This window comes from Arenibacter catalasegens (assembly GCF_002909235.1).
Classification (GTDB): Bacteria; Bacteroidota; Bacteroidia; order Flavobacteriales; family Flavobacteriaceae; genus Arenibacter; species Arenibacter catalasegens.
The window spans coordinates 1-57,671 of record NZ_PHQQ01000023.1 but is presented as its reverse complement, the minus strand read 5'-3'; the positions used below and the strand labels follow the sequence as shown (position 1 = coordinate 57,671).

The following is a 57,671-nucleotide window of genomic DNA, read 5'->3' as shown; positions in this document are numbered from 1 at the left end:
AATAACCTGCCATTACAGATTTACATTAAGGATACCCAATCCAGAAAATTATTGGCCAACAAATATGAATTACAATTTTTAGGACTAGAAAAGGAGAACGATATTATAGGCAAGGATGATTTTGACCTATACGACAAAGCTACAGCACAAAAATTCAGGGATGAAGATATAGAAGTGATGATTTCCCAGAATGCAATGTTGAACAAAGAACTTACTCGTACAGCCCCAGACGGAACAGCTGTTACCTTTCTTTCTTCCAAGATTCCTTTGAAAGGAGATAATGGAGAAGTTACAGGGCTGGTAGGAATAAGTATGGATATTTCAGAACAAAAAGAAAAGGAAGAAGAACTTAAAAACTTAATTTCGGTCACTTCATCCCAAAATAAAAAACTAATTAATTTTGCCCATATTGTTTCCCATAATTTAAGGTCTCATTCTGCAAATTTTGCAATGCTATTGGACTTCCTGGCCAACGAGAAAGATGAAGAGGAAAAATCAAGAATTATGGACATGCTAACGGATTCCTCTAAAAATCTAATGGACACACTTCATAACTTAAACGATATTGTGGCCATTAATACGGAGTCTAACATAATCAAGAAAGAGGTAAACGTTAATAAAAAAGTCAACGCTGTTCTAATGAACCTTAAACCGGAGCTAGATAAAAACAGAGCAACGGTCATCAGCGAAATATCCGATGAGGTTAAGCTAAATGTTGTTCCGGTTTACTTGCAAAACATTTTGACAAATATAATTTCCAATGCTGTAAAATATAAGAAGCAGGACACTCCTCCTATTATAAAACTAAGCCTGAATTATGTGCAGAATTATACGGTACTAAGTATTGAAGATAACGGAATGGGGTTGGACTTAAAAAAATATGGATCCAAGTTATTCGGAATGTACAAAACCTTCCACGGCAATGCCGATGCCAAAGGACTGGGACTATACATTGCTAAAAATCAAATAGAAGCCATGCAAGGTAAAATAAGTGCTACAAGTCAGGTTGGAATTGGAAGCACATTTAACATATACTTTAATGAAAAAAATTAATTCCATATTCATTGTCGATGACGACCCGATAACAGTTTACGGTATTAAAAAAATATTGAATTCCGTTGCCACTTGTGATACCATTTTTGAGTTTAAAAATGGACAAATGGCTCTTGAACGAATAAAGAAAATGATGATTAAAAAATCGGAGCTTCCCGATTTAATTTTTCTAGACATTAACATGCCCATTATGGATGGATGGGAGTTTTTGGAAGAATTTATAAAATTGCCTCTAACCAAAAGCATCAACATTAATATTGTAACCTCCTCTATTGATCAATATGACAAGGACAAGGCTGAAAATTTCAAGTCATTGACACACCACAGTATCATATTTAATAGCAAACCTATTCGAAGATCCGAAATCGAAGAAATTACCACTGCCATTTCCGTTTAATACCCAAGTTTTTAGCTAACTTTGAGTTTTTGAAAATCATTTTGGACTTATTTCAACAGCTATAAATCCAAACCCAATATCGTTTTCGAATTATCTCTAAAGTCCCTTTTTTTGAGTTTTAAACAAAATTTCAATGTAGCATGAAACTTCTGGTAAGACTATTTGTATTGCTTTGTCTTATTTCTTGCGAGACCAAAAAAGAAAAGAAAATAGAAAACATTAAAACTGTTTTTGAGCGTAGTAATGGAGAAGAAACAGCCACTTATCTACAAATCATTGACTTCTACCTTCAACTTGCCAAAGAATTTCCCGAAATAAATATTCAGATTATAGGTAATACCGATAGCGGCTATCCATTGCATATGGTCACCTACAATCCCGATGCCGACTTTAATTTTCAAAAAATAAGTAGAAATAAGAGTATCCTATTCATAAATAATGGTATCCATCCCGGAGAAAGCGATGGTATAGATGCCACCATGCTTTTATTTAGGGACTTGGCAATGAACAATATTGATCCTCCGAAAAACACAGTAGTAGTTACCATACCTATTTACAATGTTGGTGGGGCCTTAAACAGGAACTCTACTTCTAGGGTAAACCAAAATGGACCTGAAGCTTATGGTTTTAGGGGCAACGCAAAAAATTATGATCTTAATCGGGATTTTATAAAATCGGACTCCAAAAATGCCCAAACGTTTGCCAAAATTTTTCATTTAATAAAACCGGATATCTTTATAGATAACCACGTTAGCAATGGTGCGGACTACCAATACACGCTTACCCACTTATTTACACAACACAATAAACTGGGCGGAGAATTAGGAAACTACCTTCATAAAGAAATGATGCCCGCCCTAGAAAGTTCATTGACCCAAGCGGACTGGGACATATCGCCCTATGTAAATGTATTTAACCAGGTCCCCGAAAAAGGATTTACCCAGTTTATAGACTATCCTAGGTATTCTACTGGCTATACCTCACTGTGGAATACCTTGGGCTTAATGGTTGAAACACATATGCTAAAACCCTATAAACAAAGAGTGGAAGGTGTATACACGTTAATGACGAAAATTTTGGACATATCCGAAAAGGATTATAAAAAAATTAAGGATTTAAGGGAGAATGCTTTTGAGGGATATCTAGAAAGACAAAATTACCCGCTGCAATGGGCTATTGACACCACAAAAAGTACCATTTTACAATTCAAGGGTTACGAAGCCGACGAGTATATAAGTGAAATAACGGGTTTTCCACGGCTAAAATATGATAGAAACAGACCTTTTGAAAAAGAAGTTGAATATCAAAATTATTATAAACCCGTCCATGAGGTAGAAATCCCTAAAGCATATGTAATAAGAAAGGGTTTTGATAAAATAATAGATTTGTTGACCGCAAACCAAATAAGTTATAAGACCTTTAAGGAAGATACCTCTCTAGTTGTAGAGTCTTATAAAATAGATAGTTTTAGCACTTTTCAAAAATCCTATGAGGGGCATTACCCGCATTACAACACCAAAGTTCTCCGTAGTAACAAAAAAGTCAATTTCACTTCTGGCGATATTCTAGTCCCTACCAATCAAAAGGGTTTGCGCTATTTGTTGGAGACCATGGAACCTGAAGCAACGGATTCGTTCTTTAATTGGAATTTTTTCGATGCCATATTACAGCAAAAGGAAAGCTTCTCGCCATATGTCTTCGAAGATCTTGCCTTGGAAATCCTACATGAGAATAAAGAAATCAAAAACCAATTTGAATTGAAAAAGGAATTGGACAGTATCTTTTCAGGTGACTGGTACGCCCAATTGGACTGGATATACAAACAGTCTAAATACTACGAAACGGAACATATGCAATATCCTATTTATCGAATCTTGAAGGATTAATCAATTAATCTTCAAACAGGATTTTGATGTTCGCATAGGAATTTTCCAAGGCTTTTTTAATTTTTTCCGGGCCTTTCCATTTTACTTTTTCTATTCCCTCACTGGCCTCGCCTACCAAATCCCCTTTAAAATTTGTTTTCATGGCAAACCAATGCACTTCTTTTAATTTATAACCTCCGTTCCTCTTAAAGAGATGATAGGTTGTCCTTAGAAAATTTTCTATTTTCAAGCCCTTTACCCCGGTTTCTTCCTCAACTTCGCGCAATGCACATTCTTCTATCGTCTCACCCTTATCCAATTTCCCTTTAGGCAGATCCCATTTATCGTTACGGTAAATAAAAAGAACCTTCCCTGCTTTATTGGTTACCACTCCGCCTGCTGCTACCACCAATGGTATTTTCTTCGAAAATTTCTTTAAGATCTCTTCATGGTTAGGATGATAAATAAAAGCTTCACTAAGTTTTTTATTGGCCAAAGAGTCGATTGCTTCGTTAATAGCAGACCCGTTCAACAGAAAATATTTATTATTTGCCGTATCCGATAATTTATTTGTCAATATCAGAGGTGACTCATTAACAAAAACTTTATACATTTGCGTCATGGTTTTAGACAAAGACACTGCCAAAAAAACTGCAGAGCTTCTGCTACAAATTAATGCAATTAAGTTGAAACCTGAAAATCCATTTACATGGGCTTCAGGTTGGAAATCTCCAATTTATTGCGATAATAGGATAATCCTCTCATACCCAAGCATTAGAAATTATGTTCGGGAACAAATGGGAAAGCAAGTAGAAAGCCTGTACGGCAAGCCAGATGTGATAGCGGGTGTAGCTACGGGAGCTATCGGCATAGGAATGTTGGTTGCCGAATATTTAGGGCTTCCCTTTATTTATGTTCGGCCGGAAGCCAAATCGCACGGGCGGCAAAACCAAATAGAAGGTAAACTGGAGGCAAATCAAAGCGTGGTTGTCATTGAAGATTTGATCAGCACTGGAAAAAGTAGCTTGAATGCCGTTGAAGCCTTAAAAAATAATGGCGCACATGTAAAAGGAATGCTGGCCATTTTTACTTATGGATTTGACGTAGCCAATGAAAATTTTAAAAAACATGGTCTAGACCTTCATACATTGAGCGATTACGATTTTTTAATCCAACAGGCCTCAGAAACAAACTATATAAAAGAGAATCAATTAAAAACCTTACTAGAGTGGAAAAGCAACCCCTCTAACTGGCAATCATAAATTATGTATTTAGAAACACCCAAGAAAAAAGTAAATAAAAGTAGTAAGGAAGTTTTTGATTTTCTTAACGACGTGAAAAATTTTGAGACCTTAATGCCTAAAAATATTAGTAAGTTTGAGGTAATCAATGAAAACCGCTTTTTATTTGCACTTACCGGAATGCCGGAAATTGTACTGCAAAAAAAACAGCAAACTCCGCATTCCCAATTAAGTTTTGGAGCTGCCAGTGAAAAATTGCCCTTTACCTTAACAGCAGATATTACTGAAATAAATGATACTGAAAGTGAAGTGACGTTAAGTTTTGAAGGAGAATTCAATGCCATGATGGCCATGATGATAAAATCGCCTATCAACAATTTCATTGGAACACTGTCCGATAATCTTTCCAATTTATAAGTTTATCCCCTATTTTGGATTTAATACAAAAGTTTCACCTCCTTTAAATTGAATTCTTTTAGGATATTATCCTCCATTAAGATTTGCAGCTTTCCTCCACTAGAAACCCCTTTTATAAAGCCCATAAACATTTCATTATCTTGATTGCTGAAAGTGGAAGGCTTGTCTTTTCTAAAAAGCCTGGTCTCATACCTATCAAATAGGCCCTCACGATCCTCTTCCCCACCTGTTTCAAGAAAGCCTTTTAAATTATCCACAATTTTAAGGAGTAGCTCTTCCAAATTTAATGTTCTTCCCAATAATAGCTTTAATGAGGATACATTCGGCAGGTTATTAAACGTTAATTGATTAACATTTAAACCAATTCCAATAATTGAGGCCTGAATATGTTGTCCGGACAACATATTTTCGATAAGAATTCCACAAATTTTAGAATGTCCTGACATAATGTCGTTAGGCCATTTAATCTTCAAATCAGGTACTTGTAGTTGGGAAAGTGTTTCGTAAATTGCCAGAGAAACAAAAATATTAAGAAGAAATTGATCCGTAACTTTAATGTCACGAGACTTAACCAATACGCTACATGTCAGGTTTTTACCGGGCTCGGAAAGCCAAGTTGTCCCCATTTGCCCACGACCCTTCATTTGGGAATGGGCCATTACAACCGTAAAATCCCCGGGATTCTTGTTGAACATCAAATCCTTTAAATAGGCATTTGTGGAGTCCGTGGCACTAAGTTTGATTAATTGCATATACAATCTTATGATTATTATATAATGTATTGTTAAAAACAATAGTTAAAAAAACAAAAAAATAATAACTTTGTAAAAATTAAAATTTTTGAATGCAGAAAAGGAAAAGTAGCGCAGATGAGTTAATTGCCTTAATTTTAGGAGGAATAGAAGAGGTTAAAGGACATGATATAAATTTACTTGATCTAAGAGATATAGAGAATACTGTTTGTGACTACTTTATTATTTGTAATGGTACTTCCAACACACATGTAAACGCCATAGTAGGCTCCATCCAAAAAACCGTTAGTAAAGCAATTCAAGACAAACCTTGGCATGTAGAAGGTTCGGATAATGCTGAATGGGTTTTAATGGACTATGTAAACGTAGTGGTACATGTATTTCAAAAACAAGTGAGAGAATATTATGATATAGAAGGACTTTGGGGAGATGCCAAAGTAACAGCAGTTGAAAGTAGCTTCAATCAGTAAAAAAAAATAATGGCAAAAGAAAATAATACAGGTCCAAAAAAACCCAAATTCAATACTTGGTGGATATATGGCTTAATAGCAATATTGTTAATTGGTTTTCAATTTTTCGGCAGCGGAAACTTTGCAAACACCAAAAAAGCAAGTACATCCGAGTTACAAGAATACCTTAGAAATGGGGATATTAGAAAAATATTGGTTATCACCAATACTAGACAAGCAAAAATCTTCCTTACAGAAGAGGCTTTAAATAAAGAGGTTCACAAGGATGTTTCCGACCAACCTTTTTCATTAACGGCTACTGCTGCACCACAGTACATAGTTAACTATGGGGATCAGCAGAATTTTGAAAACGAGATCAATGATATCAAAAAGGAAAACAGTCTAGACACCGAGCTAACATACGATCAGGAATCCAATGTGCTCACCGAACTTCTGTTAACCCTATTGCCCTTTGTGTTGATCATAGGTATCTGGATTTACTTAATGCGTCGTATGTCCGGAGGTGCCGGAGGTGGTGCCGGAGGTCAAATATTCAATATTGGCAAATCAAAAGCCAAACTATTTGACGAAAAAACAGATACAAGAACCTCATTTAAGGATGTTGCCGGACTAGAAGGTGCCAAGGAGGAAGTAGAGGAAATAGTAGAATTCTTAAGAAATCCGGATAAATATACCTCATTAGGAGGGAAAATCCCTAAAGGAGCCCTGTTAGTAGGACCTCCGGGAACTGGTAAAACCTTATTGGCCAAAGCAGTTGCAGGAGAGGCCAAAGTTCCTTTCTTTTCTCTTTCTGGATCAGATTTTGTAGAGATGTTCGTAGGAGTAGGAGCCTCTAGGGTAAGAGACCTATTTAAACAAGCCAAGGACAAATCACCTGCCATTATTTTTATTGATGAGATCGATGCTATTGGAAGGGCCAGAGGAAAAAATAACTTCACAGGCTCCAATGATGAAAGGGAGAACACCTTGAACCAATTATTGACAGAAATGGATGGTTTTGGTACCAACACAAACGTTATTGTATTGGCTGCCACCAACCGTGCCGATGTATTGGACAAGGCATTAATGAGAGCAGGACGATTTGACAGACAGATATATGTTGATCTTCCAGATATAAGGGAACGTAAAGAAATTTTCGAAGTTCACCTTAGACCAATAAAAACAGCGGAGACGCTGGATATGGATTTTCTAGCCAAACAAACGCCTGGTTTTTCAGGTGCCGATATTGCCAATGTTTGTAACGAAGCGGCATTGATCGCAGCACGTAAGGAAAAGAAAGCAGTAACCAAACAAGACTTTTTGGATGCCGTGGATAGAATCGTTGGCGGTTTAGAGAAAAAAAATAAAATAATCACACCTGGTGAAAAGAAAACCATTGCCTATCACGAAGCGGGACACGCAACGGTAAGCTGGATGTTGGAACATGCAGCACCACTTGTAAAAGTAACTATAGTACCTAGAGGGCAATCTTTAGGTGCAGCTTGGTATTTACCTGAAGAACGCTTAATTGTTCGCCCAGATCAAATGAAAGATGAAATGTGCGCTACCTTAGGAGGAAGGGCTGCTGAAAAAGTCATCTTTAACCAAATATCTACAGGTGCACTTAGCGATTTGGAAAAAGTAACCAAACAAGCTAGGGCCATGGTAACCATTTACGGTTTAAATGATGAGATAGGAAATCTCACCTATTACGATTCATCTGGTCAAAATGAATATGGTTTCTCAAAACCGTATAGCGAACAGACTGCATTGACCATAGACAAAGAGATTTCCAAGCTTATTGAGGAGCAGTATGTGAGAGCGGTTGAGTTATTATCAGAAAACAAAGATAAACTTACCGAATTGGCAGAGCGATTATTGGAAAAAGAAGTTATATTTAAGGACGATTTGGAAAAGATATTCGGCAAACGCCTTTTTGAAAGAGATAAGAGGATGGAAGCTGAGGAAGCCGCAGAAAAAGAAGAAAAAGCTATTGCGGCCGAAAAAGAAGAAAAAGCCAACAAGGATATTTCGGAATCGGAGACAGAAATAAAAAAATAAAAAAATAAATAATTCGTTGTTCTTATAGACGTAGGAACCAAAGGAGCGTTTTAGATATTAATGGGGTTATTTGATAAACTTTTTGGGGGAGGGAAAAAAGGAGTTTCCAAAGAAACTGTGGAAACAAGAGGGCAGCATATGCCCGACTTAAATATTCCCGTTGACGAAAAGTTTACCATTAATTTTAAACATAACGGTGGAAAGTTCTTGTATTGCGACTCCATTAGCGAGGTATTTACCAATTTGGACAATATTATCATTGAGAACGAATGGCAAGATCAGACCTTCTTTTCAATGGACAAGAGATTGGAAGATAAATTTGCCAAACAGGAAATAAATTTCACCGACCACCCCAATAAGAGTGAAATATTTTTTACCACCTGTGAACATTTAATAGCGCAAAATGGCTCCATTTTAGTTTGCTCCAACCAACTAAAGGAAAGAAAACTTCACGAATTACCATCAAATGTTATTGTTTTTGCCACTACCAGTCAAATGGTAGAATCCATTGGTGAGGGATTAAAAACAATTAAAAAGAAGTACAAGAATGTAATTCCCGCGAACATCACCACCATTAAACATTTTCAACCCACAGCCGAAAATTCAGACGATTTCTTAACTTACGGAAGTAGTTCTAAAAATCTTTATCTTTTACTTCTGGAAGACTTATAACATGAGAGAAATTTTAAGGCGCTTACTTACAGGTGCGGTATATGTAATTTTACTACTTTCCGCCGTATTTCTGAGCTCTGATGCTTTTGACTTTTTGTTTATGACCTTTGGATTGGCCTGCCTATACGAATACAAACGTATGGTAAAACTTCCCGGATATCACATTTTTATTGCCTATTTGGCACTTTGGTGGGCATTTATATATCTGATCGATGATAAGATCCTCATCAATATTTTGATGTTTATTACAATAACCATTAACTTTATATTGTTGTACTACCTCTTTTCAGGAAAGGAAAAATTGTTCAACACATTTCAAAAATTTATAATAGGTTTATTTTATATAGGGGGAGGTTGTATTTTCCTAACGATGATTCCCTATAAAGACAATGAATTTGCCCAGTTTCTGATTATGGGCGTATTTATCCTTATCTGGGTGAGCGACACATTTGCTTACTTGGTGGGCAAAAGTATAGGTCGCAATAAATTGTTTCCGTCCATTTCCCCGAAAAAAACAATTGAGGGAGCAATAGGAGGATTTGTTTTTGCATTGGCCGCAGCCTATTTTTTGTCGAAATATGAAACCAATATTTCATTGACACAATGGTTAATACTAGCATCGGTCATTGTATTGACAGGTGGTTTGGGCGACCTAATAGAATCTAAATTTAAAAGGTCCGCCGGGGTCAAAGATAGTGGTGCTATATTACCTGGACATGGTGGAATGTTGGACAGGTTGGACAGTTTGGTGTTTGCAGCACCTTTTGCATATTTAACTTTAATTATTTTTTCACATGTTTCATAAAGAAGGGCAAAAAATTATTATTACAACCTTTATTATAGTGTGTTCCATTATTCTATTGGCCAATTATTTTGTAGATATAACTTGGCTTAAATTTGGACTTCAAATAATTTCACTGCTTATCCTCGTTTTAATATTGCAATTCTTTAGAAACCCTAAAAGGAATGCAACTAAAAGTTTTGATGAAATATTGGCACCCGTAGATGGTAAGGTGGTTGTAATTGAAGAAGTAGAGGAAACGGAATATTTCAAGGCAAAACGTATTCAAGTTTCTATTTTTATGTCCCCGATAAATGTACATGTAACAAGATATCCGGTAAGTGGACTTATTAAGTTTTCTAAATACCATGCTGGAAAATATCTTGTGGCCTGGCATCCTAAATCCAGTGAAGAGAACGAAAGAACTACGGTTGTCATAAATACCCCGAAGTTTGGGGACATACTATACCGCCAAATCGCAGGAGCTATGGCCCGTCGTATTGTTAATTATGCGGAAGTTGGGGAAAGTGTTCATCAGGGCGAAGATGCAGGATTCATTAAATTTGGCTCTAGAGTAGATTTGTTCTTACCTTTGAATAGTGCGATAACCGTAAAATTGCACCAAAAAGTAACAGGGGCGAAGACATGTATTGCAACTACAAGGGTACAAAAAGAAAATGAAGACTGATAAACTAAATAAAGAATTTATAGCGGCGGTCGATTTCATTAATGATTACACCGAGCCTCTCCCTGCAGATCTTTTATTAAAACTATATGCTTATTTTAAAATTGCCAACCGCAATTTTAGCCATCCAGGAAGCAGGACCCCCTTAATAAATGCTTTTAAAGCCAATGCACTTATCCAAGCCAAAAATGTAAGCATTGAAGAAGCTATGGAACGTTATATTGAATTAGTGGACATAGAAGTTCGAAAGGCTCAGAAATAAGGAAAGTATCATATTATTTTATTTTCAAAACTACAAAAGTAAAAGTATACTCACTTCAAGAACGTTGTTTCAAATTTTTAAGAAACCACTTTCAATTCCCTTTCCTCCCTTTCAAAATAGGTAAAGTATACTCCACCAAGAATGGTAATTAGGAAGTAAGCTCCTACCCATACATGGCCCACGGTAAGGTACGAGTTTAGCCCAAACCAATCCCCAAAATAAGCTATCCACGATATTCCGGCCAACCCCCTGATCAGCTCTATAGCAACAGCATACTTTTTCCTATCCATGAGAGTCGTATATCCATAGATTCCAACAAAAATAAAGCCACTGAATACCAGTAGACCCTCAAAACCTATTTCGGAATAATTAAAGAACATAAACATCATTAATACCAAATTAATGAACATCTGAAAAATAGCATATAACTTGATCCTATTGGTAGCACGGGATTCATATCTTTTAAAGTGGTACACATCTTCGATTATGGTAATGGGATACTTGTCCTTTACATCATTCGGCCTCCAGCCAGTGGGCATGAACCAAATACGCAATTTGTCCCGAAAACTTTTTGTACGCCATGCATCCAGGCCTATCCTCCACAAATGTTGAAAATTGATAATTACAGGATTCCAAGTTCCGGCGGGCTTCAAAACTCCATATTGGGGAGTTACCTCGTCCAACTCCTCCTGAAATGTGCTGAACATACGATCCCAAACACAAAGTATCTGCCCTAAATTCTTATCTATGTATTCCGGATTTATGGCATGGTGCACCCTGTGCTGGGACGGGGTTACCAAGACATATTCTAACCAACCCATTTTTCCAATATGTCTGGTATGGTACCAAAACTGGGCAAACAAATGTATGGGAGCCAAAATAGCTATGACTAAATGGGGAACCCCGAAAACGGCCGCAGGAACCAGAAACAACGAAAAATAGCCTATTAGGTTACTAATTGGTTGTCTAAGGGCGCATGCCAAATTAAACTCTTCACTGCTGTGATGGATTACATGCTGATTCCAAAAAATATTGACCTTATGACTTAACCTATGGTTCCAGTAACCCGCAAAATCGAGCACTATAAAAGCAATGGTCCAAACCAACCAGGTAGCCTTAATTTCTGTAATTGCCAAATGTTCCAACAAGAATGGATAAGAAACCACAATCAATGCAAGGCCTAAAGTATCCTTGATTATATTGGTAAGTCCAGAACTAATACTGGAAACCGTGTCCATAACCTTATGCATTTGTTTCTTAACAAAATAGCCATAGGTTATCTCTATCGTCAAAAGGATTACAAAAAATGGGATGGCATATAAAAGTGCCGTGGCGTAGGTTTCCATTAATCAAAGTTAATTTTATAGGCGCTAACAAATATAGCTAAAATGGTTATTTCTTTTTTCCATATAGTATTACTCACCTTCACAAACCACTCATAATGTAACTTTTAAACCCATAAGGTTAATCTAAGTATGGATAAAACAGAATTCCCCAATGTTATAACCAAAGGAAGGTTCACAAAAGCTTTTGTTTTCAATCCAATAAAGAATAAATTACTTTTATATACTTTATATTGGCCATTAAATGAAATTAAGACATTCCATAGTAACCCGTTTTGCCCTTTTTTTTACTGGTCTAATCATTTTCTCCATTCTGCTATCTGGGTATTTGGTTTTCAGAAAGGCATCCCAAGTTATTACGGCACATTCAAAAGAACGTATGATGCAGGCCTCTGAATTGGCGGAACAATCGTTCTATGCTTTACTTAATGAAGTAACCAATGACATTGCAGTCATAGCTTTGAGTCCTACTATACAAGAGCATATACACCGTCCTTCTGTAAAAACTACAAGCGATATAGATCAACTGTTTAGTGTTATTCTTGAAAACAAAGAAACCTATTTTCAAATTAGATTGCTGGACGCCGATGAAAATGGAAAAGAAATTATTCGTTTTGACAAGGAAAAGGGCAAAGTTCAGAAGTCCAACAACCTACAACAAAAAGGAGATCGTGAATATTTTAAAGAGGCCATCCAAATAAATAAAGGCGAGCACTACTTTTCCAATATTAATTTAAACGAAGAATACGGTGTAATCAGTTCTCCATACACCCCTACCCTGCGAGTCGCAAGTCCCATTTTTAACAGTGAAAACAAAAAAGTTGGTATCCTTATAATCAATATTAACCTAAATCCGTTATATCGTAACTTGGATAATATAGCCGGTAGTGACAGTCAATTTTATCTAATAGATTCCAAGGGCCAGTACTTATATTCCCATGACAGGTCTCAGCAGTTTGGCCTACAGACCAAAGAATTCCAAAACTTTTTCTCCGATTATAATACTGGAGAAAATTCCATTGAACCATTAAAAGAGGGTTTTCATCAACTAACAAATTCTCCCCAGGCCAATTATTTAAGTTACCTCAAGGAGTTACCGTATTTCGATGGAAAGCGAAAAATATATCTGATTTCCAATATGGAACAGAATATTTTACTAAAAAATGTGCTTACAGTACGCACGCAAAGTATACAAACCTTACTATGGGTATGCTTGTTTTCCATTCTGCTTTCCTGGTTTTTCACTAATCTATTTTCTAAAAAAATTATCAAGATTACCAAAGCGATCAGCAATTATGACCTTGGTATTCCAGAGGAACATTCGCTGCCTACCAATAGAAAGGACGAAATAGGAATTCTTGCCAATACTTTCTCCAAAATGAGGGTCAAAATTGATCAAAATGTACTTGACTTGAACACTGCATTAGAAAAGGAACATACTGCCAGAAAACAGCGTGATGAATTTTTGCAAAATATGAGCCATGAATTGCGTACACCCCTTAACGCCATTTTAGGCCTTACAAAACTGTTACATAAAAATGCATCCGATTCTCAATTACCTATAATCCATGCTTTGGAAAGAAGCTCCAATAGTTTGGCCGGTTTGGTTTACGACGTTTTAGACCACCAAAAATTGGTTGAAGGTAAACTTCAAATTGAATTGGAACCCACCAATATTGCAGAACTCTTGAGCGATATTCATTCTACTTATTTATACGAAGCAGTTCAAAAAGGATTAACATTCAACCTGCAAATTGAGGATAAACTTAAAACTGGGCTATTTCAGACTGATGCTTTGAGATTAACACAAATTATCACAAACCTAGTGGTGAATGCCATAAAATATACCAAGAAGGGTACCATAGACCTGTCTGCCTATATTAATGGTACTGAAAGTCAAGTGTTAAATATTAAAGTGAACGATACTGGTGTAGGTGTACTTCCAAAAAACCTTAATAGGATCAATGACCGTTTTTTTATGGAAAAAAATAATCTGTCCGGAAGATATGGTAGTTATGGACTTGGCCTCTCCATTGTAAAACAATTAACAACACTGTTCGGAGGTACCCTAAAAGCCTCTTCACAAAAAGAAATAGGGTCTGAATTTTGGATTAGCCTACCAACCCTTTCCACCTCATCGCTTAAATTGCCTAAACCTGAACCTTTGTCAGCCTTTCCCCTGCCGCAACTAAGTGGCCAATACAGCATTCTGCACATAGAGGACGATGCATCCACTTCCGAATTAATAAATTATGTTTTGAAATCCGGGAACATTACTTTATTGCAGACCAATTCTTTGGAAGGGGCATTGAACATACTCATGGCAGATTCTCCAGATTTAATAATAAGTGATCTAATGCTAGAGAATGAAAAAATACAGGATGACTTAAACGACTGGATCAAAACTAAAAAAATAAACTGTCCCATTATTATTGTTTCAGCCTTAGACCCCATTGAAGAAGGGACTTTAAAGTGTGAATATTTTCAAAAACCCTTCCAAATAGAGCGCTTTAAGGATACCGTATATAAAATTTTGGGTAGCAATGAGTTTGAATCCCCAAATTTTTCAAGTATCTATAAGAATTATGACAATGATACCCTCAAAATTGATAAGGTCCTTAAATTACTGGAGACAGAATTCAAAAACTATATCAACCAAATAAACAAAAATACGGAGGCCAAAGACCAGATTATATGGGAATCCATAATGCACAAACTAATCGCCCATATCAATATTCTTGGATTAACTACTCTTTCCAAGGTACTTCCTGAAAAAATTATTTCCTTAAATAGCGATGACCTGGGTGTCATAAATAATGCCTTTTCCCATTATTTATGCTGCTTTAGAGTAGAGATATATCTCAATTTAAAAGATCGATCTTCCTAAGCAACTCCTGAGCATAGCTTAGACTTACAGGTATGTTGTCCATATTTATTTCCACGGCACCTGTGTGTATCACGTCTATCATATTGAGATTTAGGATATAAGAGCGATGCACACGTTGAAAATAATCGGGAAGCTTTGACTCTAGATCTTTCAGGGCCATTAAGGTCAATATTTTCTTGTTTTTAAAGACAATGGATATGTAATTGGCCTCTGACTTAAAATAGAGGACTTCCTTTAATTTTATTTTCACCAATTTTCCACCCTCCTTTATAAATAGACGGGCGTCTTTTTCAGGCTGCTTCCTATGGGCGGAAATGTAATCCTTAGCCCTTAGAAATCCCTTATAGAACCTAGGGAAATCGATAGGTTTTACCAAATAATCCACAATTTTTGGGTAATTATAGGAATCCAGTGCAAATTCCTTGTTGGAGGTAACCATAATCACCGCAGAGTTGGGATTCAGGTCCAAAATATCCTTCCCAGTAATATCCGGTAAATTAAAGTCCAAAAAAATTAGATCAAATGATGAACTGTTAATAAGATTTATAGATTCGAAACCCGATACTGTTGTGGTTACACTTTTAATTTCATTGATCTTACTGCAAAAGTGCTCAAGTAAATCACAAATCAACGGATCATCATCAATAATTAAACACCTCATGGTCTTATCCAATAAATTACCCATTTCATAAAGCAATATAATCATTTCGTATAAAAAATAATTTTTACGCCATCTAAAATTCTACTATTGTTGTGCATAAAACCAACCACCATGAACTTCAAGTCACGTTTTACACCCATACTTTTTATTTTATTTCTCGGATTGATGGGCTGTAAAGACCAGTCCAAACAGTCTAAAGCCATGGCTGACAATCAGATGGCCATGACCGACGAACCACGGGGAAAGGATAATGTTGCCTTCCAATGGGCCTATATGGCCTTGGAAGGGACTGCAAACGACACTGATCGCTTTAAGCCAAGGCCAACAGTTACCTCAAGATATCTGGGATTAATTTTTACGGCTATGTTTGATGCCTGGACACGTTTCGATGAAAAGGCGCAACCACTGTACCTCAAAAATGTGGAGCGTTTCCCATTAAAGGACAGGATACTCAAGAATAAAGAAATAGCAGTGAGTTATGCTGCATACAGAGCCTTAAAAGAATACTATTATTCCGACAGCACTCTGTTTAAGGAAAAAATGATGCAATTGGGACTAGACCCTGATAACAAATCCATGGACCCATCCACACCAGAGGGAGTTGGTAACTTAGCTGCATATATGGTGATACAGGCTCGTAGAGTTGACGGTTCCAACCAATATGGAGAAGTAGAAGGTTCCAATGGCACGGCTTACTTTGATTATACCAATTATAAGCCTGTAAATGATATTGATAAAAACATTGACCTCAACAGATGGCAACCAAAATATTTTATCGATGAAGAAGGCAACAAATACAATCCTGGTTGCTTAACCCCTTATTGGCAAAAGGTTAAACCTTTGTTATTGGAGACAGCTGATCAGTTTAGACCAGGACCTCCCCCTATGGTAGGCTCCAAACAATTGGAAGAAGAAGTTCAGGAGGTAATTGACCTTCAGGCAAATTTAACTCCAGAAAACAAGGCGTTGGTAGAATTCATGAGAGACGGACCCAAATCCGTACAACAAGCGGGGCATTGGTTAAAATTTGCCCAAGACGTCTCCTTAAGGGACAACAATACATTGGACCAGGATGTGAAAATGTATTTCCTAGTAGAATCGGTAGCCATGGATGCTTTTATCTCTTGTTGGGATTCTAAAATGTACTATGATTATACCCGTCCTTATGCCTTAGTACACGATTATTATCAGGAAAAGGTCATCAAGGCCTGGGGTGGCCCCGATAAAGGCATGATTGAAATGAAGGGGAAGGATTGGCGACCTTATTCCCCTGATGCTTTTCTTTGTCCTCCATTCCCAAGCTACGTATCCGGTCATAGTACCATAAGTGGTGGTTGTGCAGAAGCTCTACGATTATTTACCGGGGATGAGTATTTTGGTGCAGAAGTTGAATTGGTCCCAGGAGCCCTTACCGAAATTAATAACATGGATGACCCAGTTATCATAAAATTTCCGACTTTTACCGAAACAGCCGAAATGGCAGGTATTTCAAGGGTTATGGGAGGATATCATATTCAGGCCGATAACGTTGCCGGTTTGGAGTTGGGTAGACAAGTAGCGAGGCATCATTATAAAAAATATCTTCAACTTATAGGTGAAGATGACAAGGAAGTAACAACGGACAATCAATAAAATGTTCCTTTAGAGTCAATTTTTCATTACCCGGAACATTTACTATCTGACTAGACAATCAATACCAACAAACTGTAATAAATGTTGAGATTAACCCAAAATGGCAGAATGCTATGTATAAGTATTGGTATTGTCTACCTATGGTTTGGCGTACTAAAATTTTTCCCCGGATTGAGTCCAGCGGATATACTGGCCAAACAAACCATTTCATTATTGACCTTTAATTTTATTCCTGAAAATGTGGGAATATTATTGCTTGCGGTTATGGAAGTTGCAGTTGGTCTGTGCCTAATTTTTAATATTCAAATCAAAACAATAATTGTTGTAGCGATTGTCCATTTAGTCCTAACATTTATCCCTGTAGTGTTTTTTCCGGAAGTTTCCTTTTCTAAGGCTCCATTTTCCCTCACCTTGGTAGGGCAGTATATTATTAAGAACATCATAATTATTAGCGCCCTGCTTTTGATATACCAAAGACCTTATAATAAGATTTCCGGTAATTAAATATGTTATCCCCACTGCTTCCCAAAAAACAAAATACCGGCAATAGACCCAACTCTGAAAGAAACCTTTAAGTAATATTGCTTATTACCAGTCTATGGGACGGTAATCTTTAAGGAACTTACCGCACCAGTGCTTACCAGTGTTAATGCCGTCTATCAACGGATCCAATACCCTAGCGGCACCATCAACAATATCCAACGGCGGTTGAAAATCATGGATTTCCTCCTTACTTTTAGACAATTCTATAGGATCCTCGTCCGTTACCCAACCCGTATCCACAGCATTCATATATACCCCATCCTTGGCAAAATCCAATGCGGAAGTATGTGTCATCATGTTCAATGCTGCCTTGGCCATATTGGTATGTGGGTGCCTATCCTCCTTATAAAACCTATGGAATTTTCCTTCCATAGCGGATACGTTTATAATATGTTTTTTACCTGTATTTTCCCGACGCATAAGTTTAGATAAGCGGTTGCAGAGTACAAATGGTGCAATGGCATTTACTAATTGTACCTCTATCATCTCCGGGGTTTCAATTTCGCCTAATTTCAATCTCCAACTATTTGTCTTGCGGAGGTCTACCTGCTGTAGGTCGGCGTCCAATTCTCCTTCGGGGAAAACTTCTTTGGTAGAAAGGGAACTATCAAAACTATAAGGAATCTGGGAAAGCCTGGCAGAAGCCCTTATTCCAATTCCAGGTTCTGGTGCGTGCCAATTAACGGGTAATGCATTATTTTGGGTACTTGCGGTTCCTTTGGTTAGGCTATTAAGTTCCTGTAAGCAAAAATCGTGATCGGACAATACTTCCCGTGCCCGTGGAGGTAACTCCTGAAAAGGCACTTCCTCGTTTTTCATTAGATGCTGGTAAAATCCTGCAGGCCTTCTCACCGTTTGGGCAGCATTGTTGATCAAAATATCCAATCGGTCGTATTGTTGTTCTATAAAATTGCAAAAGATTTCGACACTTGGGATGTGCCTTAGATCCAGGCCATGAATTTTTAATCTGTGTCCCCATTCGTGAAAATCCTCTTCCTTGGAGAAACGCAATGCTGAGTCTACCGGAAACCTTGTTGTGGCTACTACTATTGCACCCGCCCTTAACAATATTAAAGTGATGTGATAACCAATTTTTAACCTAGAACCGGTAACTATAGCCACCTGCCCGCTAAGGTCGGCGGATTGAAAGCGTTTAGCATAATTAAAATCGCCACATTCTGGACACATGGCATCATAGAAGTGATGTAACTTGGTATATACCGTTTTACAGACATAACAATTTCGAGGGGATTCCAGTTCCAGCGCGTCCAAAGTCTCCTTAGTGGGTGCAGACAACAATTTTGGGGCTACAAAAATAACTGCTTCTCGAGCACTTCTTATCCCTGTTTCCTTACGTGCGTGCTTATCGCGCTCTATCATTTTGCGTTTGGCCGCCTTGGCTGCGTTTTTTTTGCGCTGTTTAAACTCACTTTTAGCTGGCCTAGATAATTGCCCAGCTGCCTTTAGCAAGGCCACTCTTTTTTCCTCTGGAAGTTCGAATACAGTGTGTCCGTTTTCAACCAGCTTCTCTAGAAGATATATACACTGATCGATCTCTTCCGAACTGACCTTACCCAAGACATTTCCTTGCCCATCTACCAGATTGTTACTACCCATTTCCCTGAAATTTTCTAAAAATTAAAACCGTGCAAATGTAAGGTTTAATTCAAAACCTCGTCTTACGATTAATCGCCGTCGCTAATTACTGGCAATTAAAGCTTATCTAGGCATAGATTGACTAAAAATAATCTCGGATAAGCACTATTTTAATTCGTTTTGCATTTAACTTGGGAAATCCCCTATTGAAATGGCATGACATCTTACTTAAGCTTGAAAATGATATTTATCAATTACCTATTCAGCTTGAAAAAGAGGACTTTTCCCCTCTTCAAAATACATTTTCAAAAATCACTTTTCAATTCTGCCTAACTTCCAATACCATTGATTGATTGATTGATTCCTTACATATTTGGAACAACATACTCAATTGAAAAAGCATCCTATTTTTCAATCTCCTTCAAATTCCCCCTTATTAAAAGCATTTCTCATAATGAAAATTATTGGTTTTAAAGTAGTATTATTACTTCAATTATTCTTCGTCTTTAACTTAGTCGCACAGGAACAAAACCCTAGCTTGTTTACAGCCCATAATAAAGGCAAATTCACTTTTAGCTGGGGAGCAAACCGCGCCTCCTATTCAAAATCGGATATAACCTTTACAGGTAAAGATTATAATTTCACCTTGTACGACGTTTCGGCACATGATCGTCCCAAAGGTTGGCATATAGATTACATAAACCCAACTAGGTTGACTATTCCCCAGACCAATTTTAAAATTGGGTATTTTATTTCCGATCATTATAAAATTTCGTTGGCACTAGATCACATGAAATATATAATGACAACTGATCAATTCGCCAACATTAGTGGGAGTATAAATTTGGAAGATTCCGAGTCGGGATCATTGTATAACGGGGATTACAGGAACGTTCCAATCCAATTGTCCAAGGATTTTCTAGAATTTGAACATACTAACGGCCTCAATTACATACAAACCAAAATTGCACGATATGATGATATTTCATCATTGTTCAATATCCAAAAAACGGATAAATTACAAGTAAATATTCTCGAGGGGCTAGGTGCCGGAATTTTGTATCCCAAAACCAATACGACTTTATTACAGAAACCGCGCACGGACGAGTTTCATCTCTCCGGATATGGAATAACATTATCGGCTGGACTAAACATTACCATATTTAAACATTTCTTTGTACAGGGTGATTTGGCCGGAGGATTTATAAATATGAATGACATTAAAACTACACATGAACCAACTGACCGTGCATCTCAAAAATTCTTTTATTTACAAAGAATAATTAGATTAGGTGGCATCTTTAAAATTTTCTAGACAATAGAACAATAAATATCCCTAATCAAACGGACCCACCATAATATGCGCCCTATGAGTTCCGGGATCCATTAGCCATGGCATTCCAGGAGCATGTGGTTTGTCCGGTAACCCTGTAGATTCCACAGTTGCAAAAGGCGTGTAAATTACATATCTGAATTTTCCATTTTGCAATTCCCCCGTAGCGGTATTGTAATCTTCGGATTTTCCATAATATATATACATCATACTAGGCTCCTTGGGCATTTTCAATTTCCCGGAAGCCACTTCCTTTGCACGAATTTTCTCCCTCTCCTCTCCGGCCAAATCCTTTGCTGATAGTGCCCTGCCACGAGCCATAAACGGTTCCAATTTTTCGGAATAACAGGCCACATTGACGCCATCCTTATTTGGATTATCACCAATACAGACCAAATTATTTTTCCCCTTACGCAATACCACCAATTTCCCTGAATTATCATACCCATATACCATAGCACCTTCCTTCTTATCTTCAGGAGCAGGCAACACTGCCGTTTTAATTTGAATGTCGCTGGGAAGAACTTCCATTTTAAGCTCTTGAGACATTAGAGGAAAAGCTGAAAGCAATAACATGACTAGAATTAGTTGTTTCATCTGTTTATATTTAGCGTCGTTATTAATTATTATCATATTAGGAAATAGCCTAATCGAATTTTATTCAATTTCATTAAAGATAAAAAATAAGGACCTAACACATAATAGAAATAATGAATAATTAACTTCGGCAAATTGCCAAAGTTTTTAAAGGGATAATCTAAATTTACGTCTTAAAATTAAATCTCTCCCTAATATGACGGTTTACGAATTTCTCAACAAACTTAAAAACACCGCAGAAGAAGTGTCTTTTGGAGATACCATAAACATAATAGATACCTATTACAATTTTTCACCTTCAAGGTTTACCAACGGGGATGTAATAAACGAGGCTGGTGAAAATTCAGGTTCTTGTAAGGTATTCTCATTTGCCCAACATCATAAATTAAGCAAAGTAGAAACCTTGGCTTGCTTTGGCTCCTATTACAGAAAAGATGTTTTGGAAAACCCGGATGGCACAGACCATCAAAACATTCGAAATTTTATGGTTACCGGTTGGGAAGGTATTTCCTTCGATCATGAGGCCTTGGGCATCAAGTAAGATGTTTCAATGCCCAGGCTGACCTTTAGGTATTACTAATTTAAGTTATATCAATTAAAATTTACTTGACCATAGATGCCGAAGCTTTGTCCAAAAAAAGCACGGTTTCCTTGTGTGTCCTAAGTATAGAGGCGGGACAAGTAGTACTTATTTCTCCGTACAGGGTGTTATATACGGCCTGAGCCTTTCTTTTATCCGGTACCACACAACTAATGGCTTCGCAATTCAATATAGCGGTAATGGTCAGCGTAAGAGCCTCTTTAGGCACATCGTCAAAAGTTGGAAACCACCCCTCACCAAGTTGTTGATTTCGACAGGCCTCATCCAACTCCACCAATTTTACCAATCGGGGATCTTTAAAATCGGCCACTGCCGGATCATTAAAAGCTATATGCCCATTTTCTCCAATTCCGATACAGGCAATATCTATAGGATGTACTTTCAGTGCTTCTTCATAACTCTTTAGTTCGTTCTCCAAATCTTCCACATCCCCATTTAAAAAATATACCTTTTTCGGTAACACATTATTCAAAATACGTTCCTTAAGATATTTTCTAAAACTAGCCGGATGGGATTCTGAAAGCCCCTTGTATTCATCCAAATGAAAAACGGTTATTTTTTTCCAATCGATTTCCTTTTTCTGCAAAGCCTCTAAAAATGAAAACTGTGATGCTCCTGTAGCCAATATAAGATTGGCTGCACCTTTTTTAGCTATGGCCGCATGTAATTTCCCTGCAACGTAATCAGCAGCGGCTTCTCCCATGTCTTTAGTCTCTCCATAAGTTTTGACCGATAAATTTTCGATATATAATGATTTTTCCATTGTTTGTTTTTTAAATAAATTCTGCAATTGCAAACCAAGTGGTTAGCAGTGAAAATAGGATTACCGCCACTAGGCCAAGATTAAGCTTAACACTGGCTTTATTTTCTCCCATCAATTGTTTTTTGTTGATTAATATATACATTGGCACTGCTACTGCTGGCAGAATACAGGCCTGGAAGGCTTGTGAAAACACCATAAGCGCAGGAGGTCTTTCCTCCAAAAAAACGGTCCCGAAAGCAAATACCAAGGCACCAATGATAAGCACTCTGGAAGAGGTCGAATGAATGTTTCTTGGTGTTCCCCTATAATCGGCAATCAACCACGGAGCGATCAATACAATCGGAAAAATAGTGGAGAGTCCAGCCCCAGTAATCCCAATTATCAGTACAAAAGCGGCCAATTTACCACCCAAAGGTTCAAATAAGGATATCATTTCTACAGTATTGTCTAATTTCATCCCAGAAATATGCAAGGTTCCTGCAGCAACAGCCATAATAACACCACTCAACAATAACATCATAAAGGCAGACACAAAGGCATCTGTCTTTTCCTTTTTTAGATCATTTATACCCCATCCCTTTTCTGCCACTACCGTACTTCTCATAACAAACACTGCTGCCGAACACGTTGTTCCGGTAATGGCGGCAATAAGGCCCAAAGCTCCGGGTGTGTCCGGAATACTTGGAACCATACCGGATAGAATATCTGCCATATCTGGACGAACCATAATAAAAACCACCATAAAAGACATTCCCATAAGGATAACCAAGACTGTCAATACTTTTTCAAAGACCTTATAACGGCCAAACCATAAAAAGAACGTAAGTATCACTACAAAAAATAGAATAAGCCACACCCTTTGGACCACTAGTCCATTATACGCGAGTCGTATTCCTTCCTGTACTAAATCTGCCACGATCCCCATTACCCCCATAAGGGCCAATAGTTCCCCAATAATGAGCACTAGTATGATATAGAGCGAGAGTATCCAACCCCATTTAAATTCTTGTTTAAAATTAAATAGGGCAGTCCTACCGGTCACTAAAGTTACCTTGCCATAGGCAATCATTAAAATGTAGGTGAAAATGCAGGATAGTACCAATGCCCAAAAAAGGCTCATTCCGTATTCTGCTCCGGTCTTGGCCATGGTGGTAACACTACCCGTTCCTATATTGTAACCAATAAGAAAAAGTCCTGGCCCAACAGCACTTAGTCCCAATAGTATTTTTTTGATTATTGAATTATTGCCCATACCGTACTTAACTCTATTTAATTATCTATACTTAATTTGTTTTTTCCTTATTTAAATTCTGAAGAAGCTATAATTAATCTTTAGAGTACACCAATTGGCCGGACACAAATGTTTTTTGAATAATCACCTTATTATCAACCAACTGAAAAAGAATTAGATCTGCCTTTTTCCCTTGCTCTATTTCACCCAGTTCCTTTAATGAGAACATTCTTGCGGGATTGGTACTTGCCATTTGTATGGCATCCTTAATGGTGCATTGGGTATAATCCATTATCACCCCTACACAAGCACTAATAGGGGAAGCCGCGCCGGCAAGGACATTTTCCTTGGGTAATTTAACCACATTGGGGGTTAGCAATAGCGTACGCTCTCCGCGGGTATATTCTCCCGGTGGCAGCCCAGCTAAATCTAAGGCATCGGAAACCAAAATAGTTCTATCCGGCCCTTTTACCTTATAAAAACTGCGAACTTCCTCCTTGGTCAAATGAAATCCGTCTGCTATTAAACTTGGCGTAATCCTATCATCGGCCAACTGTGGCCAGAGCGGATTATGATGCCTGTTGATCTCGTTGGCACATCCATTTCCAAGGTGGGTAGCCATTTTTGCACCGGCATCTATAGCCTGCCCAATATCGGTAGCGCTACCATTGTGATGTCCTAAAGCCACTATAATACCGTTGGTAACACATTTCCTGATAAAAGGGATGGCCCCTTCCAATTCTGGAGCTAGGGTAATTAATTTTATACCGTTGTTGGCTGCCCTCTGCAGCTCCTGAAATTCTTCCCAGTCGGGATTTTTTATATACTTCTCCAAATGGGCGCCCCTAAAACCAGGTAGCGGCGATATGTATGGACCTTCCAAATGAAATCCAGGTATTGAACTACCTATTTCCGGATCTTTTTGTGCTTGGGCCAGAACAGCAAAGTTCTTTTTCATTCTATTAAAATCGCTCGTAATGATAGTCGGAAAATAGGTGGTAACCCCAGCCTTCCATAGTGCCTTAGTAGCCTTCCGTATTCCTTCAACCGTAAGGTCGGGTCCTGAAAAATCAACGCCCATAAATCCATTGATCTGGACATCTATCAAACCTGGGGCCAAATACATTTTGGGAACGTCACCCTCCTTGTTAAGGCGGTTAATTCCTGTAATTTTTCCGTTTGTTGTGGAAAGGGAGACCAACCCTTCGTCGGAATACAAAACTCCCTCTATCCCGTCCGCATCATTAGACTGTGACTTTGCCATATTACAAAAAAAGAATAGTGCTATAATTAATGTACATTTAAATTTCATAACAATTTGTTGAATTTACACAAGGCTTACCAAAATCAATTAAAACAAAAACTAACCACCCTATTTAATTTTACGAATCTTAATATTCCTAAACCAAGCATCATCCTTATGGTTTTGAAGGACGATATGACCGTTTTGCTTTTCTAAAAACCCTGGAATATCTACATATTTGCTCATTTTATATAAGGAATCCAAATGCTTGGAACCAAATTCATAGGAAACCACTTTTTTACCGTTAAGCCAGTGCTCAACATGTGTTCCATTGATCAATATCCGACTCGTATTAAACATCCCGATAGGTCTTACAATTGCATTTTCAGCGGCAATCATATCATAGAGACTCCCAGTGTATTGAGAAGGTTTTAGTTTGCCCGCATAAAGGGTATCGGAATCGTCAAGTAATTGGTATTCAAACCCTAGAGCGGAATGTTCTGAGCCGTATTTTTGCGAGATTTCTTCGGATACATTGTATTTTAACCCAGTGTTGCCCGCTTTTAATATTTTCCAATCAAAAGACAATTCATAATTATCAAAAGTGGCTATGGTTATTAAATCACCCCCATCCATAGGCTGACCATCCGGCATGGAAGGAACCTCACCGCTATTCAATTTTCGTATGCTGCCATCCTCAATTTTCCACAGTTCGCTCTGAACATCTTCTCTCCCCAAACCTCGCCAACCCCTGAACGACACGCCATCAAAAAGCAACGCCCAGCCTTGCTCCTTCTCTAAATCGGTTAGACTATTATTCACTGGTACAACAGCTTTGACCTCTTCCGTTTTCTTTTCGTCTTTACAACCCATAAATACCAATGCAGCTATTAGGGCAATAGTCCAAAACCGGTGTATGCCATTCTTACTCTTCTTCATATTCATAGATTAACAGTTTCCCAATTGTCTGTAATAATTGATTTTTGAATCGCTTCCAGCACAGCAATGCCATGGATGATGCTTTCGTGGCTCCGGGGTTCCTTTCCTGTACTGAACATAGTTACCATATCCACATAGTTTCTATCCGGATCCACCTTTTCCTTTTTGGATTTCAATTCCACCACCCCTTCATCTGTCTCAATAAAGGTCTGCCAGCCGTACTTTTTGGAGGTAATTATCAAGGTCGCCATCCTACCATTTTCAAATACCAGGCTAGCACTACTGTTTAAATTTTCTTTATCATTTTTATTGAACCTAGCGGAAACAATTTTTTCATCAAAAAGATAGATAAGGGGTTCTACCATATGCACACCATAAAAGAAAAAGCCACCATAAATGGAATTTATATCGGCCTTGCCATAACAGGTTACCTGATTTATATCTTTCATATTCGCCAGTTGCTCTCTCATATCCTCTGTGGCATAGCTATGGGCTATGGAGCTATAGGAAGTAACCGGAGTCCCAACTGTTCTTGCCATCTCTAGGAATATTTTTGCCGCCTGGCTGCTATAGCAAAATGGCTTATCGATAAAGGTGGGTATCCCGGCCTGTACGAACGGTAGTGCCGCATCTAAGTGAAGATCGCCATACCGATGATCTACAATCAATGCATCGATCTTGCCCATCATTTCCGATGGATCTTTTACAATAACGGGAATGCCGGCTTCGTCCTTGGCCAATTGGGCAAATTCTTCCTTTTCGCCCCAAATGTATTTAACCTCCCAACCTGGAAACTTCTTATCCAGATTGAACATTTTCCCAAAACCTCTGCTGTGGGAGTTTTCAGCACCTATGATACCAATAATCTTGGTTTTCATTACCGACTTTTTCCTTGATTTCAGTTGAGAAAATAAGGGTGATGGTAAGGACAGTGCCAATGTTGAAAAGGCAGCCCCTTTACCCAGTTTTTCCAAAAACGATCTTCTATTTGCCATATTTTTATATTATAATTTCATTTCCCATCCTTTTTCATAAGAACGGCTCCATAATTTTTGAGCGTCATTATCCCCTAAAATATGTCCATTTTGAGGATCAATATTCAATGATCTACCGTTACGTTGCGCAATATTTCCCAGTTGTACCAACAAGGTACTTTTATGTCCCGAGTCTATGTCTGCATTTAGAGCTGCCCCGTTTAAAATGGCATCGAACATATTTTGTATGTGTAAAGCATCCAATAGCTCTGCTGGATTCGATTTATTCCTAGGGTCTATAACTTGGGTGTTTTCCACCTCTTTTACCAGTTTACCCTCCAAATCGAAAATAGTATAGCTATTACCACTTGGTATTAACATGCTACCATTTTCTCCATAGAACATAACACCCACGGCACTTCCTTCTATGGGCTTTCCGTTACAGCTCCTTCCTTCCCAGGACATGGATTTTCCGTCGGAAAAATCCAAATTGATCACTTGGGTATCCGGCGCCTCCCAATCGTCCTGATATCTATACCTACCACCATTTGAGCTAACCTTAACAGGATAGTCTACCTGCATGCCCCAGCGCAATAAATCTATCATATGGGTGCCATTATTTAAGGCTTCTCCTGTACCCCAATGCCATAACCAGTGCCAATTATAGTGTACAATATTATCTTTATAATTTCTTCTAGGTGCCGGACCTTGCCAAAGGTCCCAGTCCAACCACTTAGGAACCTCTACTTCCTTCCCTATTCCAATGGATTGGCGGTTATTGGTATACCACCCCTTACCAAAATATACCCGTCCAATGGCACCAGACTGCAAGGCTTTTATACCTTCAACTACATTGGGCCATGAGCGGCGCTGGTTTCCCATCTGTATTACCTTTCCATATTTTTTAGCTGCCTGCACCAAAATTTCACCCTCATTAGGGTTATGGCTACAGGGCTTTTCCACATATACGTGTTTTCCTGCCTCCATGGCCAGGAGCGAAGCTGGAGCATGCCAATGATCTGGAGCGGCAATAACCATGACGTCCACATCTTTGCTCTCTAATGATTTTCGGAAATCGGTAAAAGACTTTGGCTTCCTACTTTGCCGGTCCAGTACATTGGCCAAACACTTTAGGACGGCCCTACTATCCACATCACATACATGGATTACCTCACTGTTCTTTTGACTTGCAAAATTTTGGGCCAAGGCGTTCCCCCTACTGTTAACGCCCATCATAGAAACATTTATACGATCGTTGGCACCTAGTATACGAGCATAACTTTTAGCACTAAATTGAGGTAGTAATCCAGCAGTAGCAATTAGAGCCGAACTGGCAGCTGTTTTTTTTATAAAACTTCTTCTTGAGTTTGTATTTGATTCCATTTTATCAAGGTTTGAACGTTAATTGTAATCCTTATCTACTATGACTCCCAAAAATAGCTAGTATAGACCCGAGAATTCCATCCCAAGGTCATTGATCTCCTCTTCAGAGATTTCCCCAGAACATACTAGGGTACGAAAAGCAAAACGAACCGAGTCTCCCTTTTTTAAACTCAAGTTCATTGATTCCTTACCGTCGGAAAATACATTCTGCCCTAATGGATTTACCGCAAAAAGACCATAGCCACGAGCGTGCCAATAGGCGGGGTAGCCTGGGTTCTTCTTATGGTCAAGAATCACTACCGCAACTTTCTCATCCTTGTATTTTCCAAAAAGTTTCATCCATTTGGCCCGGGTACCCCAAACATCCTCACCTACAATTCCTTCACTGCTTAGATAATCTCCAGATACCACATCATTATTAATTACTTTGATGGTTTCTGGATTTCCATGTGCATCTGTCAGCGTAAGCGGATCATCTGAAGGTAGTTCCAGTTCACGACTAACCCTTATGGCGAACATTCCTTCTTTGGTATCCTTGAATAAAATATCCTCTTGGGCCGTTAAAGTACTTATCCAGTCAATGATCCTGACCTTGCCCTTATCCATAAAATGAAACTCAATGTCTTCTGTAATTTGGGTATTCCCTCCGGCTTCCCATTTGGTTTTAACACGGATAGTCCCTTGTGCATCATCGGCTTTAGCCTCAACTACCTCCTGATGTCTTATTACCCCACTATAGGCTTTTCTGTCTTCTGGCGTTGCCTCTGAGTGCCCCCAATAGTCAATACCATTTACATCACCATAATTCATCCATATGCCTATATGGTGTGGATGATCTGCACGCTCACCCGCTACAGTCTTCAATGGATATTTACGCGTAATTTCCGTGCCTTCCGAAGTTACTATGGGCCACAAACATGGCTTCATAATATTATCCGGGTAGATATACGAAGTAAACAATTCATCCCCGAAGTATACATCCACTTTTTGTTCAGACACTTTATTTTCTACCCTAATGGCCGATTTTTCTACTTCTTTTGCAGTATCTGCCTTATTCTTATTGGACTTTCCATTGCCACAAGAACTCAGAATTAGGAGCATGAGAGTGCAAACAGGTAATCTTAATTTAATTCCTTTTTTCATTTATAACACTTATTGAAAATTAATATAGTAGTCTACGTTTTCCTTAATAATTATATCCAAAGGCACATACTGTACTTTGGATGGCATTTTTTTATAAACAAAAAAATCGAACAAGGTCTTTACCGCTGTAACCCCTTGAAATACGGGTCTCTGAGAAATAATATAATCTATATTTCCATTTTTCAGTTCGGTCACATTTCCGGGAACAATATCAAATCCCACCACCTTTATATCCAGTTCATGCAAGGCGTGATACCTAGAAATTAGATGTGCCCTGGAATTACTAACAAACACTCCCTTAGTACCTGGATTTTTGATATAGTACTTAGTCAGCTCCCTACTCACCTCTGTCTCCAGGGTAGAAGGTATGGTAATGGAATTTATTTTCCTATTTGCCAATGCAGTATTGGTTTTAAAAAATTCCCTAAATCCATTTTCCACAATTCCAGTATGGGAACTATTTTCAAGGCCCTTTACCAGATTTACAACAAGGATATCATCGGCAGGGCCCAAAATAGAATTCAATAATTTTCCTGCTATATATCCACTACCCTTTAAATCAGGACCGATATAACTAAGGTTTTTCTTATTTAAAATATTGGCATCAATAAAGACATAGGGAATATTCCGTTCCTCCAACTTCTTCATAAACCATAGACTTTCCTTTTCAAATAGGGGAGCCAAAATAACGCCACTAGGATTCCGGTCTAGTATGACATTGGCATTGTTTATAAAACTCGATTCGTCAAACAAACTGTACTCGTAGGAATCCAGCTCCATCCCAAAGTCCCTATTAACTTCAATAGCCTGATCAACACCTATTCTTGGCAGCGTCCAATAACTTTGCAAAGTGGTAGCTTCCGGAAACAGCGTACATACCGTAAACTGCTTTCCTAGCGCTAAAGTCCTTGCCAACAGGTTGGGATTAAAACTCAGCTTCTCAATGGCCTCTTCTACTTTTTTTCTTTTGTCGATGGACACTTTACCCCTATTGTGCAAAACCCTATCAATGGTTCCAATGGAAACATTGGCATAGTTTGCCAAATCCTGAATAGTGGTTTTCTTATTTTTTACCATCGTAATAAAACATTCACAAATGCATAAAAATTAAATATTTACAAAAGTGTGTAGGTACACAAATATAAAAATATTATCAACATATTTGGTTTTTATCCAAAATATATCCCGATTAAATCGATTGGATTATTAAAAATGTGTAAGCACACACTTTTAGGAACAAGCTAGAAATTCTTCGAAATAGAAACTTTATCACCATTTGCCCTTTGTTACTACAGTGGTGAAATAATCATGTTTTTCGGATGGCTTACAACGACCTCCTTATAGCGATAAACAAGAAAATAAATATGGAATAAATAATAAAAAAGGGAATTATGTAGTCCGCCCAACCTAAAACAAGCATAACACTTATGATCAAAAGTTGAAACCCTAGGCCGAAGGTAGAAACGGCAGTCATTAGCCAATTTGGAAAACGCTTGCCATTGGCAGCTTCGGCATCCAACTTATAAATAATATGATCGAAGCTCCCATAAAGGACCTTATACCACCAAAAAAGGATATTCACATTTCGCTGATGCTCCCCTACCATTGCCACTGGTGTCCCAGATTCAAAAATTCGACTTGTAACATCGCCCTGAAATTTATTTCTTAAGATTACGTAGTAATAGTTATATAAGGTTCCCTGCAGCTGCAAACCTAAAAAGGCAAGCACAGTTAAAACAAAATCGGCCGTAGTTATACGCCAGAGTACCAAAAATATGAGGATATTCAAAACAATATCGGATACAGAGTCAAAATATCGACCAGTATAGGAAGGTGTATCCTTTAACCGTGCCAACTCACCATCCGCCGCATCCAAAATAGATTTTAAAATATAAAACAGGGCTGCGAGCCAATTATATCCATAATACATACAACCAACAGCAATAACACCCGAGATAAAGAATCCAAAAGTTATATGAATAGGGGTTACAGCGGTTGCCTTTAGCGCGTTCGCAATAAGCCTAGCTATTGGCCTCCCATAATCCGAAAGGTCTAAAAATTTGTGGTCCTTGGGTAATTTAGACATTTTTAGCTTTTTTTATGGAGCATTTTTAATGACTTAGTTACCTAAATTTTAAAACAGCACACTATTTTGTAGTTACCTAAATATACGATTAAATAAAATTGAAATTATTTACATCGTTAAAAAACAAAGGTATCGTTATTTAGCTTTTTACTGGAAATTGGGACGTTTAAAAAGAATGAAAAAAAGACCAATCACAGACAACTCTTATTTACTTTTCCAAAATTTCCAATTGTATAACAATATCCCTTTCGGAAATAGGGTATGGAACACCGTCTATAATGGACTTATAAACATCCGTAAACAAATTAATATAGGACGATTTTGTTGATTCAATTTTTTCTATTTGCTTTTCGCCATTCGTTGCAATCGTGGTAAGTACCCCAAATTTATCCGTTTCCTCGATTCCGAACAACGGGTCCATTGGATTCATTCCTGCCAACAATTGCTGCTCTTGAATATCCGTTCGCGGCTTAACAAAGGTACCCTTAGTACCATTAAGAACAAATGAAGCTTGTGGCTGCACCACCAACATGCTCATGGTTATAAACACTTGCACACCCTTGGGATACATCAAATGTATATGCCCATAATCATCCACTTGGGTCTTGGGCCTAAATTGCCCAGTGTGCTTTCTCCATTCCAATGGATATCCAAAAAGTGCTATTGTCGCGTCCAGTAAATGAGGACCAAGATCATACATGAGGCCACTTCCAGGCACTGGGGTTTCCTTGGCCAGTTTAGGACCAATATGATGGCGGTATCGATCGTACCGCATATGGACCTCTACCAGAGACCCAAGCTTACCAGAGTCCAATACACTTTTAACGGATAGAAAGTCGCTATCATACCTTCTATTCTGATAAGGAAGAATGTAAAGCCCCGCTTTTTTTGCCTCCGCAAAAAGTTCTTTAGCCTCTGAGCTGGTAACACAAAATGGCTTTTCTACCAAAACGTGCTTTTTGGCCTTAAGCGCCTTTAGGGCGAATTCGAAATGCGTAAAATTGGGCGTATTTACTATTACCAGCTCAATGTCCTTATCCGCTATAAGCTGATCAACGCTATCGTAACTTTTGATATCGGGATAACTCTTGTGAGCTAATTTCTTACTTCTCTCAACAACTCCTATTAAGTGAAACCCAGGATGCTCATTTAAAAATGGGGCATGGAATAATGTACCCGACATCCCAAAGGATAGCATCCCTGTTTTTATTATTTTTTGCGCCATAATCAAGATGATTTCATTTTACCATGTGTCATTTTCCTTTAACCGAGAACATCTTAATTTCAGGACCTTTAATTTACTACTCCAAACTGGCCAAACTTTTTTCCAGGGTATCGATCTTGGCAAGGGCATCGGCTTCCTTTTGTCGTTCCAAGGCAATGACCTGCTCAGGTGCATTGTTCACAAATCGCTCATTGGACAATTTCTTACGGACCGAAATCAGGAAGCCCTTGGTATATTCCAATTCTTCTTCCAACTTTTTAATTTCCACCTCAATATCAATGGCACCGATCATGGGCACAAAATACTCATTGGATTTCACCCTAAAGGTCAGAGCCCCGTCCACGGCACCGCTTACATAATCAAGAGCCGATAAATTGGTTAACTTGGTGATAACCACATCCCAATCCCGAGAAATGTCCCCATCATTCAATACTGCCAATTGAAGAGCTTCTTTCATAGGAATGTTCTTTTCCTTTCGAATGGTTCGTACTCCGGCAATTACCTCCGCAGCAAAATTAAAACCTTCGATCAATTCCTCATCCACAACTTGTACGCTTGGCCATTTAGCAATTACCAAGGCCTGTTCCGGTGTTCTATCTGCAATGTGCTGCCAAACTTCCTCGGTCAAGAAGGGCATAAAAGGGTGCAATAATTTTAAGTTTTCTTCAAAAATATGGATCACTGCATCAAACGTAATTCTATCTATAGGCTGTTGGTAGGCAGGTTTGATAATTTCCAATAACCAGGAACTATAATCATCCCAAACCAGTTTATAGATAGCCATTAAGGCATCCGAGATACGATACTTGCTAAAATGATCCTCAATTTCCGCAAAGGTTTTGTTGAATTTAGCGGTATACCACTCAATACCTAATTTGGAAGCTTCTGGCTGCTGTAGGTCGGCTACCTCCCATCCTTTAACCAATCGGAATCCGTTCCATATTTTATTGGCAAAGTTTTTTCCTTGTTGACACAAAGCCTCATCGAACATTAAATCATTCCCAGCAGCAGAACTTAACAAGAGTCCTACACGAACGCCGTCGGCCCCATAATCCTCGATCAATTTAAGGGCATCAGGTGAATTTCCGAGCGATTTTGACATTTTACGTCTTTGTTTATCGCGAACCAATCCAGTAAGATATACGTTTTCAAAGGGTTTTTCCTGACGGTATTCGTAACCTGAAACAATCATTCTAGCCACCCAAAAGAACAAGATATCCGGTCCGGTAACCAAATCATTGGTAGGGTAATAGTACTCTATTTCCTTATTATTGGGCTCCAAAATACCGTTAAAAACACTTATCGGCCAGATCCAAGAAGAAAACCAGGTATCCAAAGCATCTACATCCTGTTTTAGGCCTTCCAAGGTCAACTCCGAATTTCCAGACTTTACCCTGGCCAATTCCAAAGCCGCCTCCTTAGTTTCTGCTACCACAAAATCTTCCTGTCCGTCTCCAAAATAAAAAGCCGGAATTTGTTGTCCCCACCATAATTGTCGAGAAATATTCCAGTCCCGGATGTTTTCCATCCAATGGCGATAGGTATTTTCAAATTTTTTCGGGAACAACTTAACATCTCCATCCTCTAAAACTGCCTTTATTGCTGGTTTGGCCAATTGTTCCATGCTCAAAAACCATTGATCGGACAATCTTGGCTCTATGACCGCTTTAGTTCTTTCAGAAGTACCAATTTTATTAAGATGTTGCTCCGTTTTCACCAAAAAGCCCTTTTCCTCCAATTCCTTTGAAATGGCTTTTCTGACCACAAAACGATCCTGACCTTCATAATGGAGTCCAAAGCTATTTAAACTGGCATCCTCATTAAAGATATCAATGGTCTCCAGATTGTGCTTTTCTCCCAAAGCCTTATCATTAACATCATGTGCAGGGGTTACTTTAAGACAACCCGTTCCAAATTCGATGTCGACATATTCGTCTTCAATAATAGGGATTACCCTATTACATATGGGTACTATAGCATTTTTACCCTTTAAATGGGAATATCGATCATCATTCGGGTTAATACAGATTGCGGTATCCCCTAAAATGGTCTCGGGTCTAGTTGTAGCAATGGTCACTGTTTCGTCAGAACCATCTATTTTATATGTCAAATAATACAACAACCCTTGTCTTTCCTCATAAATTACCTCCTCATCGGACAAAGTTGTTTTGGCCTCTGGATCCCAATTCACCATGCGATAGCCTCTATATATCAACCCTTTGTTATATAGGTCCACAAAGACTTTAATAACAGAAGCGGACATATTGTCATCCATGGTGAACTTGGTGCGGTCCCAATCGCAAGAACAGCCCAATTTCTTTAATTGTTCCAGGATAACCCCGCCATACTCATGGGTCCAATCCCAAGCGTGCTTCAAAAACTCCTCCCGAGTAATATCTTTTTTATCTATTCCCTGCTCCTTTAGTTTAGCCACCACTTTGGCCTCCGTGGCTATGGAAGCGTGATCGGTTCCAGGTACCCAACAGGCATTTTTCCCCATTAAACGAGCCCTACGAATCAACACATCCTGTAGGGTATTGTTCATCATATGCCCCATATGCAGAACACCGGTAACATTTGGTGGAGGTATAACAATGGTATAAGGCTCCCTATTATCCGGTATGGAATGAAAATAATTATGCTTTGTCCAATAGTCGTACCATTGGCCCTCTATCTTTTGAGGCTCATATTTTGAAGGAATTTCCATTGTTTGGAACAGTTTTTGCTTACCCTAAGCGGGCGATTACTAATTGAATGCAAATTTAGTATTAAACTTGCTGTAATTCTAAGGTTTTTGACCAATTAGAAATACGAAACAAAAATAAGTAACGTTATTACATAACAAAAGAATTTTGGAGGTTCATTAAAAACATTTACTTTTGAAATTCACCAAAAACTAAAAAAAATGAAAAAAATAGTACTAGTTCTATTTATTGGTCTCTTAGGATTTGGCCTTACCGCTCAAGAAAATGCAGCGAAAATTAAATTCAAAACGGAAACCGTTGATTATGGTGAAATCGCAAAAGGTAGCGATGGCGTAAGGGTATTTGAATTTACTAATACCGGAAATGCACCACTTGTTATCAGTAAAGTTAGCTCTAGTTGTGGGTGTACCATCCCAAAAAAACCAGAAGATCCAATTTTACCAGGTAAAACAGGTGAAATACAAGTAAAATATGATACTAACAGAGTGGGACCCATTGCAAAGGCAATTACTGTAATTTCCAATGCCGACACCCCAACCGTAGTGTTAAAAATAAAGGGAAAGATATTACCTGTAGAAGGCAAATAAATTCTTCTCTAAAAACATTAAGCTTGTTGAGTACTTAATTAAGTATTTAACGAGCTTTTTTTATTTAAAGACATCTTTAAGAACGTAAGTAATCAGCATATCCCTTTGATAACGTTCTATTAGGACCTTCACCCTTTTGCCTTCCTTTTCATTGAGCATATGCAAGATCTGTTGAAGCTTGTATTTATGTATCTTCTTTCCATTCACAGCAAGAATAACATCGCCTTCCTGCAAACCCGCCTCATGGCCTGGACTACCGGCACGTATTCCCGAAACTATAATCTCTGGAACCACACTAAGTCTGGTCCTATTCTCGAAAAGCAATTGCACATCCCCAAAAGATTTACCACTATCCTTTACCACCAACCCTCTGGGATCAGCAAGGCTTTCGGAAATATAACGAACGCCATTATGCTGAATATCAATTCCGCTCAAATTAAAGTCAAATGGGCGATTAAAGAGTGCATTTTTACGTAAACTAAGTGTGCGTTCCCTATAATTGAACACCAGTGTAAATCTTTTTAGCACCTCCCCTCCCAAACTACCATTTCGATCTCCTAAGGAAGTGATGGAATTAAAATACTGCAAATCCGGAAATGCAACTTTGGCATCCTTTAATTGAAAACTGCCCAAGCTAATTCCTTCTATTTTTGTCCTCTTCCCAAAAACGCTGCCACTAAGTCCCTGTCCCAAAAAATCTTCATAATTGTTTTTCGGCACGCCCAACCCCTTACCAATATCCTCAAAAAGCCATATGGCATCAGAGCTGCCGGAGTCTACTAAAAGTTTAACGGGAATGCTGTGTTTATTTTTCATTAACACATGCCCCTGAACATAGGCTTTGTTTTGAACTATGTGCAATGGCAGGGTTTGTGTCCTAGCCTTCTTTGGGCGCTTGTACAATTCAGGGAAATGTAGTTTAATAAATTTGGAACTATAATTTATCTCAACCACAAAATCCCTAAAGAGATCATACCCTATAATACCATGAACCGGTAAACCAAGCCTAGGCGACAGATTAAGCTCCTTATCCATGACCACATACAACAATTGATCATTATTGATCGCTTTACCAATTTTAAAAACATTGCCACTAGAGCTCAACGCATCAATGGCATCACCCTCTCCGAGGCCTTTAATGGCAATTTCCGAAACATTGTTTATTTGAATGGAATCCTTATCCGATAAATTAAAAAGTATGGGCTTATTTACCCCTGAATCCAATATAAATGAAAGATTTGTGCCATTGACTTCTATTGGAACAATAATGAGATTATTGACCAGCTTAAATTTTATTTTTTGGTATTTTTCACCAATCGGCAATTCGTAATTTTGAGAAAATAATACAACCGGAAAACACCAAATAAGGAAAACCATATGTTTTAAAAACATCATCTTTTCTCTATTTTAAGTAACCTATTCCTTTAAATTTACAAACAATTTATTATGCCACAGAATGATTTAACATATTACTATTGAATCAAATAAGGCTGTTTAATTGTTTTGTCCATATTGATTTCCCATTTTTGCTAAAAATTAAAACTCTTATGCCATCAATATCACGAAGAGGCGAAACAATGCCCGAATCACCTATTAGAAAATTAGTGCCTTTTGCTGAAGCTGCACTAAAGCGAGGAATTAAAATTATTCACCTAAATATTGGCCAACCCGACATCAAGACCCCTAAAATTGCCTTAGATGCCGTAAAGAACAATACGCTTGAGGTATTGGCCTATAGCCGAACAGAAGGTTCCGAAACCTACAGGGAAAAAATTGCCGGCTATTACGCCAAGAACCACATACATGTAGAAGCCGATGATATAATGGTGACAACGGGAGGTTCGGAAGCCCTCTTCTTTGCCATGGGCACTATAGCTGACAGTGATGATGAAATAATTATCCCTGAACCCTTCTACGCCAATTACAACGGATTTGCGAACGAAACAGGAGTTAAAGTCGTCCCTATCGTTTCCCATATCGAAGATAATTTTGCATTACCTGCTATCGAGGAGTTTGAAAAATTAATCACTCCTAAAACTAAAGCTATATTAATTTGCAATCCCGGCAATCCGACGGGATATTTATACAGTAAGGAAGAAATAAGAAAACTTGCAGCTATTGTTAAAAAGCACAACCTGTTCTTGGTTGCCGATGAGGTGTACCGTGAATTTACGTATGACAATAGGGAACATTATTCCATTCTACAGGAAGATGGATTGGAGGAAAACGCCATTATAGTAGACTCGGTTTCCAAAAGATACAGTATGTGTGGCGCCAGAATTGGGTACTTGGTCTCTAAAAACAAGGAAGTGATGCAGACCGCCTTAAAGTTTGGCCAAGCTCGACTTTCTCCACCGACCTATGCGCAGATAGCCTGCGAAGCCGCCTTGGACACCCCACAGAGTTATTTTGATGATGTAAAAAAGGAATATGTGCAACGCAGGGACGTCCTTGTCTCCGAACTGAGTAAAATTGAGGGAGCGGTAGTAGCCAAACCTCAAGGAGCGTTCTATTGTATTGTCCAACTTCCTATTGAAAATGCAGACACTTTTGCCAAATGGTTATTGGAGGATTTTAATTTGGATGGGGAGACAGTAATGGTAGCCCCTGCAGCTGGTTTCTATTCTACGGAAGGCCTGGGCACAAACCAGATCAGAATTGCCTATGTGTTGGAAAAAGAAGATTTGAAAAGAGCGGTCCACATTTTAAAGGAAGCCTTAAAGGTATACGTTGACTAATGGATATCCAACAAGACATATCCCTTAAAAATTACAATACCTTTGGAATAGATGCAAAGGCCAAATTCTTTTGCGATATAAACTCTATCGAGGGACTACAAGAAATACTTAAAGTCCAAGATTACCCCCCATTTTTTGTTCTTGGAGGCGGCAGCAACATGCTAATAACAAAGAATTTAGAAAATCTAGTACTGTATATCAACCTACAGGGAATTGAGGTAATATGGGAAAACACCAATGAGGTATGTATTAAAGTTAATGCTGGTGAAAATTGGCATCAAATGGTGTTGTGGACCTTGGATCAGAACTATGGCGGTTTGGAAAATTTATCCCTCATCCCTGGAAACACCGGCACCGCACCAATTCAAAATATAGGTGCTTATGGCGTAGAATTACGGGACACCTTTGTAAGTTGCGAGGCCATGGAAATAGGCACCCAGAATCTAAAAACCTTCACTAAAGAGGAGTGCCAGTTTGGATATCGGGATTCTTATTTTAAAAATGAAGGACTTGGAAAATATATAATTACTTCGGTCAATTTTAAATTATCCAAAAGAAATCACCATCTAAATATTGGCTACGGGGCCATTGTTTCAGAATTACAAAATTGTGGAATTACAGACCCTAGTATCAAGGATGTCTCCAATGCTGTTATTACCATCCGAAAAAGTAAGTTGCCAGACCCTAAAGAATTGGGCAACAGCGGAAGTTTCTTCAAAAATCCCGTAATAGGCAGGGCGGAATTCGATAAATTTACGAAGGTATATCCGGACGCCCCCTTTTATAAGGTATCCGAAAATGAATTCAAGATTCCTGCGGGCTGGCTAATAGAGCAATGTGGATATAAGGGAAAGCGATTTGGAGATGCCGGGGTACATCGCAATCAAGCTTTGGTATTAGTTAATTACGGGAATGCAACAGGCAAGGAGATCATTGAGCTGGCAGAAAATATTATGGACGGGGTCCTAAAAAGGTTTGGAATAAGAATTACCCCTGAAGTCAATATCATAAAATAGCCCCTGACAAATCAATGACAGGGGCTATACCAAACCAAACTAACCAAAAATTAAATGCACAGTTACCAGCTGTCCATTTATCTATTTAAAACGCTAAGTATAACAATCAATTTTATAATTTAGCGTTTGTGTATATACGAGTAGAATTAGGGTATTGGATGATTGCCAGGAAACTTTTTTTTGAGAACACACCTATTATATGAGCATACTATTGGAAAATCATATTGTTGAGCTCCTTCAGGAGCGAAATGACAAGGCCATTTCACTCCTATACGAACACTATGGGGACACACTCTTTGGTGTGGCCTACAAAGTTGTGCGCGATGAAGATTTGGCTCAAGACGTGGTACAGGAAAGCTTTGTTAAAATATGGAAAAAATCAGATTCCTACGACCCTACAAAAGCCAAATTATTTACTTGGCTCTTTAGGATTACCCGTAATACGGCAATAGATAAATTAAGAAGTGCAAACAACAAATCTGATAAGGAAATCCAAATGGATGTTTCCGACGTATATAAACTAGGAACTGAAGGAATAAATCCCGAATTAATAGACGTTCAGGATAATTTGGATAAAATAGATTCAAAATATCAAATTGTATTGGACGCCCTGTTTTTTCAAGGAATGACCCAACAGGAGGCAAGCGAAGAATTGGACATACCACTAGGCACTATTAAATCTAGATTAAAAATAGGGCTCAGGGAATTGAAGAAAATATATGGTTCAACAATGGTGTTCGCCTTCCTACTAAGTTTATTTATGAATTAAAGCACAACGTGTTAAGATAAAAGCGCAACAATTAGGCCGACTTAAAAGCATATCCAACCCAATGGTGCTACAAAAACTAAAGCCATGAAAGAAAAAATTAGAATATTTTTAGAAACAGACCTCCTAGAGAAATACCTTTTGGGAAAAACTTCACCTGAGGAAGCGTTGCAGGCAGAAAGATACATTGCTATGTATCCTGAAGTTAGAAATACGTACATAGAATTACAGGAGAACCTTGAAATATTTGCCAAGTTACATGCCATTAAAACTCCTGCCGGTTTAAAAGAAAGAGTTCAAAATAGGATCAAAGCGGAAAATTCCGGTAGAAAAAAATTCTATAGATACGCCGTTGCAGCCAGTTTTGCAGCCTTGGTATTTGCAGGAGCGTCTTATTTCTTTTGGAACCAGAATCAAAGTTTACAAGAGGAAAATGTTATTGTTAACAATAAGATTCAAAACTTGGAAGAGAATATGCGCTTGCAGTTGGAGGATGTTAGAAATCAATTTATAGTCCTTAATAATCCCAAAACGAAGCGAGTTTCGGTTAAAGGCAATAACAAAGCTAAAGAACTTAAGGCCGTAGCCTATGTTAACCCGGTGAAAAAATTGTCCTATATTAATGTGAGCAAATTACCAAACTTGCCAGAAAACCAGTGCTACCAAATGTGGGCCGAGGTTAATGGGCAAATGCTTAACTTAGGAGTAATACAGGAAGCAAACAATAGCGAGAAGTTAATGGCACTTCCCTATGGGGAGAATGCCGTTGGGTATATCACCATAGAACCAACAGGAGGCAATTCCAGTCCTACAATAGAAAATATTGTGGCCAATATCTCCTATTAGGAATCAAGACTTAAAGTAATCCTAATCCTTCCTAGGAAGGTTATAAATTTCATATCTTTGCATAAAATAATGTAGGGATATGAAATTTTTACTTTTAACTATAGGGCTACTCGCACTGGCTTTTGCCGGTATCGCAATAAAAATATGGTCTAAAAAAGACGGGAAATTTGCAGGGACATGCGCCAGTCAAAGCCCATTTTTAAATAAAGATGGTGAAGCATGTGGCTATTGCGGCAAACTTCCTACAGAACAGGACTGCAAAAAAGATTCCATAACGCAATAGCCCCCCTGATTGCACTTTATATAAAACCTCATCTTGGACAAAACCGAAGAACCACTTCCCCAACTTATTGAAAAGGCCAAACTAGGCAATCAGATTGCCTTTAGCGCATTATTAAATAGTTTTTGGAACGACGTTTACGGATTCCAATTGATCCGCACCAAAAACGAGAACGATGCCGAGGATATTACCATCCAGACATTCTCTAAAGCTTTTGACAAGATACATACCTTTGATGATGCCTATGAATTTAAGACCTGGCTTATTGCCATTTCCAAAAATCTGCATATAGATCTTATTCGAAAAAGCAAAAGGAACGTCTTACAAGGTAACCAGGAAAGCAGTAACGAAGCCATAAAAAAGGTTTTGGATGATGGCCCGTCTCCAGAAGATAGTTTGATAACGGAACAAAACTTGGCCGCCTTACTGGGATACATCAAAAGACTAAAACCGCATTACCAAGAAGTTATAAACCTTCGCTATTTCCAGGAACTCCCATATGCCGAAATAGCCGAAAAATTGGGAGAACCCATCAATAATGTAAAAGTAAAATTATTACGGGCAAAAAGACTTCTTGCCGAAATAATTAAAAATAATAATTAATACAGATTATTCTATACACATTTCAATGGCTACATGATACTATTGGACAAAAGAACCGAGACCTTCGGTTTTAGATGTTACACAGAAAAAAATAAGATAATTAGTATCCAATAACGTCCTACAGAATAAAACTTATGTTGAAATTATTCTTTCATTTTCTTTGCTTGTCCAAAGAAAACGAAACAAAAGAAAAGACCCTTCTTCACTAGGTGGGCCCCAAAATCTTGGGATTTTATGGACCGATGCCATGGCCTAAATTATCTCCAAGGCTTCAATAATTCTTTACGGCCATGCCATCTCCACAACGGAAGAAGATCTACCTAACAATAGACTTTGGAGACAATATTTAATAGTACTCACTAACTGGAAATGGTTTTTAGATACCTGGGGTTGAAGGCATAAAGTAACGGACTATTTTCAAATTCGTTTTAAATCAAGTGGTTTTCACATTGGGCAAAGGCAGCTAATTAACGAAATGGCCTGGCTATAGCTGGCTCCTCTTAACCAATGTACACTGTACCTTGGTTTTTCGGCCCTGGCCGTTTTTTGGGCAATGCAAAAAATGAACATAACACGAACTCTGGGATTGTTTAAGATATCTTTTTCCAATTCACATACAACTTTTGAGATCAACCCAATAAAACTGCTCGTATTCTGGCCCTCTTCCAAACTTTTTCCTTTTCCCAAGCTCCTGCCTAATGTCTCATTTCACGTCCCTTATTTATTTATTTAGCCCATTAAATTCGCAGAGGAACTGGACAGACTGTTTCATTACCACACTTTGCCTCTAATTGGCATTTTAACTATAACCCATTTCGTATATTTGCACAAAATCATAGTATGAGTATCGAAACTATAGAAAGTGTAATTCCTCCAAAAGGCAAACCCAAATGGTTACGGGTAAAACTTCCTACGGGTAAAAAATACACCCAACTAAGGGGATTGGTAGATAAATACAACCTTCATACCATCTGTACCTCAGGTAGTTGCCCAAACATGGGCGAATGTTGGGGAGAAGGCACGGCTACATTTATGATACTTGGTAACGTTTGCACGAGATCATGTGGATTTTGTGGTGTAAAAACAGGACGACCAGAAGATGTGGATTGGGAAGAACCGGAAAAAGTGGCGAGATCCATTAAAATTATGGAAATTAAACACGCTGTAATTACTTCTGTTGATCGTGATGACCTCAAGGATATGGGATCCATAATATGGGCAGAAACCGTGAAGGCCATCCGAAGAATGAACCCAACCACAACATTGGAAACTCTGATTCCCGATTTTCAAGGCATTACTACCCACTTGGATCGGATACTTGCCGTAGGGCCAGAAGTGATTTCCCACAATATGGAGACGGTAAAAAGATTAACCAGAGAGGTTCGCATTCAAGCGAAATATGAAAGAAGTCTTAGCGTCCTTTCTTACCTTAAAGAAAACGGCGCCAATCGTACCAAGTCCGGAATAATGTTGGGGCTAGGAGAAAGGGAGGAAGAAGTAATTCAAACCATGGAAGACCTAAGGTCAGCTAATGTTGATGTTGTTACTATTGGACAATATTTGCAGCCCTCAAAAAAACATCTCCCGGTTAAAGAGTATATTTTGCCAGAACAATTTAAAAAATATGAGGAAATAGGACTTCAACTTGGTTTTAGACATGTTGAAAGTGGGGCATTGGTACGCTCATCATACAAAGCACACAAACACATAAAGTAGGTTAATATTATACCCCAAAATCTAAATTATCATTCCGTATTTATACGGATAAAATGGCTTACTACTATTTATGAAACGGATTAATATTGGTATAAACGGTTTCGGCAGAATTGGGCGTACCCTATTTAGACTTCTAAGCGAGCACCCTCATTTAAATGTGGTGGCAATAAATGATTTGGCAGATGCACGTACATTGTCACATTTATTAAAATACGATAGTATCCACGGTGTGTTTCAAAAAGAAGTCTCCCACAATGAAAACCAAATCATTGTAGGAGATCAAAAGGTAACCTTATTAAATCATAACTCCCCGAAGGATATCCCTTGGGCCAACTATAAAGTTGATATCGTTGTTGAAGCTACTGGCAGATTCAAGGACAGATCTATTTTAACACAACACCTAAACAACGGCGCAAAAAAGGTTATTCTTTGTGTTCCTCCAACGGAGGATGATATAAAGATGGTGGTATATGGCATAAACCATGAAACCTTGGACAAAACGGATGATATTATTTCCAATGCTTCCTGTACCACCAACAATGCAGCACCTATGATCAAGGTAATCCAAGACCTTTGCGGCATAGAGCAGGCCTACATCACTACCATTCATTCTTATACTACCGATCAAAGTTTACATGACCAGCCCCATAAGGACCTAAGAAGGGCCAGGGCGGCGTCGCAATCCATAGTCCCTACCACCACTGGAGCAGCAAAGGCCTTGACAAGAATATTTCCCGAATTATCGGATGTTATAGGCGGCTGTGGCATACGGGTACCGGTGCCCAATGGATCCTTGACCGATATTACTTTTAATGTAAAAAGGGAAACCTCCATTGAGGAAATAAATGAAGCTTTTTTTAGAATATCGCAAAAAGAACTTAAAAACATTCTATATTATACAAAAGATCCTATAGTTTCGATTGATATAAACAATACTTACTACTCTTGTACGTTTGATTCACTGATGACATCTGTAATCGGCAAAATGGTCAAAATCATTGGATGGTATGACAACGAGACCGGATACAGTAGTAGAATTGTAGATTTAATTAACTTTATTATACGCAAACAATACGTTTGAGACATTTATTCTTACATATAAATCTGAACAGAAAATTCTGGCTCCTAGCCGTAGTATTGTTTTTTCACTATAGCCATGCCTATACGCAAGAAAACAAGGCTGCTGAAACCGATATTGAATATTATTTTGACAAAGCTCGGGAGTTAGGGAACAAAAATAAAATTGAACCTGCCCTAGAGGACTTGAATACGGCCATGGAAATTGCCTTCAAGAACAATGACCAAAAGGCCCTCATAGATACCTATCACAAATTTGCCATTCTATATTTAAGATTGGGAAAGGACGATAGTGCACAATATTATGCAGACCGGTCTAAATCCCTTTTAAAAGACATTTCCTATCCTTACGGAGAGGCTACCCATAAGTACATAGATGCCATTATCTCCTATAGGGACGGCAAAAACTTCTTGGCTATCTCCATGCTGAATGAAGCAAAACAAATAAACAATGACCGTAATTTACTGAACAACATTCTCTTTGTTGAGGGGAATATTTTTCTAAACCTGGAAAAATATGAGAGTGCCACAAAGAATTTCAATGCTTTGGCCGTAAATACAGACATTTACGAAAAGGATTACCTAGCGACCAAGTCTCACATTAAATTGGCCGAAGTTTATTTCAGAACAGAAAATTACGAAGAGACTGTTAAAAATGCACAGAGTGCCTTAAAATTAGCCAAGGCGAATAACTTTTCTCTTGAAATATTGGAAGCCAATGAACTACTCTCCAGAGCTAATACAAAACTTGGCCTTTTTGAATCGGCCCTGTTTTACAATAAGAACTTATTAAATATTAAAGATTCCATATTTACTATTGAAAAAACGCTAGGTGAAACCAAGACCGCAGACAAAATTCAAACCGATTTTATGCGGGATGAGATTGGTAGGCAGGAAGTAAAGATCGAGGAGCTAAGTCAGTCCAAAAACAGAACTGAAATTACAGCTATTTTAACTGCAGCCTTTTTGATCGTAATTTCCATACTGGCCATTTCCCTTTATCGCAATAATCAGATCAAGTTAAAAACCAACGATTTATTACATACCAAAAATAATGAATTGCAGACGGCAAGGGATGCCGCGGTTATGGCCATGGAGGCAAAAACCAACTTTTTGTCCACCGTTAGCCACGAATTGCGAACGCCTCTGTATGCAGTTACAGGTTTAACACATTTATTACTGGAAGAGAATCCGAGTGAGAACCAAAAAGAACATTTGAAATCATTAAAATTCTCCGGTGATTACCTATTGAATTTCATTAATGACATTCTACAAATCAATAAAATAGACGCCGACAAACTGGAAGCACTTCAAATTGATTTTAATCTTAAAAAAATACTTTCTGAAGTCATCAATTCGCTAAATCAGAGCGCAAAGGCCAATAATACAAAAATTGAATTGGACTTTGATGACGATATTCCATCACATCTTTTGGGAGATCCCTTAAAGCTTTCCCAGATTTTCATAAACCTTATAGGCAACGGAATAAAATTCACCAAAGGCGGTGTAGTAACCGTAATTACAAAACTTGCGAGAAAAGAGGAAGAGAATTTAACCGTTTATTTTGAAGTAAAGGATAGTGGAATCGGAATAGACCCTGAAAGACAGCTCACTATTTTTGACAGCTTTGAACAAGGCTCAATTCAAATAAACAGGGAATATGGCGGTACCGGTCTAGGACTTACCATTGTTAAAAGTCTGCTGGGCCTATTTGGCAGCAAAATTGAACTTAAGAGTGTATTGGGTGAAGGAAGTTCCTTTTTCTTTGAAGTGGACTTAAAAAGTAAGGATGACCTTATTGATGATATTCCATTCGAAATCACCGAAGTAGAATACGATTTTGAGGGGCTCCATATATTGATTGTGGAGGACAACAAAATCAACCAGGTGATAACCAAAAAAATGTTGAGCAAAAAGGAAATTACCTCTGACATCGCCAATAATGGTCTTGAGGCTGTAGCCATGGTAAGAAAAACGGATTACGACTGTATCCTAATGGATATCCATATGCCAGGAATTAGTGGAGAAGAAGCCACTATAGAAATAAGAAAATTTAATAGACTGGTTCCAATTATTGCACTTACCGCAATTTCCTTGGATGACAGTTTGGAAAGTTTTTACGCGGCTGGTTGTAATGATGTGGTTACCAAACCTTTTAAACCAGAGGTATTCTATTCTAAAATAGGAGAGAACATCTTTGATATTAAAAAAAAAATTGAAGCTTAAAGATTAGTTAAGCTATCATTTAGCAAATTCAACAGAACCTTTTCGCCCTCATTCAAAAATTTGTGCCTTATCCCTATATAATGCAGATTTTTTACTTTCCCTTCTAAACGCACATAATCCTTTTCGGTCGTAAGTACCATTCCCTTTGTATTAAACATGGCCATTTCCTTTTCCGAAAAAAAATGATGGTCCTGGTAGGCCAAATGTTCGAACTCAATTCCCCTATGTTTTAGAAAACTTACCAAGGGCTTTGGGTCGGCTATCCCGGTAACCAAGGTAACCTTTGTACTTTTCAGCTGGGCCAAACTTATCTCCCCAGACCCTCCCTTTAAGGAAGTGTCATAATCCAGAAAACTAAAAATAACCTTCTGGCTTGGAGCAGGTCCTAATTTTTTTAGAATTCTGTGTTGCTCCATAGCACTCAAATCTTGGGGGCATTTGGTAACAACTATAATATTCGCTCGTCTGGCTTCACGTTTGCTATCCCTTAAATTCCCGGTTGGCAAATACCAATCATCAACATACAAATTAGCATAAGAAGTCAATAACACATATTGATCACATTTTACTTTTCTATGCTGAAAGGCATCATCCAAAAAAATAACATCGGGGCCAACCGTTTTCTCCAAAGTAGAAATTCCATGCTGCCGGTCCGCATCAACCGCCACAAAGGCGTTGGAAAATTTTTTATATATCTGATAGGGCTCATCCCCTAAATCAGCTACACTTACCCCAGGCTCCGCCAATAAATAACCTTTTGACTTTCTTCCATATCCCCTACTTAAAATCGCTATTTTAAATTGCTGCGGCACATGGGACAACAAAAACTCTATCATTGGGGTTTTACCGGTACCACCAACACTAAGATTACCCACACATATGGTTTTGGTAGCATAAGATCTTGACCGGAACAGGCCAGTGTCATAACAATAATTACGCAGGTATACGACCATTGCGTATATGAGTGATATAGGAAAGCCTAATTTTCTTAGTAGCTGCATTAGAACGAAAATATAATATTTTATCTTTGGAAGACCATAAATTTTAAAAATGATCATAAAACAAGTTATCGATACACTGGAAGAATTGGCACCACTGAATTATGCTGAAGATTTTGACAATGTTGGACTATTGGTGGGAAATGCAAATAATGAGGTAAAGGGTATCCTTGTTACATTGGACACCTTGGAAAATGTAGTGGACGAGGCCATTGCCAAAAAGTGCAATCTGATTGTTAGTTTTCACCCTATTATTTTTGGAGGCCTAAAGAAAATTACGGGTGCCAATTACGTACAAAGAGTAGTAATTAAAGCTATCCAGCATGATATTGCCATATATAGCATGCATACGGCCCTAGACAATAACAACAAAGGCGTAAATGCCAAAATCTGTGAAATATTGGGCTTACACAATACAAGCATTTTAATCCCGCAAACAGGCACCATTAAAAAGCTGACCACCTATGTGCCCCAAGCGCATGCCGAAGCCCTTAAAACAGCTCTATTTAATGTTGGGGCAGGAAATATCGGCAATTACAGCAACTGTAGTTTTACAATGGATGGCACAGGAAGCTATCAAGCCAATACAGGAGCCAATCCCTATATGGGCAAAATTGGCGAAACCCACTATGAGCGCGAATCACAAATAAGCATTACCTATGCCAAGGCGAATGAACAAAAAGTGCTAGCGGCACTTTTTAGCAACCATCCTTATGAAGAAGTGGCTTATGAAGTGCAAACTTTAGAAAATAAAAACCAAAATATTGGCATGGGTATGGTCGGAAATCTCGAAAAATCGATGGGCGAAGAGGAATTTTTTGATTTTCTGAAGGAAAAAATGAACGTTTCCTGTATTAGACACTCTAATTTTTTGGATAAAAAAATAACTAAAGTTGCGGTTTTGGGCGGAAGCGGTTCCTTTGCAATATCTGCTGCAATGTCCGCCAACGCTGACGTATTTGTCACATCAGATCTAAAATATCATCAATTCTATGAGGCGGAAGGGAAAATACTTTTGGCCGATATTGGGCACTATGAAACAGAGCAGTTTACAAAAAATCTCTTAGTTGATTATCTTACGAAAAAAATTCCTAATTTTGCAATCTCTTTATCGGAGAGCAAAACAAATCCCATCAAGTATTTTTAAATATGGCAACAAAGACAGAAACAACAGTAGAAGAAAAGTTAAGAGCACTATATGATTTGCAATTAATTGATTCTAGAGTTGATGAGATAAGAAATGTTAGAGGAGAACTTCCTCTAGAAGTAGAAGATTTGGAAGACGAGGTACTTGGCCTTAAAACAAGAATGGATAAGCTTAAAACCGATCTTGAAACTATCAACTACGAAATAGGCGCCAAGAAAAATCTTATTGATGAAGCCAAAACCTTGATCAAAAAATACGCGGAACAACAAAAGAATGTCCGTAACAGTAGAGAATTTAATTCCTTGACCAAAGAAGTAGAGTTCCAGGAACTTGAAATTCAATTGGCCGAAAAAAATATTAAAGAGTTCAAGGCCCAAATAGACCAGAAGAAAGAGGTTATATCCTCTACCAAGGAGCGTTTAGGCGAAAGGGAATCTCACCTTAAGCACAAAAAAAGTGAGTTGAACGCTATTTTGGCCGAAACGGAGAAAGAAGAAAAGGCACTTTTGAAAAAATCGGAAGAATACCAATCACAAATTGAAGACCGTCTGGTAAAGGCCTACACTAGAATCAGAAATAACGTTAAAAATGGTTTGGCAGTAGTTCCAATCGAAAGAGGTGCTTCCGGTGGTTCTTTCTTTACCATTCCACCACAAGTTCAAGTGGAGATAGCTTCCCGCAAAAAAATTATTAGCGATGAACACAGTGGAAGAATTTTAGTAGACCCTGTTTTGGCCGAAGAAGAACAAGAAAAAATGAAAAAGTTGTTCTCTAAATTATAGAACAAGTAGTTATAAAAAAATAGAGCCATCTTATGAAGATGGCTCTATTTTTTTATATACACTTCAGTCCAACGCCTACAAAAGACTCAGGATTTTTTGATCTACTTCTTCACTGTCCCAAATTTCCTCTATATTGGGAATTTGCATTATTTGCTTCATTATTTTTTCTTGAGCATCACCATTAGCCAAAGCATCTACATAAGGTTTATCTGAAAACGTAACCCTAGAATAGGCCGGAACCCATTTCTCGGGATATTTCTTGGCAAACCGCTTTTCAATCTTTTTCTGCAATATAAAATTAGGGTCGGCCGTCATACTGCTCATTTCCATAAAATTCCGGTAACTTAATTCCGCTATGGCATCTGCATTGGGCTTCCGTTCGGTTTGATAAGTACTAAATATTTTCTCCCAATCATCCCCAAATTCGGCAATGATCTTATCTAAAGCGTATATATCTTCAAAGCCGGCATTCATGCCCTGCCCATAAAACGGCACAATGGCATGTGCAGAATCGCCCACCAATGCTACCTTGTCCCAGTAAGTCCAAGGATAGCACTTAATGGTAACCAGTGCACTTGTGGGATTTTTAAAGAAATCTGTAGTAAGGTCTTCAATGACCGGGGCAACATTTGGAAAATAAGTGTTAAAGAAATGTTTGGCCTCATCCTTAGTGTTTATTTTCTCAAAGGAAACCTCGCCTTCAAATGGTAGGAACAAAGTACAGGTAAAACTTCCATCCATATTGGGCATGGCAATGAACATAAACTTGCCCCTTGGCCAGATATGGAATGAATGTTTATCCAATTTATGGGTACCATCTTCATTTGCAGGTATGGTAAGCTCCTTGTAGCCTACATCTATAAATTCTTGAACGTAATTAAACCTACTCCTACGTTGCATCTTGTGCCTAACTCGCGAAAAAGCACCGTCGCATCCAAAAACAATATCGTACAAATACTCCTTCCACTCCCCTTTCTCCGTAGCTCCCGTATATATTTTTCCTTCGGGAAGGTCTATATCCCACACCTTTTCCTCAAAATGAAAATCCACCCCGGCCTCCTCGGCCAAATCGATCATTTTACGATTTAATATGCCTCGTGAAATAGACCAAATGGCCTCCCCTTCCTTTCCATATTTTTGATAATACTCCGGTTCCCCTGCAAGATGGATAGCGCGCTTGTCCAATGGTATTGCAATTTTCTTCACTTCATCCTCAATTCCCACCTCCCTTAGGGCCTTCCAGCCCCTATTACTCATGGCCAAGTTTATAGATCTACCAGAAAATTCTACATTTCGGATATCCGGTCTACGATCATAAACGGTGATGTGGTGGCCTAACTTCCGAAGGTAAATCGCTAATAATGATCCTACTAATCCCGAACCGATAATAGCAATGTTTTTAGGAGTTTGTGTCATACTAATACAAATAGGAAAAAGGATATGTTAAGGTAATAAATGTAGTAAAATAAAGTTACTTGAATATAACAGTTTTAATATCATAACAAAACACTGGCGATTCTTATATTTCCAAACCTAACCGTACCAGCAAGAGAAAAAATAATTTTTTTCCGATACTGACATCCAAACCTCATATTTACTTCGTATATACTACATACCGCTTCGGCGTCCATATATAAAAAAGTCCTTCACATTAGGTTTGTGAAGGACTTTTCCCTTTATATATAATATGTAATAAAATACATTATAATCCAACTAAGAGCGGCTATTCCAAAATTCCGTCCACTATACCATAGGCTATGGACTCTTCAGCGTTCATCCAAAAATCTCTATCGAAATCCTTCATTACCTTTTCAAAATCCTGTCCACAATTATCTGCCAATATTTTAGCACTCAACTCACGTGTTTTGATAATCTCTTTGGCCTGGATCTCAATATTGGATGCCTGTCCCCTGGCACCACCACTAGGCTGATGGATCATTACCTGGGCATGTGGCTGTATAAAACGTCTTCCCTTCTCCCCTACGGATAACAAAATAGACCCCATAGATGCCGCCAAACCGGAGCAGATGGTAGAAACCGGACTCTTTAATGATTTAATGGTGTCGTACATGGCAAAACCAGAAGTAACATAACCCCCGGGGCTATTTATGTACAATTGAATTTCTTTGTTGTTTTGCATATCCAAATACAATAAACGATCGATCACATGTTTAGCGGTATCATCATCTACCATTCCCCATAAAAATACTTTTCTTTCGTCAAGCAGTTTTTCGTCTATTGCTTCTTGTATCTTTCCTTTTTTTGAACTCATTTTTTGATTTCTTATTAAGTTTCAAAAATAATGAATTTATTGGGAATTACGGCAGGTAAATTAATGTGCAGCGCATTCAATTAATCCATGCAAAGACATAGACGCCAATTATACAAAAGAATAATGTGGAATAGTGGGATTCCAAATGAAGGATGGCTGACACCAAATATGCCATCTTACCCCCCATTAACCCCAATTTAAAAATAGAAAAAACGAATAATGTATCTAAGCAATCTTAAAGATTCTGCCAAAAACCTACTATCTTTATCTTTGAAAAAAACCACAAATGAAAAACTCACTACTAACAGTTTTATGCCTAACACTGTTCATATCAGCTTGCAAAACGGATAAAAAACCAAAGGTTGCCGATTTAAAAATGGAACTATCTATTTTGGATAAAGTGGCAAATGCACACGGGTTTAATCAATTTAAAAATGTAAAAGAGATTGCCTTTACTTTTAATGTAGATCGCGCTGACAGCCATTCTGAACGCCGCTGGGTATGGAATACTATCACTAACGACGTACAATCCATTAACAAGGGAGATACCATTTCTTACAACCGCAGCAACATGGACAGCACGGCCACGAAAGTAAATAGTGGTTTTATAAATGACAAATATTGGCTCATGGCCCCCTTTAATCTTTCTTGGGACAAGAGCAATATCACCTATGACCATCAAAGCGACGTGCCCGCCCCGATAAGTAAAAATCCAATGCAAAAATTAACCATTGTCTATGGCAATGAGGGTGGATATACTCCTGGTGATGCCTATGATTTTTATTTTGGAAGTGATTATATGATCAAGGAATGGGTTTTTAGAAGAGCCAATCAACCAGAACCATCCATGACAACCACTTGGGAAAATTACGTAGACATAAACGGCCTCAAAATCGCAGAAATGCACAAAAATGAAGATGGAAGTTTTAAGTTGTACTTTACCAACATCAAAGTAACCTCAAAAACCCCATAAAGCCTTCCGCAATTACCTTCTTCTCCTATACAAGCCATAGGTAGCGCCTAGTACTAAAATGGCGCTTACCATTAATATTACAAAAGTATACTTTAAGGAATAACTTTCGGCCACAAAACCAAGAACTACGGGACCTAGCAAGAACCCTGCATATCCCGTACCGGCTATAAAGGAAACTCCCTGTGAGGAATCTACCCCTTTGACCGTACCCCCTATCCTAAAAAGTTCGGGAATAATCACCGAATAGCCTAATCCTATGAAAGCAAATCCTGCAATGGCCATATAGGTATGTGTAGCAAGTACAAAAAGAAAGCCGATAACAGCTATGAAAGCTCCTAGAGCCACCACTTTTACAGAACCTATAGATGCGCTGATACTATCTCCCAAGAACCTGCCCAAGGTCATCATGGCGGAAAACGCCAAAAATCCCGTACCGATCAATGTTTCGGGTGCCATACTTATCTCCTGTAAAAACAGTCCACTCCAATCTACAATGGCTCCTTCCCCGCCCATCGCAATAAATGAGATGATACCAAGTATCAGAAGCGGTTTAAACAGTTTTAGACTAAAGGGTTCCTTCTCTACAGGTGCAGCTACGATATCCTTATAATGTTTACGGAAAATATAATTAACAATAAAAACCAATATAACGGCGTATAGCATATGCAAGGCCGGACTATTTATAGTAAATATTAGAAAACTGCCCAAGCCCGCCAATACACCACCAAGGCTAAAAAAACCATGGGATGCGGACATAAAGTTCTGTTGATCTTCCTTTTCAATTTCGGTAACCAGGGTATTCATAGCAATATCGGTAAAGCCATTTCCGGCTCCCAATAAAAAAAGTGCCCCCATTAAAGAATAATAATTAGGCGCCAACAATGGGAATAGGGCCGCCAAACAACTGAACATTATACCATACCATGTGGCCTTCCCCACCCCTAACCTATTAATGATTTTTGCAGCTACTGGGAATACGACAAATACGCCCAAGGCCAAAAAAAAGAGTGCTATACCCAAATCGGCCTTATTGATATCCAATTTCTCCTTGACCGTAGGTATATATATGGCCCAGGTACCAAACAATATATTTATACTGGCAAAGACCCAAGAAGGCGCAAAATATCTGGGATTTGAAAGAATAAGACGAAGTGACTTCATAAATGTTTTAGCAGATATTGGGTTTTAATTTTGCCCCTTAGACTGAATTCCAGATTTTAAAACTTGACCAAAATTATACATATCTGCAAAGGAACAATAAAAAGGTGCCGGTGCCAAGCGAATTACATTGGGCTCCCTCCAATCCGTTACAACTCCGTTTTCCATTAAAAAATTAAACAGCTCTTTACCTTGTCCATGTAATAAAACAGAAAGCTGACAACCGCGATCCTCGGGAGTGATGATTTCAAACGACCCTTGGGTCTCCTTATCTATTTCTTGGAGAATAAACTCCAAATAAGAAACAATGAGCTTCCTTTTGGCTATAAGTACCTCCATGCCAACCTCAGCGAACATTTCCAGAGAGGCCAAATAAGGAGCTAGTGAAAGCACTGGGGGATTACTAACCTGCCAAGCATCGGCATTTTCCATGGGTTCAAACTCGGGCTTCATTAAAAATCGAGTGTCTTTCTTTGTTCCCCACCAGCCTTCAAATCGGGGAATATCGCTCCTGTCAAGATATTGCTGATGTACAAAAATACCCGCCGCATTTCCAGGTCCACTGTTCATATATTTATAACTGCACCAGGCCGCAAAGTCAACTCCCCATTCATGAAGTTTTAGAGCAACATTACCAACACCATGGGCCAGATCCCAGCCCACAAAGGCTCCTTGACTTTTGGCCGATTTTGTAATGGCCTCCATATCAAAGACCTGACCGTTATAGTAATTTACACCACCTATGAGTACGAGCGCCAGTTCATCCCCAACCTCATTAATCTTATCTATGATATCCTGGGTATACCAAAAATTCTCGCCCGATCTTTTCTTTACCGCTACAATTGTATTTTCTGGATCCAAACCATGAAATTTAACCTGACTCGTCAACATATATTGATCTGAGGGAAATGCCTTTTCCTCACAAATGATCTTAAATCTTTTCTTGTTGGGCCTGTAAAAAGAGACCATGAGCATATGTAGGTTTACCGTTAAGGTATTCATCACCGACACTTCTTCAGGCTTTGCCCCTACCACTTTTGCCAATGGTACCGCCAAACGCTCATGATAATCCCACCACGATTTTTCCGCATGAAAATGGCCCTCTACCGCCAATTCTTTCCAATCGTTCATGATATCATCCACGAACTTTTGGGTGCGCTTAGGTTGTAGTCCTAGAGAATTACCGGTAAAATAAATAACATCCTTGCCTTTCGTCTTAGGAAAATGGAATTCGCCACGGTATTTCTTAAGGGGATCAACCGCATCCAATTGTTGGGCAAACACTAACGAATTTTGAAATTCCATATCCTTAATTTTGTGCTAAAATACAACTTACGTATATAAGGCATATACCCCAAATCTATAATTTGATCAATCCACATTTACCCTCATTTCCAAAATATGCTTTTTAAACCCCACTTTCTCATAGGCCCTAATGGCGGGTAGATTATCATTGTACACTGTAAGCCTTATTTCATGAATACCCTGAGCTTTTGACCATTGGACCAAGGCATCTACAATAGTCTTGTTAATGCCTTTACCGCGGTAATCATTATGGGTATACATAAACCCAAGATAGGTGTATTTCTTATGATCTAAATAAGGCTTTGCATCCCGTATAAGTGCATAGCCCGAACCTATAATTTTGGAGTCTTCCTCTGCCACCATTACCTCGGCCTCATTGGATAATATCAATTGGCGAAGGTCATAATAACTGATCGGGTCCTTGTCCAGAGTCTCGTCAAAAGGCCTTTCGGCACGTATAATTTCCTGCTCAAAGGCCAATAGGATATTTAAATCGGCCAAAGTGGCCATTCTTACTGCAAATTGTTGCATGATTACTATATTTGGAGACCTAAATATACAAAGTAAAGCTGATGCATTTCTTATCTTCTATATTGGAACAATATATTGCCGACCATTCTCAATCGGAACCTGAATTACTTCAGAAACTTACACGCGAAACCCATTTAAAGGTAATTCAGCCCAGAATGATCACCGGACATTTTCAGGGTCGTGTACTGAGCCTTTTATCCAAAATAATAAATCCCAAGAATATTTTGGAAATCGGCACCTATACTGGCTACTCCGCCTTGTGTTTGGCTGAAGGTCTGCATAAAGAGGGAACACTGCACACTATTGACATTAATGAAGAGTTGCATGCCATGCAAAGGCGGTATTTTGACGAAGGTGGTTATGGATCTCAAATTGTACAACACACCGGTGATGCACTGAAAATTATACCCGACCTGGAGGCTGTTTTTGATCTGGTTTTTATTGATGCCGAGAAAGTGAGCTATGACCAATATTTTGAAGCTGCCTTAAAAAAATGCCGTTCAGGAAGTGTTATATTATCAGATAATGTGCTTTGGTCCGGTAAGGTGGTGGAGCCTTTAAATCCAAAGGACAAGGCTACAAAAATTTTAATGGATTACAACGGGAAGTTAAAAGAAGATCCCAGAGTAGAAACCGTTCTTTTGCCCATTAGGGACGGACTTACACTAAGTAGGGTTATATAGTCTGGTTTTTGTTACTTTCATTCGGATCAAGGGCATGGTAAAAAACATCTCATTATTATTGTTGTTTTATTAAACGCAATTGACCTCCCCCTAACCCTCCCGCTACAACTGCGGGACAGGCTCTCCCAAGGAGGGGGGATATTATTCTGAGCAGCAAGTTCAAGTCGATTATCAAGTGAAATTCCCTCCCCTTGGGGGAGGTCTAGGGTGGGGAGCCGTTAGCTGTTGTGCCCAAAAGGAGTTTTCTCTAGGCGACATAATCATTTCAAGGTCATCCCAATTAGCAAATTTTGCAAAAATGTTAAGTCAACCAATGACTTAATAGCCGAAAGACATAAGGCAAAAGAGATAAGCCAGTAGTCAAAAATGGCAAGTAATAACCACAGCAAGGGCTCCTTCCCTTGGATAAGGGAAGGTGGATCCTCCGCTAGCTGCGGAGGAGACGGA

The 57,671-nt window shown here is 38.4% G+C and carries 55 protein-coding genes (1 of these 55 running past the window's edge); 30 read left to right on the top strand and 25 right to left on the bottom strand.

Annotated features, from left to right (window positions below):
• From CWD90_RS16740 to CWD90_RS16730, 3 genes are all read left to right on the top strand, one after another.
• Positions 1-1,053 carry the 3' portion of a PAS domain-containing sensor histidine kinase gene (locus CWD90_RS16740; RefSeq protein ID WP_103477222.1) on the top strand. It extends 798 nt beyond the left edge of the window, so 1,053 of the gene's 1,851 nt are visible here — the last part of the coding sequence; its start codon lies off the left edge, out of view; the stop codon is at positions 1,051-1,053.
• Positions 1,040-1,450 (top strand): response regulator, encoded by a 411-nt coding sequence (locus CWD90_RS16735; RefSeq protein ID WP_103477221.1) that lies wholly within the window; start codon positions 1,040-1,042, stop codon positions 1,448-1,450. Before CWD90_RS16740 ends, CWD90_RS16735 begins: the two co-directional genes overlap by 14 nt.
• Before the next feature lie 140 nt (positions 1,451-1,590).
• A complete protein-coding gene (locus CWD90_RS16730) occupies positions 1,591-3,336 on the top strand; it encodes a M14 family metallopeptidase (protein WP_103477220.1) in 1,746 nt (581 codons plus the stop codon).
• 4 nt (positions 3,337-3,340) lie between these two features.
• On the opposite strand, the gene CWD90_RS16725 is transcribed toward CWD90_RS16730, so the two are convergent.
• Positions 3,341-3,928: an NUDIX hydrolase gene (locus CWD90_RS16725; RefSeq protein WP_103477267.1), complete on the bottom strand. Its 588-nt coding sequence runs from the start codon at positions 3,926-3,928 to the stop codon at positions 3,341-3,343.
• 7 nt (positions 3,929-3,935) lie between these two features.
• Here CWD90_RS16725 and pyrE point away from each other — a divergent pair, with 7 nt between their 5' ends.
• Both pyrE and CWD90_RS16715 read left to right on the top strand, forming a co-directional pair.
• Positions 3,936-4,577 carry an orotate phosphoribosyltransferase gene (gene pyrE / locus CWD90_RS16720; RefSeq protein WP_103477219.1) on the top strand — a complete coding sequence of 214 codons (642 nt, stop codon included), beginning with the start codon at positions 3,936-3,938 and terminating at the stop codon, positions 4,575-4,577.
• A gap of 3 nt (positions 4,578-4,580) precedes the next feature.
• Positions 4,581-4,973, top strand: a complete 393-nt coding sequence (locus CWD90_RS16715) for an orotate phosphoribosyltransferase (protein ID WP_103477218.1) — start codon at positions 4,581-4,583, stop codon at positions 4,971-4,973.
• 20 nt (positions 4,974-4,993) lie between these two features.
• Here CWD90_RS16715 and CWD90_RS16710 read toward each other — a convergent pair whose 3' ends face one another.
• Complete coding sequence (locus tag CWD90_RS16710) at positions 4,994-5,725, bottom strand: biotin--[acetyl-CoA-carboxylase] ligase (protein ID WP_103477217.1); 732 nt, start codon at positions 5,723-5,725, stop codon at positions 4,994-4,996.
• Positions 5,726-5,817: 92 nt separating this feature from the next.
• Between CWD90_RS16710 and rsfS the strand changes: the two genes are divergently transcribed.
• The 6 genes from rsfS to CWD90_RS16680 are packed head-to-tail and all read left to right on the top strand — an operon-like array spanning position 5,818 to position 10,635.
• Complete coding sequence (gene rsfS, locus CWD90_RS16705) at positions 5,818-6,195, top strand: ribosome silencing factor (RefSeq protein ID WP_103477216.1); 378 nt, start codon at positions 5,818-5,820, stop codon at positions 6,193-6,195.
• A gap of 9 nt (positions 6,196-6,204) precedes the next feature.
• Positions 6,205-8,235: an ATP-dependent zinc metalloprotease FtsH gene (gene ftsH, locus CWD90_RS16700; RefSeq protein ID WP_103477215.1), complete on the top strand. Its 2,031-nt coding sequence runs from the start codon at positions 6,205-6,207 to the stop codon at positions 8,233-8,235.
• Between the two features lie 60 nt (positions 8,236-8,295).
• Positions 8,296-8,907, top strand: a complete 612-nt coding sequence (locus tag CWD90_RS16695; RefSeq protein WP_103477214.1) for an LUD domain-containing protein — start codon at positions 8,296-8,298, stop codon at positions 8,905-8,907.
• Position 8,908: 1 nt separating this feature from the next.
• Positions 8,909-9,712 carry a phosphatidate cytidylyltransferase gene (locus CWD90_RS16690; RefSeq protein ID WP_103477213.1) on the top strand — a complete coding sequence of 268 codons (804 nt, stop codon included), beginning with the start codon at positions 8,909-8,911 and terminating at the stop codon, positions 9,710-9,712.
• Positions 9,702-10,376, top strand: coding sequence for a phosphatidylserine decarboxylase family protein (locus tag CWD90_RS16685; RefSeq protein WP_103477212.1), 675 nt, complete (start codon positions 9,702-9,704; stop codon positions 10,374-10,376). Before CWD90_RS16690 ends, CWD90_RS16685 begins: the two co-directional genes overlap by 11 nt.
• Positions 10,366-10,635 carry an acyl-CoA-binding protein gene (locus CWD90_RS16680; protein ID WP_103477211.1) on the top strand — a complete coding sequence of 90 codons (270 nt, stop codon included), beginning with the start codon at positions 10,366-10,368 and terminating at the stop codon, positions 10,633-10,635. The genes CWD90_RS16685 and CWD90_RS16680 overlap by 11 nt, the downstream gene beginning before the upstream one ends.
• A gap of 77 nt (positions 10,636-10,712) precedes the next feature.
• Here the strand turns inward: CWD90_RS16680 and CWD90_RS16675 are convergent, their stop codons facing one another.
• A complete protein-coding gene (locus CWD90_RS16675; protein ID WP_103477210.1) occupies positions 10,713-11,981 on the bottom strand; it encodes a sterol desaturase family protein in 1,269 nt (422 codons plus the stop codon).
• Positions 11,982-12,222: 241 nt separating this feature from the next.
• Between CWD90_RS16675 and CWD90_RS16670 the strand changes: the two genes are divergently transcribed.
• Complete coding sequence (locus CWD90_RS16670) at positions 12,223-14,865, top strand: ATP-binding protein (RefSeq protein ID WP_103477209.1); 2,643 nt, start codon at positions 12,223-12,225, stop codon at positions 14,863-14,865.
• On the opposite strand, the gene CWD90_RS16665 is transcribed toward CWD90_RS16670, so the two are convergent.
• Positions 14,840-15,550 (bottom strand): LytR/AlgR family response regulator transcription factor, encoded by a 711-nt coding sequence (locus CWD90_RS16665; RefSeq protein ID WP_192878039.1) that lies wholly within the window; start codon positions 15,548-15,550, stop codon positions 14,840-14,842. The two genes, CWD90_RS16670 and CWD90_RS16665, sit on opposite strands and share 26 nt — an antisense overlap.
• Positions 15,551-15,637: 87 nt before the next feature.
• Between CWD90_RS16665 and CWD90_RS16660 the strand changes: the two genes are divergently transcribed.
• Together CWD90_RS16660 and CWD90_RS16655 are read left to right on the top strand one after the other, a co-directional pair.
• Positions 15,638-17,158: a vanadium-dependent haloperoxidase gene (locus CWD90_RS16660; protein WP_239986548.1), complete on the top strand. Its 1,521-nt coding sequence runs from the start codon at positions 15,638-15,640 to the stop codon at positions 17,156-17,158.
• A gap of 81 nt (positions 17,159-17,239) precedes the next feature.
• Complete coding sequence (locus CWD90_RS16655; RefSeq protein WP_103477206.1) at positions 17,240-17,662, top strand: doxx family protein; 423 nt, start codon at positions 17,240-17,242, stop codon at positions 17,660-17,662.
• A gap of 84 nt (positions 17,663-17,746) precedes the next feature.
• On the opposite strand, the gene CWD90_RS16650 is transcribed toward CWD90_RS16655, so the two are convergent.
• Positions 17,747-19,318 carry an SDR family NAD(P)-dependent oxidoreductase gene (locus CWD90_RS16650; RefSeq protein ID WP_103477205.1) on the bottom strand — a complete coding sequence of 524 codons (1,572 nt, stop codon included), beginning with the start codon at positions 19,316-19,318 and terminating at the stop codon, positions 17,747-17,749.
• A gap of 433 nt (positions 19,319-19,751) precedes the next feature.
• On the opposite strand from CWD90_RS16650, the gene CWD90_RS16645 reads away from it, so the two are divergent.
• A complete protein-coding gene (locus CWD90_RS16645) occupies positions 19,752-20,612 on the top strand; it encodes a hypothetical protein (RefSeq protein ID WP_103477204.1) in 861 nt (286 codons plus the stop codon).
• A 21-nt stretch (positions 20,613-20,633) separates the two neighbouring features.
• On the opposite strand, the gene CWD90_RS16640 is transcribed toward CWD90_RS16645, so the two are convergent.
• Entirely contained in the window at positions 20,634-21,227 is a 594-nt protein-coding gene (locus CWD90_RS16640) for a hypothetical protein (RefSeq protein WP_103477266.1), read from the bottom strand.
• Between the two features lie 196 nt (positions 21,228-21,423).
• Here CWD90_RS16640 and CWD90_RS16635 point away from each other — a divergent pair, with 196 nt between their 5' ends.
• Complete coding sequence (locus CWD90_RS16635) at positions 21,424-21,768, top strand: HopJ type III effector protein (RefSeq protein WP_103477203.1); 345 nt, start codon at positions 21,424-21,426, stop codon at positions 21,766-21,768.
• A 61-nt stretch (positions 21,769-21,829) separates the two neighbouring features.
• Here the strand turns inward: CWD90_RS16635 and CWD90_RS16630 are convergent, their stop codons facing one another.
• From CWD90_RS16630 to CWD90_RS16580, 11 genes are all read right to left on the bottom strand, one after another.
• Complete coding sequence (locus CWD90_RS16630; protein WP_103477265.1) at positions 21,830-22,591, bottom strand: glucosamine-6-phosphate deaminase; 762 nt, start codon at positions 22,589-22,591, stop codon at positions 21,830-21,832.
• 10 nt (positions 22,592-22,601) lie between these two features.
• Positions 22,602-23,843, bottom strand: a complete 1,242-nt coding sequence (locus CWD90_RS16625) for an Nramp family divalent metal transporter (RefSeq protein ID WP_103477202.1) — start codon at positions 23,841-23,843, stop codon at positions 22,602-22,604.
• Positions 23,844-23,916: 73 nt separating this feature from the next.
• Positions 23,917-25,086, bottom strand: a complete 1,170-nt coding sequence (locus CWD90_RS16620; RefSeq protein ID WP_157941262.1) for an N-acetylglucosamine-6-phosphate deacetylase — start codon at positions 25,084-25,086, stop codon at positions 23,917-23,919.
• A 108-nt stretch (positions 25,087-25,194) separates the two neighbouring features.
• On the bottom strand, positions 25,195-26,004 hold the full coding sequence (locus CWD90_RS16615) for a 3-keto-disaccharide hydrolase (protein ID WP_157941261.1): 810 nt from the start codon (positions 26,002-26,004) through the stop codon (positions 25,195-25,197).
• Positions 26,005-26,006: 2 nt separating this feature from the next.
• A complete protein-coding gene (locus CWD90_RS16610) occupies positions 26,007-26,999 on the bottom strand; it encodes a Gfo/Idh/MocA family protein (protein WP_103477199.1) in 993 nt (330 codons plus the stop codon).
• A 9-nt stretch (positions 27,000-27,008) separates the two neighbouring features.
• Positions 27,009-28,361 carry a Gfo/Idh/MocA family protein gene (locus tag CWD90_RS16605; RefSeq protein WP_103477198.1) on the bottom strand — a complete coding sequence of 451 codons (1,353 nt, stop codon included), beginning with the start codon at positions 28,359-28,361 and terminating at the stop codon, positions 27,009-27,011.
• Positions 28,362-28,418: 57 nt separating this feature from the next.
• Positions 28,419-29,504, bottom strand: coding sequence for a DUF6807 domain-containing protein (locus CWD90_RS16600; RefSeq protein ID WP_103477197.1), 1,086 nt, complete (start codon positions 29,502-29,504; stop codon positions 28,419-28,421).
• Positions 29,505-29,513: 9 nt separating this feature from the next.
• Positions 29,514-30,581, bottom strand: coding sequence for a LacI family DNA-binding transcriptional regulator (locus CWD90_RS16595; protein WP_103477196.1), 1,068 nt, complete (start codon positions 30,579-30,581; stop codon positions 29,514-29,516).
• Positions 30,582-30,828: 247 nt separating this feature from the next.
• Positions 30,829-31,590 carry a CDP-alcohol phosphatidyltransferase family protein gene (locus tag CWD90_RS16590; RefSeq protein WP_103477195.1) on the bottom strand — a complete coding sequence of 254 codons (762 nt, stop codon included), beginning with the start codon at positions 31,588-31,590 and terminating at the stop codon, positions 30,829-30,831.
• A gap of 208 nt (positions 31,591-31,798) precedes the next feature.
• Positions 31,799-32,815, bottom strand: coding sequence for a Gfo/Idh/MocA family oxidoreductase (locus CWD90_RS16585; protein ID WP_103477194.1), 1,017 nt, complete (start codon positions 32,813-32,815; stop codon positions 31,799-31,801).
• Between the two features lie 76 nt (positions 32,816-32,891).
• Positions 32,892-35,522: a valine--tRNA ligase gene (locus CWD90_RS16580; RefSeq protein ID WP_103477193.1), complete on the bottom strand. Its 2,631-nt coding sequence runs from the start codon at positions 35,520-35,522 to the stop codon at positions 32,892-32,894.
• Positions 35,523-35,720: 198 nt separating this feature from the next.
• Between CWD90_RS16580 and CWD90_RS16575 the strand changes: the two genes are divergently transcribed.
• Positions 35,721-36,107: a DUF1573 domain-containing protein gene (locus CWD90_RS16575; protein ID WP_103477192.1), complete on the top strand. Its 387-nt coding sequence runs from the start codon at positions 35,721-35,723 to the stop codon at positions 36,105-36,107.
• 60 nt (positions 36,108-36,167) lie between these two features.
• On the opposite strand, the gene CWD90_RS16570 is transcribed toward CWD90_RS16575, so the two are convergent.
• Positions 36,168-37,502 (bottom strand): aspartyl protease family protein, encoded by a 1,335-nt coding sequence (locus CWD90_RS16570; protein WP_239986547.1) that lies wholly within the window; start codon positions 37,500-37,502, stop codon positions 36,168-36,170.
• Positions 37,503-37,654: 152 nt separating this feature from the next.
• Here CWD90_RS16570 and CWD90_RS16565 point away from each other — a divergent pair, with 152 nt between their 5' ends.
• The 9 genes from CWD90_RS16565 (at position 37,655) to CWD90_RS16520 (ending at position 47,375) form a co-directional block, all read left to right on the top strand.
• Complete coding sequence (locus CWD90_RS16565) at positions 37,655-38,845, top strand: pyridoxal phosphate-dependent aminotransferase (protein WP_103477190.1); 1,191 nt, start codon at positions 37,655-37,657, stop codon at positions 38,843-38,845.
• A complete protein-coding gene (murB, locus tag CWD90_RS16560) occupies positions 38,845-39,861 on the top strand; it encodes a UDP-N-acetylmuramate dehydrogenase (RefSeq protein WP_103477189.1) in 1,017 nt (338 codons plus the stop codon). The genes CWD90_RS16565 and murB overlap by 1 nt, the downstream gene beginning before the upstream one ends.
• A 199-nt stretch (positions 39,862-40,060) precedes the next feature.
• Positions 40,061-40,630, top strand: coding sequence for an RNA polymerase sigma factor (locus CWD90_RS16555; protein ID WP_103477188.1), 570 nt, complete (start codon positions 40,061-40,063; stop codon positions 40,628-40,630).
• Between the two features lie 84 nt (positions 40,631-40,714).
• Entirely contained in the window at positions 40,715-41,473 is a 759-nt protein-coding gene (locus CWD90_RS16550; protein WP_103477187.1) for an anti-sigma factor, read from the top strand.
• A 79-nt stretch (positions 41,474-41,552) separates the two neighbouring features.
• Positions 41,553-41,756, top strand: coding sequence for a membrane or secreted protein (locus tag CWD90_RS16545; RefSeq protein WP_103477186.1), 204 nt, complete (start codon positions 41,553-41,555; stop codon positions 41,754-41,756).
• Between the two features lie 33 nt (positions 41,757-41,789).
• The gene (locus CWD90_RS16540; RefSeq protein WP_103477185.1) at positions 41,790-42,356 is read left to right on the top strand and encodes an RNA polymerase sigma factor; all 567 of its coding nucleotides are present in this window, start codon (positions 41,790-41,792) and stop codon (positions 42,354-42,356) included.
• A gap of 840 nt (positions 42,357-43,196) precedes the next feature.
• Positions 43,197-44,072 (top strand): lipoyl synthase, encoded by an 876-nt coding sequence (lipA, locus tag CWD90_RS16530; protein ID WP_103477183.1) that lies wholly within the window; start codon positions 43,197-43,199, stop codon positions 44,070-44,072.
• A 70-nt stretch (positions 44,073-44,142) separates the two neighbouring features.
• Positions 44,143-45,153, top strand: a complete 1,011-nt coding sequence (gap, locus tag CWD90_RS16525; protein WP_103477182.1) for a type I glyceraldehyde-3-phosphate dehydrogenase — start codon at positions 44,143-44,145, stop codon at positions 45,151-45,153.
• Entirely contained in the window at positions 45,150-47,375 is a 2,226-nt protein-coding gene (locus CWD90_RS16520; RefSeq protein WP_103477181.1) for a tetratricopeptide repeat-containing hybrid sensor histidine kinase/response regulator, read from the top strand. Before gap ends, CWD90_RS16520 begins: the two co-directional genes overlap by 4 nt.
• On the opposite strand, the gene lpxK is transcribed toward CWD90_RS16520, so the two are convergent.
• A complete protein-coding gene (gene lpxK / locus CWD90_RS16515; RefSeq protein WP_103477264.1) occupies positions 47,372-48,376 on the bottom strand; it encodes a tetraacyldisaccharide 4'-kinase in 1,005 nt (334 codons plus the stop codon). The genes CWD90_RS16520 and lpxK overlap by 4 nt on opposite strands.
• Before the next feature lie 49 nt (positions 48,377-48,425).
• Here lpxK and CWD90_RS16510 point away from each other — a divergent pair, with 49 nt between their 5' ends.
• A complete protein-coding gene (locus CWD90_RS16510) occupies positions 48,426-49,520 on the top strand; it encodes a Nif3-like dinuclear metal center hexameric protein (protein ID WP_103477180.1) in 1,095 nt (364 codons plus the stop codon).
• A gap of 2 nt (positions 49,521-49,522) precedes the next feature.
• Entirely contained in the window at positions 49,523-50,302 is a 780-nt protein-coding gene (locus CWD90_RS16505; RefSeq protein WP_103477179.1) for a zinc ribbon domain-containing protein, read from the top strand.
• 75 nt (positions 50,303-50,377) lie between these two features.
• Here CWD90_RS16505 and CWD90_RS16500 read toward each other — a convergent pair whose 3' ends face one another.
• Both CWD90_RS16500 and CWD90_RS16495 read right to left on the bottom strand, forming a co-directional pair.
• Complete coding sequence (locus tag CWD90_RS16500; protein ID WP_103477178.1) at positions 50,378-51,718, bottom strand: FAD-dependent oxidoreductase; 1,341 nt, start codon at positions 51,716-51,718, stop codon at positions 50,378-50,380.
• Positions 51,719-52,025: 307 nt separating this feature from the next.
• Positions 52,026-52,574 (bottom strand): ClpP family protease, encoded by a 549-nt coding sequence (locus tag CWD90_RS16495; protein ID WP_103477177.1) that lies wholly within the window; start codon positions 52,572-52,574, stop codon positions 52,026-52,028.
• Between the two features lie 286 nt (positions 52,575-52,860).
• Between CWD90_RS16495 and CWD90_RS16490 the strand changes: the two genes are divergently transcribed.
• Entirely contained in the window at positions 52,861-53,547 is a 687-nt protein-coding gene (locus CWD90_RS16490) for a hypothetical protein (protein ID WP_103477176.1), read from the top strand.
• Between the two features lie 12 nt (positions 53,548-53,559).
• Here CWD90_RS16490 and CWD90_RS16485 read toward each other — a convergent pair whose 3' ends face one another.
• The 3 genes from CWD90_RS16485 to CWD90_RS16475 form a co-directional block, all read right to left on the bottom strand.
• Positions 53,560-54,708, bottom strand: coding sequence for an MFS transporter (locus CWD90_RS16485; RefSeq protein ID WP_103477175.1), 1,149 nt, complete (start codon positions 54,706-54,708; stop codon positions 53,560-53,562).
• A gap of 24 nt (positions 54,709-54,732) precedes the next feature.
• Entirely contained in the window at positions 54,733-56,010 is a 1,278-nt protein-coding gene (gene kynU, locus CWD90_RS16480; RefSeq protein WP_103477174.1) for a kynureninase, read from the bottom strand.
• A 66-nt stretch (positions 56,011-56,076) separates the two neighbouring features.
• Positions 56,077-56,541 carry a GNAT family N-acetyltransferase gene (locus CWD90_RS16475; RefSeq protein ID WP_103477173.1) on the bottom strand — a complete coding sequence of 155 codons (465 nt, stop codon included), beginning with the start codon at positions 56,539-56,541 and terminating at the stop codon, positions 56,077-56,079.
• Positions 56,542-56,582: 41 nt separating this feature from the next.
• Between CWD90_RS16475 and CWD90_RS16470 the strand changes: the two genes are divergently transcribed.
• On the top strand, positions 56,583-57,224 hold the full coding sequence (locus tag CWD90_RS16470) for an O-methyltransferase (protein ID WP_103477172.1): 642 nt from the start codon (positions 56,583-56,585) through the stop codon (positions 57,222-57,224).
• 260 nt (positions 57,225-57,484) lie between these two features.
• On the opposite strand, the gene CWD90_RS23300 is transcribed toward CWD90_RS16470, so the two are convergent.
• The coding region (locus tag CWD90_RS23300) for a hypothetical protein (protein ID WP_205161264.1) at positions 57,485-57,671 on the bottom strand (187 nt) is incomplete at its 5' end.

Excerpts from the sequence above, each read along its gene's own strand:
- CWD90_RS16550 (WP_103477187.1), top strand. The coding sequence starts at position 40,715 with ATGAAAGAAAAAATTAGAATATTTTTAGAAACAGACCTCCTAGAGAAA.
- CWD90_RS16605 (WP_103477198.1), bottom strand. The coding sequence starts at position 28,361 with ATGGAATCAAATACAAACTCAAGAAGAAGTTTTATAAAAAAAACAGCT.
- CWD90_RS16555 (WP_103477188.1), top strand. The coding sequence starts at position 40,061 with ATGAGCATACTATTGGAAAATCATATTGTTGAGCTCCTTCAGGAGCGA.
- CWD90_RS16500 (WP_103477178.1), bottom strand. The coding sequence starts at position 51,718 with ATGACACAAACTCCTAAAAACATTGCTATTATCGGTTCGGGATTAGTA.
- CWD90_RS16645 (WP_103477204.1), top strand. The coding sequence starts at position 19,752 with ATGAAAATTATTGGTTTTAAAGTAGTATTATTACTTCAATTATTCTTC.
- pyrE (WP_103477219.1), top strand. The coding sequence starts at position 3,936 with ATGGTTTTAGACAAAGACACTGCCAAAAAAACTGCAGAGCTTCTGCTA.
- CWD90_RS16715 (WP_103477218.1), top strand. The coding sequence starts at position 4,581 with ATGTATTTAGAAACACCCAAGAAAAAAGTAAATAAAAGTAGTAAGGAA.
- CWD90_RS16585 (WP_103477194.1), bottom strand. The coding sequence starts at position 32,815 with ATGGCGCAAAAAATAATAAAAACAGGGATGCTATCCTTTGGGATGTCG.
- CWD90_RS16600 (WP_103477197.1), bottom strand. The coding sequence starts at position 29,504 with ATGAAAAAAGGAATTAAATTAAGATTACCTGTTTGCACTCTCATGCTC.
- CWD90_RS16590 (WP_103477195.1), bottom strand. The coding sequence starts at position 31,590 with ATGTCTAAATTACCCAAGGACCACAAATTTTTAGACCTTTCGGATTAT.
- CWD90_RS16505 (WP_103477179.1), top strand. The coding sequence starts at position 49,523 with ATGGCAACAAAGACAGAAACAACAGTAGAAGAAAAGTTAAGAGCACTA.
- CWD90_RS16710 (WP_103477217.1), bottom strand. The coding sequence starts at position 5,725 with ATGCAATTAATCAAACTTAGTGCCACGGACTCCACAAATGCCTATTTA.
- lpxK (WP_103477264.1), bottom strand. The coding sequence starts at position 48,376 with ATGCAGCTACTAAGAAAATTAGGCTTTCCTATATCACTCATATACGCA.
- CWD90_RS16680 (WP_103477211.1), top strand. The coding sequence starts at position 10,366 with ATGAAGACTGATAAACTAAATAAAGAATTTATAGCGGCGGTCGATTTC.
- ftsH (WP_103477215.1), top strand. The coding sequence starts at position 6,205 with ATGGCAAAAGAAAATAATACAGGTCCAAAAAAACCCAAATTCAATACT.
- CWD90_RS16665 (WP_192878039.1), bottom strand. The coding sequence starts at position 15,550 with ATGGGTAATTTATTGGATAAGACCATGAGGTGTTTAATTATTGATGAT.
- CWD90_RS16570 (WP_239986547.1), bottom strand. The coding sequence starts at position 37,502 with ATGATGTTTTTAAAACATATGGTTTTCCTTATTTGGTGTTTTCCGGTT.
- kynU (WP_103477174.1), bottom strand. The coding sequence starts at position 56,010 with ATGGAATTTCAAAATTCGTTAGTGTTTGCCCAACAATTGGATGCGGTT.
- CWD90_RS16695 (WP_103477214.1), top strand. The coding sequence starts at position 8,296 with ATGGGGTTATTTGATAAACTTTTTGGGGGAGGGAAAAAAGGAGTTTCC.
- CWD90_RS16615 (WP_157941261.1), bottom strand. The coding sequence starts at position 26,004 with ATGAAGAAGAGTAAGAATGGCATACACCGGTTTTGGACTATTGCCCTA.
- lipA (WP_103477183.1), top strand. The coding sequence starts at position 43,197 with ATGAGTATCGAAACTATAGAAAGTGTAATTCCTCCAAAAGGCAAACCC.
- CWD90_RS16470 (WP_103477172.1), top strand. The coding sequence starts at position 56,583 with ATGCATTTCTTATCTTCTATATTGGAACAATATATTGCCGACCATTCT.
- CWD90_RS16580 (WP_103477193.1), bottom strand. The coding sequence starts at position 35,522 with ATGGAAATTCCTTCAAAATATGAGCCTCAAAAGATAGAGGGCCAATGG.
- CWD90_RS16595 (WP_103477196.1), bottom strand. The coding sequence starts at position 30,581 with ATGGTAAAAAATAAGAAAACCACTATTCAGGATTTGGCAAACTATGCC.
- CWD90_RS16495 (WP_103477177.1), bottom strand. The coding sequence starts at position 52,574 with ATGAGTTCAAAAAAAGGAAAGATACAAGAAGCAATAGACGAAAAACTG.
- CWD90_RS16730 (WP_103477220.1), top strand. The coding sequence starts at position 1,591 with ATGAAACTTCTGGTAAGACTATTTGTATTGCTTTGTCTTATTTCTTGC.
- rsfS (WP_103477216.1), top strand. The coding sequence starts at position 5,818 with ATGCAGAAAAGGAAAAGTAGCGCAGATGAGTTAATTGCCTTAATTTTA.
- CWD90_RS16640 (WP_103477266.1), bottom strand. The coding sequence starts at position 21,227 with ATGAAACAACTAATTCTAGTCATGTTATTGCTTTCAGCTTTTCCTCTA.
- CWD90_RS16485 (WP_103477175.1), bottom strand. The coding sequence starts at position 54,708 with ATGAAGTCACTTCGTCTTATTCTTTCAAATCCCAGATATTTTGCGCCT.
- CWD90_RS16565 (WP_103477190.1), top strand. The coding sequence starts at position 37,655 with ATGCCATCAATATCACGAAGAGGCGAAACAATGCCCGAATCACCTATT.
- CWD90_RS16510 (WP_103477180.1), top strand. The coding sequence starts at position 48,426 with ATGATCATAAAACAAGTTATCGATACACTGGAAGAATTGGCACCACTG.
- CWD90_RS16620 (WP_157941262.1), bottom strand. The coding sequence starts at position 25,086 with ATGGCAAAGTCACAGTCTAATGATGCGGACGGGATAGAGGGAGTTTTG.
- CWD90_RS16650 (WP_103477205.1), bottom strand. The coding sequence starts at position 19,318 with ATGGGTAGTAACAATCTGGTAGATGGGCAAGGAAATGTCTTGGGTAAG.
- CWD90_RS16660 (WP_239986548.1), top strand. The coding sequence starts at position 15,638 with ATGAACTTCAAGTCACGTTTTACACCCATACTTTTTATTTTATTTCTC.
- CWD90_RS16545 (WP_103477186.1), top strand. The coding sequence starts at position 41,553 with ATGAAATTTTTACTTTTAACTATAGGGCTACTCGCACTGGCTTTTGCC.
- CWD90_RS16635 (WP_103477203.1), top strand. The coding sequence starts at position 21,424 with ATGACGGTTTACGAATTTCTCAACAAACTTAAAAACACCGCAGAAGAA.
- CWD90_RS16625 (WP_103477202.1), bottom strand. The coding sequence starts at position 23,843 with ATGGGCAATAATTCAATAATCAAAAAAATACTATTGGGACTAAGTGCT.
- CWD90_RS16735 (WP_103477221.1), top strand. The coding sequence starts at position 1,040 with ATGAAAAAAATTAATTCCATATTCATTGTCGATGACGACCCGATAACA.
- murB (WP_103477189.1), top strand. The coding sequence starts at position 38,845 with ATGGATATCCAACAAGACATATCCCTTAAAAATTACAATACCTTTGGA.
- CWD90_RS16670 (WP_103477209.1), top strand. The coding sequence starts at position 12,223 with ATGAAATTAAGACATTCCATAGTAACCCGTTTTGCCCTTTTTTTTACT.
- CWD90_RS16675 (WP_103477210.1), bottom strand. The coding sequence starts at position 11,981 with ATGGAAACCTACGCCACGGCACTTTTATATGCCATCCCATTTTTTGTA.
- CWD90_RS16630 (WP_103477265.1), bottom strand. The coding sequence starts at position 22,591 with ATGGAAAAATCATTATATATCGAAAATTTATCGGTCAAAACTTATGGA.
- CWD90_RS16490 (WP_103477176.1), top strand. The coding sequence starts at position 52,861 with ATGAAAAACTCACTACTAACAGTTTTATGCCTAACACTGTTCATATCA.
- CWD90_RS16475 (WP_103477173.1), bottom strand. The coding sequence starts at position 56,541 with ATGCAACAATTTGCAGTAAGAATGGCCACTTTGGCCGATTTAAATATC.
- CWD90_RS16655 (WP_103477206.1), top strand. The coding sequence starts at position 17,240 with ATGTTGAGATTAACCCAAAATGGCAGAATGCTATGTATAAGTATTGGT.
- CWD90_RS16685 (WP_103477212.1), top strand. The coding sequence starts at position 9,702 with ATGTTTCATAAAGAAGGGCAAAAAATTATTATTACAACCTTTATTATA.
- CWD90_RS16575 (WP_103477192.1), top strand. The coding sequence starts at position 35,721 with ATGAAAAAAATAGTACTAGTTCTATTTATTGGTCTCTTAGGATTTGGC.
- gap (WP_103477182.1), top strand. The coding sequence starts at position 44,143 with ATGAAACGGATTAATATTGGTATAAACGGTTTCGGCAGAATTGGGCGT.
- CWD90_RS16610 (WP_103477199.1), bottom strand. The coding sequence starts at position 26,999 with ATGGCAAATAGAAGATCGTTTTTGGAAAAACTGGGTAAAGGGGCTGCC.
- CWD90_RS16725 (WP_103477267.1), bottom strand. The coding sequence starts at position 3,928 with ATGTATAAAGTTTTTGTTAATGAGTCACCTCTGATATTGACAAATAAA.
- CWD90_RS16690 (WP_103477213.1), top strand. The coding sequence starts at position 8,909 with ATGAGAGAAATTTTAAGGCGCTTACTTACAGGTGCGGTATATGTAATT.